General features: G+C 59.4%; 59 protein-coding genes and 1 other RNA gene (2 of these 60 running past the window's edge). 23 read left to right on the forward strand and 37 right to left on the reverse strand.

Annotated features, from left to right (window positions below):
* From QD409_RS08005 to QD409_RS08025, 5 genes are all read right to left on the reverse strand, one after another.
* Positions 1-549, reverse strand: partial view of a phage portal protein gene (locus tag QD409_RS08005; RefSeq protein ID WP_430762364.1) — the start only. 678 nt of this gene lie to the left of the window's left edge; the window shows 549 of its 1,227 coding nt (coding positions 1-549); its start codon is at positions 547-549; its stop codon lies beyond the left edge, outside the window.
* Positions 549-1,103 carry an HK97 family phage prohead protease gene (locus QD409_RS08010; protein WP_430762365.1) on the reverse strand — a complete coding sequence of 185 codons (555 nt, stop codon included), beginning with the start codon at positions 1,101-1,103 and terminating at the stop codon, positions 549-551. The genes QD409_RS08005 and QD409_RS08010 overlap by 1 nt, the downstream gene beginning before the upstream one ends.
* A gap of 70 nt (positions 1,104-1,173) precedes the next feature.
* Positions 1,174-2,343, reverse strand: coding sequence for a phage major capsid protein (locus QD409_RS08015; RefSeq protein WP_430762366.1), 1,170 nt, complete (start codon positions 2,341-2,343; stop codon positions 1,174-1,176).
* A gap of 73 nt (positions 2,344-2,416) precedes the next feature.
* Entirely contained in the window at positions 2,417-2,902 is a 486-nt protein-coding gene (locus tag QD409_RS08020) for a phage tail tube protein (RefSeq protein ID WP_430762498.1), read from the reverse strand.
* Positions 2,903-3,048: 146 nt separating this feature from the next.
* On the reverse strand, positions 3,049-3,420 hold the full coding sequence (locus tag QD409_RS08025) for a hypothetical protein (protein WP_430762367.1): 372 nt from the start codon (positions 3,418-3,420) through the stop codon (positions 3,049-3,051).
* Positions 3,421-4,192: 772 nt separating this feature from the next.
* Here QD409_RS08025 and QD409_RS08030 point away from each other — a divergent pair.
* The gene (locus QD409_RS08030; protein WP_430762368.1) at positions 4,193-4,903 is read left to right on the forward strand and encodes a GIY-YIG nuclease family protein; all 711 of its coding nucleotides are present in this window, start codon (positions 4,193-4,195) and stop codon (positions 4,901-4,903) included.
* A gap of 172 nt (positions 4,904-5,075) precedes the next feature.
* Here the strand turns inward: QD409_RS08030 and QD409_RS08035 are convergent, their stop codons facing one another.
* The 8 genes from QD409_RS08035 to QD409_RS08070 form a co-directional block, all read right to left on the reverse strand.
* The gene (locus QD409_RS08035) at positions 5,076-6,377 is read right to left on the reverse strand and encodes an AAA family ATPase (RefSeq protein ID WP_430762369.1); all 1,302 of its coding nucleotides are present in this window, start codon (positions 6,375-6,377) and stop codon (positions 5,076-5,078) included.
* Positions 6,378-6,380: 3 nt separating this feature from the next.
* Entirely contained in the window at positions 6,381-6,758 is a 378-nt protein-coding gene (locus tag QD409_RS08040; RefSeq protein WP_430762370.1) for a hypothetical protein, read from the reverse strand.
* Positions 6,755-6,964, reverse strand: a complete 210-nt coding sequence (locus tag QD409_RS08045; RefSeq protein WP_430762371.1) for a hypothetical protein — start codon at positions 6,962-6,964, stop codon at positions 6,755-6,757. Before QD409_RS08045 ends, QD409_RS08040 begins: the two co-directional genes overlap by 4 nt.
* A 67-nt stretch (positions 6,965-7,031) precedes the next feature.
* Positions 7,032-7,343, reverse strand: coding sequence for a hypothetical protein (locus QD409_RS08050; RefSeq protein ID WP_430762372.1), 312 nt, complete (start codon positions 7,341-7,343; stop codon positions 7,032-7,034).
* The gene (locus QD409_RS08055; protein WP_430762373.1) at positions 7,340-7,546 is read right to left on the reverse strand and encodes a helix-turn-helix transcriptional regulator; all 207 of its coding nucleotides are present in this window, start codon (positions 7,544-7,546) and stop codon (positions 7,340-7,342) included. The genes QD409_RS08050 and QD409_RS08055 overlap by 4 nt, the downstream gene beginning before the upstream one ends.
* An 88-nt stretch (positions 7,547-7,634) precedes the next feature.
* Positions 7,635-8,831: a tyrosine-type recombinase/integrase gene (locus QD409_RS08060; protein ID WP_430762374.1), complete on the reverse strand. Its 1,197-nt coding sequence runs from the start codon at positions 8,829-8,831 to the stop codon at positions 7,635-7,637.
* An 81-nt stretch (positions 8,832-8,912) separates the two neighbouring features.
* Positions 8,913-10,166: an FAD-dependent oxidoreductase gene (locus tag QD409_RS08065; RefSeq protein ID WP_430762375.1), complete on the reverse strand. Its 1,254-nt coding sequence runs from the start codon at positions 10,164-10,166 to the stop codon at positions 8,913-8,915.
* An 8-nt stretch (positions 10,167-10,174) separates the two neighbouring features.
* Positions 10,175-10,591 (reverse strand): winged helix-turn-helix transcriptional regulator, encoded by a 417-nt coding sequence (locus QD409_RS08070; protein WP_430762376.1) that lies wholly within the window; start codon positions 10,589-10,591, stop codon positions 10,175-10,177.
* Positions 10,592-10,729: 138 nt separating this feature from the next.
* On the opposite strand from QD409_RS08070, the gene QD409_RS08075 reads away from it, so the two are divergent.
* On the forward strand, positions 10,730-11,617 hold the full coding sequence (locus QD409_RS08075) for an SDR family oxidoreductase (protein WP_430762377.1): 888 nt from the start codon (positions 10,730-10,732) through the stop codon (positions 11,615-11,617).
* Between the two features lie 234 nt (positions 11,618-11,851).
* Here the strand turns inward: QD409_RS08075 and QD409_RS08080 are convergent, their stop codons facing one another.
* Entirely contained in the window at positions 11,852-12,604 is a 753-nt protein-coding gene (locus tag QD409_RS08080) for a pyridoxine 5'-phosphate synthase (protein WP_430762378.1), read from the reverse strand.
* A gap of 163 nt (positions 12,605-12,767) precedes the next feature.
* Positions 12,768-13,895 carry an ATP-dependent DNA helicase gene (locus tag QD409_RS08085; protein ID WP_092855414.1) on the reverse strand — a complete coding sequence of 376 codons (1,128 nt, stop codon included), beginning with the start codon at positions 13,893-13,895 and terminating at the stop codon, positions 12,768-12,770.
* Between the two features lie 151 nt (positions 13,896-14,046).
* Between QD409_RS08085 and QD409_RS08090 the strand changes: the two genes are divergently transcribed.
* Genes QD409_RS08090 through QD409_RS08100 form a run of 3 tightly spaced genes read left to right on the forward strand, consistent with a single transcriptional unit; the run spans position 14,047 to position 15,765 of the window.
* A complete protein-coding gene (locus tag QD409_RS08090) occupies positions 14,047-14,427 on the forward strand; it encodes a COG4315 family predicted lipoprotein (protein WP_430762379.1) in 381 nt (126 codons plus the stop codon).
* Positions 14,411-14,965, forward strand: coding sequence for an RNA polymerase sigma factor (locus QD409_RS08095; protein WP_430762380.1), 555 nt, complete (start codon positions 14,411-14,413; stop codon positions 14,963-14,965). Before QD409_RS08090 ends, QD409_RS08095 begins: the two co-directional genes overlap by 17 nt.
* A complete protein-coding gene (locus QD409_RS08100) occupies positions 14,962-15,765 on the forward strand; it encodes an anti-sigma factor family protein (protein ID WP_430762381.1) in 804 nt (267 codons plus the stop codon). The genes QD409_RS08095 and QD409_RS08100 overlap by 4 nt, the downstream gene beginning before the upstream one ends.
* A 36-nt stretch (positions 15,766-15,801) precedes the next feature.
* Here QD409_RS08100 and QD409_RS08105 read toward each other — a convergent pair whose 3' ends face one another.
* The 4 genes from QD409_RS08105 to QD409_RS08120 are packed head-to-tail and all read right to left on the reverse strand — an operon-like array spanning position 15,802 to position 18,074.
* Positions 15,802-16,173 (reverse strand): nitrile hydratase accessory protein, encoded by a 372-nt coding sequence (locus tag QD409_RS08105; RefSeq protein ID WP_430762382.1) that lies wholly within the window; start codon positions 16,171-16,173, stop codon positions 15,802-15,804.
* Entirely contained in the window at positions 16,160-16,819 is a 660-nt protein-coding gene (gene nthB / locus QD409_RS08110; RefSeq protein ID WP_430762383.1) for a nitrile hydratase subunit beta, read from the reverse strand. The genes QD409_RS08105 and nthB overlap by 14 nt, the downstream gene beginning before the upstream one ends.
* On the reverse strand, positions 16,816-17,457 hold the full coding sequence (gene nthA / locus QD409_RS08115) for a nitrile hydratase subunit alpha (protein ID WP_430762384.1): 642 nt from the start codon (positions 17,455-17,457) through the stop codon (positions 16,816-16,818). The genes nthB and nthA overlap by 4 nt, the downstream gene beginning before the upstream one ends.
* A 23-nt stretch (positions 17,458-17,480) precedes the next feature.
* Entirely contained in the window at positions 17,481-18,074 is a 594-nt protein-coding gene (locus QD409_RS08120; RefSeq protein WP_430762385.1) for a LysE family translocator, read from the reverse strand.
* 217 nt (positions 18,075-18,291) lie between these two features.
* Between QD409_RS08120 and QD409_RS08125 the strand changes: the two genes are divergently transcribed.
* Entirely contained in the window at positions 18,292-19,137 is an 846-nt protein-coding gene (locus QD409_RS08125; RefSeq protein ID WP_430762386.1) for an aldo/keto reductase, read from the forward strand.
* Between the two features lie 2 nt (positions 19,138-19,139).
* On the opposite strand, the gene QD409_RS08130 is transcribed toward QD409_RS08125, so the two are convergent.
* From QD409_RS08130 to QD409_RS08140, 3 genes are all read right to left on the reverse strand, one after another.
* Positions 19,140-20,171 (reverse strand): capsular biosynthesis protein, encoded by a 1,032-nt coding sequence (locus tag QD409_RS08130; RefSeq protein WP_430762387.1) that lies wholly within the window; start codon positions 20,169-20,171, stop codon positions 19,140-19,142.
* Positions 20,172-20,261: 90 nt separating this feature from the next.
* Entirely contained in the window at positions 20,262-20,834 is a 573-nt protein-coding gene (gene ilvN, locus QD409_RS08135; RefSeq protein ID WP_047633834.1) for an acetolactate synthase small subunit, read from the reverse strand.
* Between the two features lie 85 nt (positions 20,835-20,919).
* Complete coding sequence (locus QD409_RS08140; protein ID WP_092855397.1) at positions 20,920-22,713, reverse strand: acetolactate synthase 3 large subunit; 1,794 nt, start codon at positions 22,711-22,713, stop codon at positions 20,920-20,922.
* Between the two features lie 328 nt (positions 22,714-23,041).
* Between QD409_RS08140 and QD409_RS08145 the strand changes: the two genes are divergently transcribed.
* Positions 23,042-25,078 carry an ATP-binding protein gene (locus QD409_RS08145; RefSeq protein WP_092855395.1) on the forward strand — a complete coding sequence of 679 codons (2,037 nt, stop codon included), beginning with the start codon at positions 23,042-23,044 and terminating at the stop codon, positions 25,076-25,078.
* Between the two features lie 9 nt (positions 25,079-25,087).
* On the opposite strand, the gene miaA is transcribed toward QD409_RS08145, so the two are convergent.
* Positions 25,088-25,984, reverse strand: coding sequence for a tRNA (adenosine(37)-N6)-dimethylallyltransferase MiaA (gene miaA, locus QD409_RS08150; RefSeq protein WP_092855393.1), 897 nt, complete (start codon positions 25,982-25,984; stop codon positions 25,088-25,090).
* On the opposite strand from miaA, the gene serB reads away from it, so the two are divergent.
* The 3 genes from serB to QD409_RS08165 are packed head-to-tail and all read left to right on the forward strand — an operon-like array spanning position 25,983 to position 28,043.
* A complete protein-coding gene (gene serB / locus QD409_RS08155) occupies positions 25,983-26,873 on the forward strand; it encodes a phosphoserine phosphatase SerB (RefSeq protein ID WP_430762388.1) in 891 nt (296 codons plus the stop codon). The two genes, miaA and serB, sit on opposite strands and share 2 nt — an antisense overlap.
* 31 nt (positions 26,874-26,904) lie before the next feature.
* Positions 26,905-27,468: a GNAT family N-acetyltransferase gene (locus QD409_RS08160; protein ID WP_092855389.1), complete on the forward strand. Its 564-nt coding sequence runs from the start codon at positions 26,905-26,907 to the stop codon at positions 27,466-27,468.
* Complete coding sequence (locus tag QD409_RS08165; protein ID WP_430762389.1) at positions 27,465-28,043, forward strand: GNAT family N-acetyltransferase; 579 nt, start codon at positions 27,465-27,467, stop codon at positions 28,041-28,043. The genes QD409_RS08160 and QD409_RS08165 overlap by 4 nt, the downstream gene beginning before the upstream one ends.
* A gap of 4 nt (positions 28,044-28,047) precedes the next feature.
* On the opposite strand, the gene QD409_RS08170 is transcribed toward QD409_RS08165, so the two are convergent.
* From QD409_RS08170 to QD409_RS08195, 6 genes are all read right to left on the reverse strand, one after another.
* On the reverse strand, positions 28,048-29,757 hold the full coding sequence (locus QD409_RS08170; protein WP_092855385.1) for a Do family serine endopeptidase: 1,710 nt from the start codon (positions 29,755-29,757) through the stop codon (positions 28,048-28,050).
* A gap of 193 nt (positions 29,758-29,950) precedes the next feature.
* Positions 29,951-30,871, reverse strand: coding sequence for a protease modulator HflC (gene hflC, locus QD409_RS08175; RefSeq protein ID WP_092853320.1), 921 nt, complete (start codon positions 30,869-30,871; stop codon positions 29,951-29,953).
* Complete coding sequence (hflK, locus tag QD409_RS08180) at positions 30,871-31,995, reverse strand: FtsH protease activity modulator HflK (RefSeq protein WP_092853318.1); 1,125 nt, start codon at positions 31,993-31,995, stop codon at positions 30,871-30,873. Before hflK ends, hflC begins: the two co-directional genes overlap by 1 nt.
* Before the next feature lie 163 nt (positions 31,996-32,158).
* Positions 32,159-32,677, reverse strand: coding sequence for a dihydrofolate reductase (locus QD409_RS08185; RefSeq protein ID WP_092853316.1), 519 nt, complete (start codon positions 32,675-32,677; stop codon positions 32,159-32,161).
* Between the two features lie 105 nt (positions 32,678-32,782).
* On the reverse strand, positions 32,783-33,616 hold the full coding sequence (locus tag QD409_RS08190; protein WP_430762390.1) for a DUF1932 domain-containing protein: 834 nt from the start codon (positions 33,614-33,616) through the stop codon (positions 32,783-32,785).
* Between the two features lie 156 nt (positions 33,617-33,772).
* Positions 33,773-34,339: a helix-turn-helix domain-containing protein gene (locus tag QD409_RS08195; RefSeq protein WP_092853336.1), complete on the reverse strand. Its 567-nt coding sequence runs from the start codon at positions 34,337-34,339 to the stop codon at positions 33,773-33,775.
* Between the two features lie 300 nt (positions 34,340-34,639).
* Here QD409_RS08195 and QD409_RS08200 point away from each other — a divergent pair, with 300 nt between their 5' ends.
* Both QD409_RS08200 and QD409_RS08205 read left to right on the forward strand, forming a co-directional pair.
* On the forward strand, positions 34,640-35,167 hold the full coding sequence (locus QD409_RS08200; RefSeq protein WP_092853334.1) for a GNAT family N-acetyltransferase: 528 nt from the start codon (positions 34,640-34,642) through the stop codon (positions 35,165-35,167).
* Positions 35,168-35,180: 13 nt separating this feature from the next.
* Complete coding sequence (locus QD409_RS08205) at positions 35,181-35,624, forward strand: DMT family transporter (RefSeq protein WP_092853312.1); 444 nt, start codon at positions 35,181-35,183, stop codon at positions 35,622-35,624.
* Here the strand turns inward: QD409_RS08205 and thyA are convergent.
* Positions 35,621-36,541 (reverse strand): thymidylate synthase, encoded by a 921-nt coding sequence (thyA, locus tag QD409_RS08210; RefSeq protein WP_430762391.1) that lies wholly within the window; start codon positions 36,539-36,541, stop codon positions 35,621-35,623. The two genes, QD409_RS08205 and thyA, sit on opposite strands and share 4 nt — an antisense overlap.
* A 200-nt stretch (positions 36,542-36,741) precedes the next feature.
* Here thyA and ssrA point away from each other — a divergent pair.
* The 4 genes from ssrA to QD409_RS08230 all read left to right on the forward strand — a co-directional run bounded on the left by ssrA (position 36,742) and on the right by QD409_RS08230 (position 38,308).
* Positions 36,742-37,111, forward strand: a transfer-messenger RNA (tmRNA) gene (ssrA, locus tag QD409_RS08215).
* A 121-nt stretch (positions 37,112-37,232) separates the two neighbouring features.
* Positions 37,233-37,742: an SspB family protein gene (locus QD409_RS08220; protein WP_092853308.1), complete on the forward strand. Its 510-nt coding sequence runs from the start codon at positions 37,233-37,235 to the stop codon at positions 37,740-37,742.
* A 55-nt stretch (positions 37,743-37,797) separates the two neighbouring features.
* Positions 37,798-37,992: a DUF4169 family protein gene (locus tag QD409_RS08225; RefSeq protein ID WP_037151034.1), complete on the forward strand. Its 195-nt coding sequence runs from the start codon at positions 37,798-37,800 to the stop codon at positions 37,990-37,992.
* A 103-nt stretch (positions 37,993-38,095) separates the two neighbouring features.
* Entirely contained in the window at positions 38,096-38,308 is a 213-nt protein-coding gene (locus QD409_RS08230) for a ribbon-helix-helix domain-containing protein (protein WP_092853332.1), read from the forward strand.
* Between the two features lie 267 nt (positions 38,309-38,575).
* Here QD409_RS08230 and QD409_RS08235 read toward each other — a convergent pair whose 3' ends face one another.
* From QD409_RS08235 to QD409_RS08245, 3 genes are all read right to left on the reverse strand, one after another.
* On the reverse strand, positions 38,576-42,310 hold the full coding sequence (locus tag QD409_RS08235; RefSeq protein WP_430762392.1) for an AsmA family protein: 3,735 nt from the start codon (positions 42,308-42,310) through the stop codon (positions 38,576-38,578).
* A 245-nt stretch (positions 42,311-42,555) separates the two neighbouring features.
* Complete coding sequence (locus tag QD409_RS08240; RefSeq protein WP_092853304.1) at positions 42,556-43,968, reverse strand: FAD-binding oxidoreductase; 1,413 nt, start codon at positions 43,966-43,968, stop codon at positions 42,556-42,558.
* A gap of 164 nt (positions 43,969-44,132) precedes the next feature.
* Positions 44,133-45,029 (reverse strand): AraC family transcriptional regulator, encoded by an 897-nt coding sequence (locus tag QD409_RS08245; RefSeq protein WP_430762393.1) that lies wholly within the window; start codon positions 45,027-45,029, stop codon positions 44,133-44,135.
* A 14-nt stretch (positions 45,030-45,043) separates the two neighbouring features.
* Between QD409_RS08245 and QD409_RS08250 the strand changes: the two genes are divergently transcribed.
* The gene (locus tag QD409_RS08250; RefSeq protein ID WP_092853300.1) at positions 45,044-45,451 is read left to right on the forward strand and encodes a DUF2000 family protein; all 408 of its coding nucleotides are present in this window, start codon (positions 45,044-45,046) and stop codon (positions 45,449-45,451) included.
* 69 nt (positions 45,452-45,520) lie between these two features.
* On the opposite strand, the gene QD409_RS08255 is transcribed toward QD409_RS08250, so the two are convergent.
* Positions 45,521-46,186, reverse strand: a complete 666-nt coding sequence (locus QD409_RS08255) for an OmpA family protein (RefSeq protein ID WP_430762394.1) — start codon at positions 46,184-46,186, stop codon at positions 45,521-45,523.
* A 196-nt stretch (positions 46,187-46,382) separates the two neighbouring features.
* Complete coding sequence (locus tag QD409_RS08260) at positions 46,383-47,396, reverse strand: flagellin (RefSeq protein WP_430762395.1); 1,014 nt, start codon at positions 47,394-47,396, stop codon at positions 46,383-46,385.
* Positions 47,397-48,217: 821 nt separating this feature from the next.
* Here QD409_RS08260 and QD409_RS08265 point away from each other — a divergent pair.
* A complete protein-coding gene (locus QD409_RS08265; protein ID WP_092853330.1) occupies positions 48,218-50,683 on the forward strand; it encodes an ATP-dependent helicase in 2,466 nt (821 codons plus the stop codon).
* A gap of 389 nt (positions 50,684-51,072) precedes the next feature.
* Entirely contained in the window at positions 51,073-51,357 is a 285-nt protein-coding gene (locus QD409_RS08270) for a GIY-YIG nuclease family protein (protein WP_092853294.1), read from the forward strand.
* Here QD409_RS08270 and QD409_RS08275 read toward each other — a convergent pair.
* Complete coding sequence (locus QD409_RS08275; RefSeq protein WP_430762396.1) at positions 51,337-51,699, reverse strand: winged helix-turn-helix transcriptional regulator; 363 nt, start codon at positions 51,697-51,699, stop codon at positions 51,337-51,339. The two genes, QD409_RS08270 and QD409_RS08275, sit on opposite strands and share 21 nt — an antisense overlap.
* Positions 51,700-51,848: 149 nt before the next feature.
* Here QD409_RS08275 and gstA point away from each other — a divergent pair, with 149 nt between their 5' ends.
* From gstA to QD409_RS08295, 4 genes are all read left to right on the forward strand, one after another.
* Entirely contained in the window at positions 51,849-52,484 is a 636-nt protein-coding gene (gene gstA, locus QD409_RS08280) for a glutathione transferase GstA (RefSeq protein WP_092853328.1), read from the forward strand.
* Between the two features lie 261 nt (positions 52,485-52,745).
* Positions 52,746-54,029 (forward strand): sugar MFS transporter, encoded by a 1,284-nt coding sequence (locus tag QD409_RS08285; protein ID WP_430762397.1) that lies wholly within the window; start codon positions 52,746-52,748, stop codon positions 54,027-54,029.
* Between the two features lie 111 nt (positions 54,030-54,140).
* The gene (gene pncA / locus QD409_RS08290) at positions 54,141-54,764 is read left to right on the forward strand and encodes a bifunctional nicotinamidase/pyrazinamidase (protein ID WP_092853288.1); all 624 of its coding nucleotides are present in this window, start codon (positions 54,141-54,143) and stop codon (positions 54,762-54,764) included.
* A 79-nt stretch (positions 54,765-54,843) separates the two neighbouring features.
* Positions 54,844-55,929 carry a glycosyltransferase family 4 protein gene (locus QD409_RS08295; RefSeq protein WP_092853326.1) on the forward strand — a complete coding sequence of 362 codons (1,086 nt, stop codon included), beginning with the start codon at positions 54,844-54,846 and terminating at the stop codon, positions 55,927-55,929.
* Between the two features lie 109 nt (positions 55,930-56,038).
* Here the strand turns inward: QD409_RS08295 and QD409_RS08300 are convergent, their stop codons facing one another.
* Positions 56,039-56,197, reverse strand: the 3' end of a protein-coding gene (locus tag QD409_RS08300; protein WP_430762398.1) for a hypothetical protein. It continues 1,233 nt past the right edge of the window; the window shows 159 of its 1,392 coding nt (coding positions 1,234-1,392); its start codon lies off the right edge, out of view; its stop codon occupies positions 56,039-56,041.

Genomic DNA, 56,197 nt, shown 5'->3' on the forward strand with positions numbered 1-56,197 from the left:
CTGGATCGGCGAGCGGCCGCGACCGTTGAAAGGACGGTGCTTGACGTGAAGAATGTCCGACTGCCCGTAGACGGTCTGATTGAAGTTGAAAAGCGGATTCATCCAGCGATAGACGATCCGGCCGTTCCCGAGAAACTCCACAATCATATTGTTCCACGACAGCGGCGTCAGATTGGTCGGCTTGCCATTCTGGTCGAACTCGACATGCGCGAAGCATTCGCCATAAGTCACGAGATCGGACATTAGCGCATGCTTAAGCTCATAGGCGGACAGGTCGCGAGTCCCATTGAGCATTAAATCGTAGAGCGCGTGCGTGTCGGCTTCCACAGGGCTACCGCCCTTTGCCGTCTTGTAGAGCGTGGCGTCACTGCTGGCGTAGGCGCCAGAGATGAGGCTGATAGCACGGCTGGCCGTAGAAAGGTTGGTTGCGGTCTCAAGCGGACTATGATTGCCCAAGATGCGGGTAATAGCCGGGTCGCCGATGCCGATGCTGCTGCGTTTCTCAGACTTGCCGAAAAAGCTCATGATGCTGTCTTTGAAGCTACCCATTAGTGTGCGCCTCCGAGGTAGTGAAGATAAAGCTTGTTACGCAGATCGGCCTCCGCACTGGCGTGCAGCGAGCGCAGCGACGTGGTGCCCTTGGTTTCAACATACGCCGCGTGCGCGCGAATGACGCTGGCCTCAATGATATTGGCCTCAACGATGGTCCGTTTGTTGCCGGCCGTCCAAGTGTCACCGGTTGGTGGCACTTGAAAGCCGAGACTCCAACCGCCGAGCAAATCTGCTTCCTGCAAGCCGCGAATCTCGTCTGCGAGCGCCGTGGACGGCAGATCGACGGTAACTTTGAGTCCTCTGGCGTCCTCGACCATGGTTGCGTTGACGCCAACGCGGCCTAAGAGCTGCGAACCGTCATGGTCGACAAGGATAAGTTTTTCACGGCCGGCCTTGTCTGCTAGCGAACGGGTGAAGGCGCCGCGCTGAAAGGTTTCGGTAAACTGGCCGCCAATATTGGCCTCGACATCCCACAAAACCGGGTATCCGGTCAGAGTTCGGCCCGTGACGGCGCTGAAGCCGCCCGCTGCAAGGCGTTTCTCAATTGTCATTTGCGTCTCCTATTCTAGAGGGAAGAAAGGCGGCACGCAGCCGCCTCTCAATTCCGTTTCAGCCTGCCGACTACGAGCCGCTAGCGAGATTTGCCCAAGCAAACGAGGCTGCTCCATGCCGGGTGCCGACGTTGGCATCAAGGAAGGCGGTCAGTTCGAGGGCGCCAGAGCTGGAGAACTTGTACGGGTTGACCAGAAGGTCCACCGAGCCCCACGTCGCGATGACCAGATCGGACCACACGCCATAGGTCAGGCGCTCGGTCGCGGCGCCGGCCTGATTGGTCACATCGAAGGCGTAGCCGTGCAGCTGGTCTTCGATGTCGATTGCTCGATTCATGCCGTCCTTGACCTTGCGCATGGTGTCAGCCAGCTTCGATGTCAGCAGGAAGGCGCCCGTGCCGTTGTCGGCAAGCTCAATCGCCGAAATCAGGTTGCTTGCCGTATCGCTGATGAATGTGCCGCCGAACGGGGTGGCTGCGACTTCCGTCCAAATGCCCTTGGGTTGGTTATTTGCGCCAGTGCCGTTCAGTGCGGCAACGTCGAGCGCGTTGCTCACGACGTAGTTCATATCGGCCGCGATGATCTGGTCTACGCCGATGCTGTTGGTCTTGAGCAGGCGGCGGCTCAAAACAACCTGCGAGGCAACCGTGGTCGGCGCGAGCGACAGCTGATCCCACGTCGGGTCGCTTGCCGTGACGTTTCCGCCTTCAGCGAGCCACTGAGCGGTGCTACCGATAAGGTGACGGGGAAGTTCGAGCGGCGCAAAGCCTTCACTCTGGATCACCGTGGCGCCCATGCCGACGACCTTGGAAACCGGCTTCAGGCGAGTGATAAGCGGGCCGAATTTGCTGGAAATCGTGCCGGCTGCGTTGCCCGTGTTCTGGTCACGCTTTTCAAGGCCGAGCACGAGCGCCAGCGGTACGCGGATACCACGGGTCTGCGGGGCGTTGCGGGCAAGTTCGGCCGAAACTTCAGCTTCGAGGCCGGAAGCGTTGCCGTTTGCAGCGCCTTCGATGGCGGCGCGAAGCGAGTAGTTCCCGATCTGGCCGGCAACCGAGTCACGGGCGACAGTGCCGGCGGTATCGAACGAGGCCATCCGCTCTTCCTGAGTGATGCGCACGTCAAGCTCTTCGATCTTCTTGCCGATGGTTTCAAACTCGGCAGACTTGCCGGCAGACAGAGCCGCACGGGCCTCCGACATGAGGTTAGCGCGGTCGGACTTCAGATGATGAATGTTCAAGTTGTATTCTCCTGTGGTTAACAAAATGTAGGGTTGCGTATACGGCCGGATTAAGGCCGCTTGCCGTATCGGGTTACGAACCCGGAGTCGTTACGCGGGCAAGTTCGCCGTCGCTGTTCATGGTGATCTGTGCCGTTACGCGCTCCCCAAGATTCCCGGTCACAGTAAAATCGGCAAGATGCATGAAGCCGCTCCCAGTGATGGTCTTTGCCGGAAATTCGAGGATGATCTTGACGGGAACGGAGTCGATGGATTCGAGCGCAACCATCCAATCATCAATGGCTTCCTGCGCAAGGACGCCCTGACCGGAAATCTGCGCGGACAGCGAACGGACGTCGCGGCCGAGCCAAGAAACCTTATCGGGATCGTCGCAATCCGGAATGATGACGTCGTTCAAGTCCTTCGTGAACTGAAGGCTTTTGGTCGTGAAACCGCACGGCGACTTGTAGGTGATCGTGCCAGCGGTATCGTGTCCGAGCTGGACGACAAACTTGCCGAAACGAATTGTTACAGGTTTGGAAATGGTAATTCCTCCTATAGTTGCATCCTCTTTCAGTATAAAACGGCGCGAACCTTGTGTGGTGCTTCAGCTCGCGCCGTTTATTCTTAACCAAGAGGAGTTTTGCCTTGATGCTTGATATATATTCTGGACGTTCAAGCGATCAACGCGACACATCCGAAAAAAGCGCATAAGGCGAATATGCCTTATTTCTCACCGAAAAACGCCGACTCAAACTCGTCCTCGGGTTCACCGTCGCCAGCCAAAGCAGGGGGCTTGCCGAACGTATTGTTCAATTGGCGGAGAAGCTGCAACCGCTGGATTCCGACTTGCTCACCCGCAAGGATGTCAGCTCGAATGAGGCTGGCGATTTCCAGATTCGCGGAGTCGGCCATCCGTAGCCAAGGAATCTCGACTTGATAGATGCGCCAAGCCTTGCGCGCAGCTTCAGGCAGATAGGAGGGAGGATCGCCAAGGGACTCAGTGCCTGCCGGCTCGTTGCCGCGATAGCGCTGCGGGTTCTTCAGCGCGCTTCCGTCAAGCTTCGCGAGCGCAAGCGGTTTCTTGGGTCTAGGCATTCAAACTCCCTCCTATTGACACTAGATATGGCTATTTCGGCTTGTTTTTGCTATTATGACGCTAAATGTAGCCAACTGCGCAGCGATGATTCATGCATTAGCGCCACGACACATAAGTGATGGCCTATATTAGCGAATTGCAGGAACGCGAATTCTTGCCCGCCGCCGGTCCCGCCAATGCGCGAACGCAGAATTAAACCTCCCCCCCCGGTAGGGTCGCCCGCCCGATAGCCTCACAGCGCCACACAGAGCCTCACAGGCACGCTCCATGCGTGTCTTTGGTGTCGTCATGCATCCATGGAGGGAAAGTGCGTCAGCGTGGCCCAGTGTCACTAAGCGGATTTAATTCTGGACGAAGCCCTGTTCGGCCATGCAGCCCTTAAAGGCACTATCGGAGGCAACTGCCCCGGCGATCCATAGTCGCCCATACATCGCCTGAGTGTTTGTAGCCTGTCCTCTACATATTGCCTTCGCTCGCTCAAGCTGGCCCTGTTCGGTCGAACTGACCCGGTGCCACTGGCCTGATGAATTGCTGCTAGTGCAAGCACTAAGCAGCACTCCGAGAATGACAGCGCAAACACCCCGCATGTTCCCCTCCGTTGCACCACCCAAAGGTTAATCCATGCCAATCGGTAAAAACAGCCGGTATGAGAAATTCTCTCAAGAGGCGCGAATAGGTTAATCATGGATTGGTTATTGAGGGATTGCGCGGCGGCCCACATTGACGAATATAGACGTCGCTCGCTCGGGACATTCACGGCTTGGAAACGCAATGCGCGAACACATAATCAGAGAAATCCAGAGATTGGCTGGTCAAGACGGAGGCCAGCCACCGGGGACTAAAGCATTCATCACTGCGACCGGTATCATCGAATCAAAGTGGCGAGGGAAATATTGGGCGCGTTGGAGCGATGCGCTTATCGAGGCAGGATTTGAACCAAATTCTTGGGCCAGCAAATCAGATGCGAATGTGATCCTCTCCGGTGTAATTGCTGCCTGTCGCCATTATGGTCGGTTCCCAACAAACGCTGAGTTGTCCATGCTTAGGACTTCAGACCCAAGCATCCCGTCGCCTAAGACCATTCTTGGCAACTTTGCTGGAAGGGTGGGTCTAGTTGCAGCTTTAAGGGAATATGTTGGTGAAGCTGCGCAGTATGGCGACGTGAAAGCCATGCTGCCAACGATTACGCAATCCGCGCCTGCGCTACCCAAGGGTCCTAAGCCGGTTGACGGCCACGTTTACCTCATTAGGTCTGGCGAGTTTTACAAGATCGGTCGAAGCGATGAGTTGGAACGACGGGTGAAGGAAATACGGGTAGCACTGCCGGATGCTGCGACCCTCCTTCATTCAATAACCACAGACGACCCACCGGGCATTGAAGGATATTGGCATCGACGCTTCGCGGACAGGCGGGCGAATGGCGAATGGTTCAAACTCTCACCAGAGGACGTAAAGGCATTCGTGCGGCGCAAGTTCCAATAGCAACAGGCTAGACAGAGATCGGCTTCTTTTTTCCTCACTTCCTCAAACTCGCGCCCATCACTCTTCCTCTCTCCCCCTCTATCCTCAAACAAGGATATAGGGGGGTGAGGATGAGGATGTTTTCGGGCCAAATCTCCTCAGATGCTCATGCGATTTCCTCACGTGAGGAAGGTCATGAGGATGGCAAGTTCCTTATTAAAACGACCGCGTGAGGAGACGTGAGGACGTACCGCATGCGTTGATCGTCCAGCTCAAGCCAACCCTTCTTTAAAAGCTTGCCGATAGCCGCATCAAAGTCGCGCTTGAAATTTTTGGATGGTATCAGCTTGCGCGCTTCCTGCTCTGTCGTGTGCTGACTTGCCGAATACCGCCAGCCGCCTTCCGCTGTATCACCTACGGTCAGTCCTTCATTACCCATGGCCTTGACCACAGCTCGCATGAATGACTCTTCGCCGTCCGTCACAACCGCCGCCTTGGCCTTGGCTTTCGCTTCCGCCCTATCTTGAGCTTCCTTGGCTTTCCGGGCCGCTTCCTTGCGCTCGCCATCAAAGTCAGCCCGTAGGACGGGTGCGAACATGTCAGCGCCAGACTCCTTCACGCCCACCTTGATGGCCCCGAAGTCGAGGTCCGCAACGTAGCCTGATTCACCATCTTTCGACTTCTCGATAAAGATGTAACGGCGAGTCACTTCCCCGTCGCGTCTTTCTATCTTCACGCCAAGGATGGCCTCCATGGCCGCGTATGAGCTGCTGGAACCTCGCCAGATGCTCTCAGACTCTTGTGATTTGGTTGCATGGTGAACCAAGACGATGACGATATTCATCTCTTCAGAGATGCGATTCAGGTTATCTAGAACCACAGACCATGAGTCCGCTTCGTTCTCTCTCGCCACCATGCCGGATGCGGCCAACGTGTCGATAAAGACCACCTTGAGCGGCACGCCATGCTCGCTCATGAACTTAGCGTCGATCATGGCGGTTGTCTCAATGAAGCCTTCCCAAGCCTTGATGTCGGTCAGCACTTCAGGCCGCTTGATCAGCTGAAACGGCACCTTGCCCATAATTTCATGGTCGATGTACAAAGCTCGCCACCGCCGCCGCACGTTCTCGCGGCTCTCGTACGGGATGTAGACGACTCCGCACTTCTTCGGAACCTTGTACTTGCCAAGCCACTTACGCCCCGTGACAAGGGACATAGCCAAGTCCAGCGCAATGACTGTTTTGCCCGCCTGTGACTGGCCAGCTAGGCCACAAAGCCCGACAGACGGAAAGATTCCCTCAATGACTTCAGCTACAGGCGGCATAGGTGCCAGCGGGTCGAAATCGTCCAGTTCCCATGCAATACGCTTGGTAACGGCCGGCTTCTTCTGTTGTGCTTCATGCTCTTTCCAATCGCCCTCGCGCTCTGGCGGACGCGCGGCAGAGTCTTCGGCGACGTGATCACCAATGCGAATAGGTGTGGTTATTGCGGCCATTAATTATTCACCATCACGACGCTTCCGCTGTTCTTCAGCCACGGCTCGCATCTCGCTGACCTGCCACATGCCACTAATCCCGCGAAATTTTTCAGGGAACATCTCGCGCGCGATGGCGGCGTATTCATCCGATTGTTTGATCCTCTTCAGGCACCAATCCCAGGCACCTAGCAAGGCATCCTCGTTTACGGCATGCCCGTGGCGCTCAAGCGCCGTTTCGAACGCCCCGAAGAAATCGTGAGCGTCGAATCCCGACTTGATGCAGAGGTGCATAGGCCATTCATACTTGCCGTCCCTCATCTCGTTGAGACGTTCGGCGCCGATATGATACGAGCCGCATTCCAAGCCGTCGTCGGTAACCTTCCACTTGGCCGCGCTCATTTCCTCACCTCGTTATCCAACTGATCGAGAACAATTTTCGTCTTCGCCACCTGCTCGATTTCATCCCAACTTGGATTTATAAGTCGCAGCAGCTCAATAATGGTCGGTGTAGCATCTTCGCCGCTGTCGTGAATCTCGCGTGCTTTGTTTAACAGACGCTGTTTCTCGGAATTTTTAGAATTCTTAAGGTCTTCAAAATCTACCATCGTGCTTCTCCTTTAGATTGCAATGTCACGATACAATTTCGCGTCGCGAAATGTCCAGAGCACGCGGTCACACCTCTTCGGCCGGCTTGGCTTCCTGCTGGGCCTTGGCTAGGATGCTGTTGATGGTGCTTGCCCAAGCTTCACGCCGAGCGAAAAGCACAACGCGGCGGGGATTCGTCAGGTCCTGTTTGGTCAGGAAGGCCAGCTCTCCGGGGATGCCCGTAGCGGGGTCAAACATGGCGACTGTGAAGGTGTCAGCGTCCAAGCGTTCAACTACACGGCCGGCATATTCCAGCGCGCCGTCACGGTGAATCAACGCCCAAGAACCGAGTACACCCAATACATCGTCAGGGATGGTCTGTTGAGTTGCTTCGGTCATGCGGCAACTCCAGCAATGCGGGATTCAATCCACGTGAGGACTTCAGCCCTCACGTAAGCGATGCGACGAACGCCAATCTGTCGCGGTTTCGGGAAATGCCCTTCAGCAGCCATGGCGGCAAGCAAGCTCTTGCTCATGGTCGTCAAGGCCGCCGCTTCTTTCGGGCTCATCAAGGGGGATGCGAATGTTGTCTTGTCTGACACGTATTTTCTCCTTCAGATTGTGTTGAAGGAAATATATGACCAACTCGAACAGGATCAACAAAGGCCTGTCAGGGGGTGCGCGATGTGCTTACTGAGCATCCGTGGCGACGGGGGCCATGCAATAATCGGCCCAATCCTGCATTATTGGCCGGCGCTGATCGAGCATGTCTTCCCTTCTGTAAGCCGCGACGGTCCTATTCTTTTCGGCGTGCGCCAATGCCCGCTCAAGCGCCTCGAAGGAATACTTCTGTTGATTGCCGCCCCAGTCTCGGAATGTCGAGCGCAAGCCATGGGTTACCTCGGTGCCGCCAGACGCAGCCCTCAGAGCGCGCAATAGTGACTGCTCTGAGATCGGCTGGCCTTCCGTCTGGCCTTCGAAAAGCAAAGAGCCCGTGGCCTCTTGCACGCGACTCTTGATGATTGTCACCGATCGATCACTAAGCGGCACGCGATGCTCACGATTGGATTTCGTCCGTTCGGCTGGAATAACCCACGTCGCGTTATCTAAATCGAACTCTTCAGCAATAGCGCCACGAGCCTCACCAGCTCGAACGGCGGTCAGAGCGATAAACTCTACAGCTCGCGCCGCGACACCGCTCTCAGCCCGCAGCGAAGCCATTACGGCGGGCATCTGGGCATAAGGCACGGCCTGATGGTGCTGGTCATCTTGTGCGGCATGTCTCGGAAGGATTGTAGATAGGGGGCCATTCAAAATAGCCGGGTTGTCTCCTGAATACTTGCCGTGAGCTATGGCAAAGTCGAAGACTGCCGCTATGCACCCCAGCGTGCGGCGGGCAGTTTCAGGCGCAGAGTTCCACTTGTCGAGAATGGCGGCCGCTACGTCAGAGCGCGTGATTTTTGCGATAGGCATGTGATGCAAGGCTTTGGCGAACTCACCTAACCGTGTGCGCCATTGATCCTTTACGCGCTCGTTCCTGCCATGCTTCGTTCTCAGTTCAATGACTGGATCGATGAGGGATAGGAACGTGTCAGGCGTGCGCTTCCGGTTCGCCTTGGCTTTTGTATCTTCCGGTTCAATCCCTTCAGCAAGGCTCTCGCGCAATTCATGAGCTTTCCTTCTGGCGAGGTCCAGACTAACCGGCGCTGTGCCCTGCCCGAAGCCGCCAAGGCCGAACTCTTTGCGAAGATCACCCCTTTTCCAAATGAACACCCAAGACGCAGAGCCGCCCTTGCGGACACGAAGATACAGACCGTCCCCATCCGAGTAGATTCCCGGCTTTTCAATCTTTTTGATACCCGCAACAGTGAGCTTATGCCTAGCCATTTTCGTTTCCCGTTGTCATAACCTTACAAAGAGAAATACGAGAAATAAGCGCAAAAACAAGAAAAAATGGCATTATTAGCCCTATTTTAGAGCGTAGCGCGGCACAGCCTGCCGCAGCCAGTCACATTCCTGCAAGCCCGCACCATTGAAGGGATCGACCAGCGTGCCGGAAACGATGCCCGCCAGGATCTGCGGCGCTGGCGGCACCTTGGCGATAGTGGCGACCAGTCGGTCGCGAATCCATGCCAATGCAGCCGAATCAGATTGGTAAAAGGGCGTGAATGCCAGAGACAACAGCTGGAACAACCGCACATGCATCCGCCGCGCTTTAGCATAGGCCGAAAGCGCGGCCTCCAGCTTGTCATGTTCCGCAAGCGCATGCGCCAACGCCGCCACATCGAGCAGGGCCATGTTGGCGCCCTGCCCGAGCTGAGGGCTGGTGGAGTGGGCCGCGTCGCCAACAAAAACCGTCCGCCCGCTATAGGGCACCATCACCGTGCGATGGGCGTAGCGCGCCAACGTCAGCTGCTCCCAATCGCCAATTTGCTCCAGCAACGGCTCGCATTCCGGCCAGTAGCCGCGGATCGTGTTCTTCCAGCGACCGAGTCCACGGTTGCGCACTTCATCGGCATCCGCGACTTTCAGGCTCCAGAACAATGCCGCCTGTTTCGGCATATCCGGCTTTCTGCCGCCGATCGGCAAGACGCCGATCATCACGCTCGCCCTGTCGTAACGCTGCGTCAGCGACGCTTGATCGACCAGGCCGTCGGGACAATCGAGCGTCGCCCAGAAGGCGCCGTAGGTGAGGTTTCGCGCGCGCGGCATGACGGGTGACGCCGCCACCAGCTCGGAACGCGCGCCGCTGGCATCGATGACGAGATCGTAGGGTCCGAGGCGCTCGCCGCCTTCGACGGAAAGGTAGCTGCCACCGCCTTCCTCAATCACGCCGACAACGCGCTGCCCTGTGTAAATCGGATGTCTCCGCGCAGAGACCTCATCATAAAGCGTGTCGAACAGCGCGGCGCGATGGACGCCGAGCCCGTAGCGACCGCCCGGCAACGCATTGTAGCGCACATCGAGCACAATGCGGCCACGGGTGGTTTCCGTGCCGAACAAGCGGTCGATCCGATTGCCGGCAGCACGGATCGCCGGGCCGAGCCCAAGCGATTCCAGCACGGTCAGCCCCGTCGGCTGCAGCATCAAAGCAGAGCCGACCGGCGCGGGGCTATCGAAGCGTTCGATAATGTCGGTCGCGTGACCGGCGCGGGTCAGAAAAAGAGAGGCAGCAAGACCGGCGGGCCCGGCGCCGACAATGGCGATTTTCAGAGGCTTCACTGCAGGGCTCAGTCCGGTGATTGATCAAAACTGGCGCGCGCCGCGCGCACGGCCTCGTGATTGGCCTCAGCCCAGTTCAAAAGCTGCGCCAGCGGCTCATAAAGCGAATAACCAAGATCGGTCATGCGGTACTCTACGCTCGGGGGCTTGGTCGGAAAAACCTCGCGGCCGATATAGCCATCGCGCTGGAGCTCGCGTAGCGTCTGTGTCAGCATGCGCTGCGAGATATCGGGCACCATGCGGCGCAGCTCGCCAAAGCGATAGGGTCGCTGTGCCAGTGCTTCCAGCAATAGCACCGACCACTTGCCGCCGATTTGCGAGATCAGATCCCGCACCGGGCAGTCTGTAAAAGTGACCTTGCTGATATCGACGGCACGCAACGGTACCTTCGTGCTACGCAAATTGACGACGGTGCTTGTGCTCAAGGCGGTTCCCTTTTGGTAACGTAGAGCCAAAAAACTGCCTCCTTTACAGATCGAAGTCAAACCCCAATCTAGTGCTAGTCTCTTTTTGAGAGCAACCAGACTCCTGCAAGTCCGCGGCGGTCAAACAAGGAAAAAGACATGAGCAGCACTCTTCTCGTCACCGGCGCTGCCGGGCAGCTTGGCCAGCGCGTCATTCATCACCTGCTGGAGACTTACAAGGTCGCGCCCGGCCGCATCATTGCCGCAACCCGCAGCCCGGAGAAGCTTGCCGACCTAGCCGCCAAGGGCGTGGTGACCCGCAAGGCCGATTTCGATGACGCCGCCACCCTGCCGGCCGCCTTCGCCGGTGTCGACCGGCTGCTGATCATCAGCACCGATGCACTCGCCGTCCCGGGCCTGCGCCTGAAGCAGCAGACGGCTGCCGTCGAGGCCGCGAAAAAGGCCGGCGTGAAGCACATTCTCTACACCTCGATGCCGGCCCCGGAAGGCTCGCTCGTCACCTTCGCACCTGACCACCTCGGCACCGAAAACGCCATCGAGGCCAGCGGCATCGGCTATACGATCCTGCGCGATGCCTGGTATTTCGACAACTACTTGCTCGGCCTGCCGCATAGCCTCGAAGTCGGCAAGTGGTATACCGCGACCGGCAATGGCCGCGTCAGCAACATCAGCCGCAACGATTGCGCTCTCGCCATCGCCGCGGCGCTGGCGTCCGACAAGACCGAAAACGCCACCTATACGCTGACTGGCTCAACTGCCCTCACGATCGAGGATGTTGCAAGCGTCGTCAGCAAGATCACCGGCCGGCCGCTTGAGGTCGTGCAGGTCAACGACGAACAGTTCGCCGCCGGCCTCACCGGCGCCGGCCTGCCGAAATTCGTGGTCGACATGCTCGTCTCCGCCGACGCCAACACCCGCGCCGGCAATTTCGACATCCTGACCAACGATTTCAACAAGCTGACCGGTAAGGAACCGCAGACGCTGCGCAGCTTCGTCGAGGAACACAAGGCCGCATTGCTCGGCTGAGTTCGGGAGCGGCTGAGCAAGACGTCTTTGCCGCTACCTCAAGTATAGCCCCTCACCCCGCAAGCGGGGCGAGGGAGTTTTCACGCCTGAAGCATGAGCTCTAATCGAGTGATGTAATCATTGGTTTGCGCTGTTGTCCCTTCTCCCCGCAATGCGGAGAGAAAGCTAGGATGAGGGGCCCGGCACAATAGCGCGCCACCGGCACTTTATCGGACCAATCAGAAATGTTCAGCTTCAAACCACCTGCCCGCAGGCCCGGCGGAAGCGCCGCACCGTTTCGGCCATGCCGTATTCCAGCGCATCGGCGGTCAACCCGTGACCGATGGACGTCTCGGCAAGCTTCGGAATGCGCTTGAGGAGCGCAGGCAGGTTGGCGACCGTCAGGTCGTGACCGGCATTGACGTCAAGGCCGTTAGCGAAGGCGGCATCAGCGGTCTTTCCGAGCATCTCCAGAAAGACGGCAGCCCGTTCCGGCGCATCGTAGCAGCCGCCGTAAGGACCGGTGTAGAGCTCGATGCGATCGGCACCGACTTCCTTGGCGATCTTCACGGCGTCGGCATCGCCGTCGCCATCGGCAAACAGCGAAACGCGGCAGCCGATCTTCTTGTACTTGGCAACGACATCAGCCAGGAGCGCACGGTTCTTACGGAAATCCCAGCCATGATCGGATGTCGACTGCGTGGGGTCGTCCGGCACAAGCGTCACCTGTTCGGGCTCAGCCGAAGCGCAGAGATCGAAGAGCTCATCGGTCGGATAGCCCTCGATGTTGAACTCCGCCTCGGGAAACTCGTCATCGATCAGCGCACGTATATCGGGCAGATCGGAAAAGCGGATATGCCGCTGATCGGGGCGCGGATGAACAGTCAAACCGCTGGCGCCAGCAGCAAGCGCGATACGGCCAAGCCCGGTGACGCTCGGCCAGGGAAGATCACGCCGATTGCGCAGCATCGCGATGGCGTTGAGGTTCACGGAAAGCTTGGCAGGCATGATCGAAATCCCTGATTTTCAAAGCGGATGGTAGCGTCGTTTTATGCCATTACGGCCAGCAAAACCAACGAGATTCCGACATCAATCCATGCAAAACTTTGATAGGCGCGCCGCACCAATGCCACCACATGGTGACGGATCTATGGAGAGGCCTGACGTTGTGCTAGCGGACGATCGTCAGCGTCTCGGCGGCGCGGGTAATGGCGGTATAGAGCCAGCGCTCGCGCGTATCGCGAAACGCCCAGCTCTCGTCGAACAGCACCACATTGTTCCACTGCGAACCCTGCGCCTTGTGCACCGTCAGCGCATAGCCATAATCGAACTCGTCATAGCGCTTGCGTGTCGACCACGGGATCTCGCCCTCGACATCTTCAAAGGCCTGCTTCAGCAGCTTGATCTTCGCAGCACCTCGATCCATGTCGTCATCTTCCGGGCGGATCAAAAGATTGATGCCAGGTTTCGTCGTTTCCCTGGAAGAAGTCATGACCTGCCAAAGCGAGCCGTTGAGCAGCCCCTTGGCGGGATCGTTGCGCAGGCAGACCAGCTTGTCGCCGGATTGCGGGTAGTCGGCCGTAAAACCTTTAAGCTCGCGCAAGCGCTGATTGTAGCGTCGGCGCGTCCTGTTGGTGCCGACCAGAACCTGATCGGCCTCCATCACCAGCGGCTGCGTGACCTCGTTCTTCGAGATCACCTGCGCGGTGCCATAGTCGCCGTGCATGATTTCCTTGCCCTCGCGCACCTGCATGGCAAGCTGGATAATCGGATTATCGCGGGCCTGACGATGAATGTCCGTGAGCAGATAATCCGGCTCCTCGTTCGTGAAGAAACCGCCGCCGGAAACCGGCGGAAGCTGTCCCGGATCGCCGAGCACCAGAATGGGCGTCCCGAAACTCATCAGATCCTTGCCGAGCGCTTCGTCCACCATCGAGCATTCATCGACGATGATCAGCGCGGCCTTGGCGACCGGGCTCTGGCGATTGATGGTGAACATCGGGGCGATCGATGTCTTGCCCGTCTCTTCGTCCTCGACGGCCTCTTCGCCGCGCGGCCGGTAGATCAGCGAATGGATGGTCTTGGCATTCGAGGCGCCGCGCGAGCGCAACACCTGCGCCGCCTTACCCGTAAAGGCCGCAAACAGCACCTCGCCATCCACATGCTCGGCAAAATGCCGCGCAAGCGTCGTCTTGCCCGTGCCGGCATAGCCGAAAAGGCGAAACAGCGGCGAGCGCCCTTCCTTCAGCCACTTGGCGACGGCCTGAAGCGCTTCATCTTGTTGCGGCGCGAATTGCATGGGCCGAAATGGCAGGATTCGGCGGCAGGAAGCAAGCAGTAAAAAATACCCGGCGGATAGGGAATAAAATCAGGAGCACCCGTGTCTCATGTCCGGCAACGCAAAATGCGGGGCCTGGACTACTATCGTCCACCACCCGAGGAGAGACATCATGAAGACTCTGAGTTTCCTGGCCGCGCTGGCTGCGGCATCGGCCTTTGCCACAGCCGTTTTCGCCGCAGCACCCGTCAAGACGGTCGAAAGCGCCAAGGGCAAGGTCCTTGCCGGCGAAAACGGCAAGACGCTCTATACCTTCAAGAACGACAAGGCTGGCGAGTCCAATTGCAACGACGATTGCGCAAAAGCCTGGCCGCCGTTCATGGCCGATGGCAAAGCCAAGGCAGAGGGTGCATATTCGATCATTACCCGCAAGGACGGAATGAAACAGTGGGCAAAGGACGGCATGCCGCTCTACTTCTTCGTCAAGGACGCAAAGTCCGGTGATATCGCCGGCGACGGCTTCAAGGGCCTCTGGAATGCCGCACGGCCCTGATCGGACCGAAAACGGCGCGGCGGGAGCCTCCCCCGCGCCGGATGGTTTCGAGGCGGAGGTGCTGGCGCTCCTCCCCTCGCTGCGACGCTATTCGCGCAGCCTCACCCGTTCGGATGCCGATGGCGAAGACTTGCTTCAGGATTGTGTTGAGAAGGTTCTGACTCGGCGCAGCCAATGGCGCGGGCTGAACCTGCGCGGCTGGGTGCTCACCATCATGACCAATCTCTATCGCAACGGACTGCGCCAGCAGGGCAACCGCAGCTTCGTCGATATCGATGAAAACAGCCACTTGTCCACAGCCGAAACCGACAATGATCCACTGCAACGGTCACGCCTGGAAACGGCCCTGGACAGCCTCGGCGAAGACTATCGCGCCGTGCTGATGCTCGTCGTCGTCGAAGGCTACAGCTATCAGGATGTCGCGGAAATGCTCGATATCCCGATCGGCACCGTAATGTCGCGCCTATCGCGCGCCCGTCAGAAGATGACCAGCCTGCTGAATACAGACAATATTGTCACGCTTCGGAGACCAAGATGAACGAAAACAACCCGACCGTGACCGAAGCGGACCTTCATGCCTTTGCCGATGGTTTACTGCCGCCGGAAAAGCAGGCGGAATTGAAAGTATGGCTGACCGAAAATCCCGAAGACGCCGCTGCCGTTGCGGCTTGGCAGGCGCAGAACAATGAAATCCGGGCCATGTTCTCCCCCTATGCCGCATCGAAGGACAGCGACGCGGACCTCATTTCCAGAAGCGGAAGCACATCCACTGTTCAGGCGTTTCCAGCACGACCAAGCCGCAGACTGATGATGCTCGCCGCCTCGCTGACGCTATTCGTCGCCGGCGCGGCAGCAGGCCATTTCGGCCTTGATCTTTTCGCACAACCCGAATTGCAAATGACCGCCATCGAGGCCTTGCCGCAGCAGGCGCATTCAGCCTTCGTCGTCTATGCCAGCGATGTCCGCCATCCGGTCGAAGTAGGCGCGGATCAGGAGGCGCATCTCGCCACCTGGCTCGGCAAGCGCATGAACATTGCCGGCCTCAAGGTGCCTAGCCTGCAAAAGCTGGGCTTTCAGCTGGTCGGTGGCCGGCTGCTGCCGATCAACGGCACGCCAGGCGCCCTGTTTATGTATGAAAATGCCAGCGGCCAGCGCCTGACCGTGTTGGTGGGGCGTAATAGTGGAAACACCACGACGAGCTTCCGCTTTGCCAGCAACGACGCCGTCGAAACCTTCTACTGGATCGATGGCCATCTCGGCTATGCCGTCACCGGCGAGATCTCACGCGATATGCTGCGGCAAGTAGCGGACGAGTGCTACAAGCAGTTCTCGTCTTAGCCTATTAAGAGCGCTGAAGCGTTTCCGCGAATTGCCTTAGCGCTGCGGATCGTTTTCCAGCGCGATCGGCTTTCCGTGCGGCGTTGCCTCCGCCGCGCGTTGCCAGCTTTTCTGAAGAGCCAGGATCGCATCGGCATCGGCAATGCCCTTCGCCACAAGCAGGCCAGACAACGCCGCCACCCAGCAATCGAAATAGTCGCTGCCGTCAGGTGCGCAACCTGGCTTGTGCAACTCGGCCGACAGCCGCTCCGCCCATTCGCTCCAGGCAAACAAGCCCTTCTCATGGAGGTGAACGGTCATAGCAAAAGCGTCCGCCGCCCAGGGCTCTGGAAAGACCGGCTCGCCATCGGTAGACTTCGGCAACCCCGGCGATTGCGCCAGAGACGATGCGACCTCACACGCGCTCAAGATAGCTCTCCCAAGCGTCGATCGAAACCGTCAGCGAGGGATCGGATCCCTCACCCCATATCTCGGCGCCGTCAAAGACCACCGTATAGACCCATTGCGGATTTTCGCCGCGGCCATGGGCGTTGTCGTCGGGGAACACGAACGAGCCCTGCACGGCCTCGACAACACCCCTCTTGGCGCGGGCGTAGCGCGGCAATCTGGTGTGGCCGGTCGGATTGAAATTCTTCGTCCGCACATGATCGCCGACGGCGAAAAGCGGTGTGGTATCGACCGGCCGGTCGCAAGGACCACCTTTGGTCAAAACGCCATCGACCATATCCGCCTTCAAAACCCGCTTCGGCACCCTGCCCTGCTCAAGCGAGTGACCGGTGCGTAGCTCCTCGGCCGTGGCGAAACCGTGCCGCTCCAGCAGCGTATCGACGGCACGAGTCCAGATTTCGTAGTAGCTGGCGCCAAGATAGCTGGCCGGCGGAATGTTTTCGCGCGCATGCCGGCTTTCATCGATGTTCCAGGCGCCGAAGGCGCCGCAGGAAAGCGTGATGCCGAGCGCACGCTTTTCCCATTCCGCATGAAAATAGGGCTCGTTCGGCTCCGGGGCGACCGGACCGAAGCCCATCTGACCGCCGAGATCGTGTGGACCGTTCATAGCGCTGCCTCCGGCGCGTTAGCGAGCGCAGTTCCGATCATGGCATCGCGGCTGACGAGATCCGCCAGCGCCGCCTCGTCCATGCCTTCCGAACCAGCCGGCCGCTCAGGAATCACCAGGTAGCGAAGTTCCGCCGTCGAATCCCATACGCGGATCTTGGTTTCCTGTGGCAATGTCAGGCCGAATTCGGCCAGCACGCCGCGCGGGTCGATCACCGCACGCGACCGATAGGCCGGCGCCTTGTACCAAACGGGCGGCAGCCCGAGCACGGCCCACGGGTAGCAGGAGCAAAGCGTGCAGACGATCAGATTATGCGTTTGCGGCGTGTTGAACACCGCGCGCATATGCTCACCCTGACGGCCGGTAAAGCCGAGGCTTGCAATGGCCGCTGTCGCGTCGCGCCGCAACCAGTCGGCAAACTCTGGATCGCTCCAGGCCTTCGCCACCACGTGCGCGCCATTGCGCGGCCCGACCTTCGTCTCATAGGTTTCGACGATACGGTCGATCGCCGCCGGGTCGATCAGCCCCTTTTCCGTCAGCAGCGTCTCGAGCGCCTTCACGCGCGCCTGCATGTCGGAATAATGGTTGTCGTGGTGATGGTGATGATCGTCTTCATCATGCGAGTGTCCGTGGGACATGGCCGTCTCCTATCGCTTGCCGATTACTTTAGCATCGGCCAGAGACTGAGCACCAGCAGGACGGCCATGGTTATGTTGAACCATTTGAGCCGAACGGGATCGGCCAGCCAGTCGCGCAGCGCCGAGCCGAAGCCGGCCCAGGTCGACACGCTGGGCACGTTCACGGCGGCAAATGCCAGCCCGACGAGAAGGACGCTGAAGAGATAGAGTTGCTCGTTGGTATAGGTCGCCATGGCGGTAACGGCCATCACCCAAGCCTTGGGATTGACCCATTGGAACGCGGCAGCGCTCATGAAGCTCATCGGCTGCGCAGAATCCTCGCTTTCTGTCAGGCTGCGCGAAGTGCCGATCTTCCAGGCGATCCAGACGAGATAGACGCCGCCCGCGAATTTCAGCACGGTGTAGAGCAGCGGCACAGTATGCAGCACAGCCCCCAGGCCCAGGCCTACGCCGAGCAGCAGCGACAGAAAGCCGACGCCGATGCCAAGCATGTGCGGAATGGTACGCCGAAAGCCAAAGTTCACGCCCGAAGCAAACAGCATCATGTTGTTCGGCCCAGGGGTGATCGAGGTTGTGAATGCAAAAAGTAAGAGAGCCAGAAATGTATCCAGCGCCATAATGCCTCCTTGGACACCGTACGTGACGAGGGGCGGCATCCAAAATTCTTCTCATGATACGGTTCGTGCACGCCAACTACGGCGACGCATGGTCGAGCCGACATTAGTTCGCAGGCAATACTAAAGCCATAGGACGATTGTCACGGTGACATCAAGGTCGCCGATTGCAATCCCGTGGAATGAACCTATCCTTCCCTCTGTAAAGCGAGGACATGCCATGCGAGAGCCCATCCCGACAGTCACCCTCCCCTCCGGCATTGCCGTTCCCGCGCTTGGTCAGGGGACCTGGAACATGGGGGAGAGTGCCGCCAAGGCCAGAGACGAGATCACCAGCCTAAAAACCGGCCTCGATCTCGGCATGACGCTGATCGACACGGCAGAAATGTATGCCGACGGCGGCTCGGAGGAGATAGTCGGCAAGGCGATCGAAGGACGGCGCGACGAGGTCTTTCTGGTCAGCAAGGTCTACCCCGCCAATGCAAGCCGCAAGGGCGCAGTCGAAGCCTGCGAACGCAGTCTGAGGCGCCTGAACACCGATCGCATCGATCTCTATCTGCTGCATTGGCGCGGAAACTACCCCCTCGAAGAGACCGTGGAGGCTTTCGAAGGACTGAAGGCAGCAGGCAAGATCGAGGCCTGGGGCGTCTCGAATTTCGACGTTGATGATATCGATGAGCTGCTTTCCGTGCCGAATGGCGGCAATGTCGCCGCCAATCAGGTGCTCTACAATCTTGGCCGGCGCGGCATCGAATACGATCTGCTGCCCTGGTGCCAGGACCGCAGCATTCCGATCATGGCCTATTCGCCGATCGAGCAAGGCCGCCTGCTCCATCATCCCGAGCTGATCCGCATTGCCAAGACCTATCAGGCCACGCCAGCCCAGATCGCTCTCGCCTTCCTGCTGGAACGCGACGGCGTGATATCGATTCCGAAATCATCGAATGCGCAGCGTGTCGAGGAGAACCGTGACTCCATAGATGTCGACATGACCGATGAGGATTGGGCCATCCTCGACGCCGCCTTCCCGCCGCCATCGCGAAAGAAATCATTGGAAATGCTGTAGGTTCAGGCAGCGGCCTTCTGCTGCGCAACAATCAGCTCGATTGCCCGGAAGACATCGATCTCCTGCCAATCAGCAGGATCGCGATAGGTGGGATAGAGCGAAAAGGCGGCCGCGGCGATCTGGTCGACAGTCCGCCGCTTCGTCCGACGCCCGGCAAGCGTAGCCTTGGTGTAGACGCCGAAATGATCCTCGGTCACGCCCCAGCCTGCATAGAAGGGGGCGGCATAGCAGCGAACCGGAATACCGCGCAGCAGCGCATCGAAACCGAACTGGCTCGAGACCGTCCAGACCTCGTCGACGACATCTAGTATCGACGCTACCGACACTTCATCGTCAAGAAGGATTGCATCGCCTTTTGATGCATCATCTGTAAGATACCCCTTACGAAGTCCGGCCATCACATCCGGATGGGTTCGGATCAGGCATTGCGCGCCGCTTGCCAGTCCTTCCGTAAGCATCCGCTCGAAGGAAGCTGGCGAGCCAAGTGCTCTGCCGACCGAAACATCACCAACGACCTGATCGACCAAAAGGATGCGACGCTTTGCCGTCCGCTCGATACGAGGCGGTTGATGAGGAAGATGATTGTATTTCGAAAGCTTGTTGAGAACGATCTGCTCTCGGATGGTGCGGCCGAGATCGCCAGCCTCCTCGGTGCCTTCTATGAGACGCTCAAGCCGCGACGGTCGGCCTGCATCGACAGGTAGGCCGAGATCGTCGATGACGATGGAAAGCGGAACGGCGCCGGCCTTGCCGAGCCCCATGGACCGCAGAAAGCCATCTTCCAAATGCCAATGCCGTAGTTGACGAAACCGCGCAATCCTGGCCGCCGTCTTGGCAGGTGCGCGGCCGCCCCAGGAGACGACACCGCCTATGCCTGGAGAAAGGATCGACGCCAGCTTCTGCGAACCGAAATAATGTCCGAGCCAGGGAAAATCGCCGCGCACGAAGAACGCCGCGCCAAGGCGCATGTCCGCCGGCGGATGCCACGGCTTTTCACCGAGATCAGGCAAAACCTCGCCAGCAACGATTGCCACCTTCTACCCCCGCTGCAAATAGAGCCGACAATCCGGACCGGGCATCGCAGAAATTAAGCGACGCCCGCGAGCCGGTCAACGATGCAGCTCTTACATTCCCTGCGAGCCGCGGTTCATCGCTGCAATGCCGGTGCGGCAGACTTCGATGAGGCCGAGCGGCTTGATGATGGCGATGAACTGATCGATCTTCGAAGACTTGCCGGTGATTTCGAGAATGAAGTGCTCGACGGTCGCATCCACCACCTTGGCATGGAAGGCATCGGCCAGCCGCAGCGTTTCGGCGCGGGTCTCGCCGCTTCCCGTGACCTTCAGCAGCGCCACTTCGCGCTCGATCGGCCGTTCCTGGCCAAGTTCGCGGGCACGCACCGTGAGATCGACGACGCGGTGAACGGGAACAATACGCTCCAGCTGGGCCTTGATCTGCTCCAGCACCTGCGGCGTGCCGCGGGTTACGACGGTGATGCGCGACAGATGCGCCTGATGCTCGGTCTCAGAGACGGTCAGGCTTTCGATGTTGTAGCCCCGGCCGGAGAAGAGGCCGATGACGCGGGCGAGAACGCCGGGCTCGTTGTCGACGAGTACCGAAAGCGTATGGCTCTCGGCCGCCGCGGTTTCCGGCGAAATGAAATAGGCTGAGCCCGTGGGTTGAAGGTGTGCGTTCATTATTCCTGTTCCGTTTCCTCGGTTTTGTTCGGTATGCCAGCGAGATCGGCCGAGGCGCGGCTCCCGCCGCGCCCCTGGCTATCGATCAAACCAGCTGGCGACCCTTGGCGTCGATGGCGTTGGCAACGGCCTCATCGGTCGCTTCGTCCGGCAATAGCATCTCATTATGCGCCTTGCCCGAGGGGATCATCGGGAAGCAGTTGGCGAGATTGGCGACGCGGCAATCGAAAATGACCGGCTTGTTGACGTCGATCATCTCCTGGATGGCGGCATCGAGATCGCCCGGCTTCTCGCAACGCAGGCCGACTGCGCCATAGGCCTCGGCCAGCTTGACGAAATCGGGCATCGCTTCCGTATAGGAGTTCGACAGGCGGTTGCCATGCAGCAACTGCTGCCACTGACGAACCATGCCCATATACTGGTTGTTCAGGATGAAGATCTTGATCGGCGCGTTATGCTGAATCGCCGCCGACATTTCCTGAATGCACATCTGGATCGAGGCATCGCCGGCAATATCGATGACCAGGCTTTCCGGATGAGCGATCTGCACGCCGAGCGCGGCCGGCAGGCCGTAGCCCATGGTGCCGAGGCCGCCCGAGGTCATCCAGCGGTTCGGCTGTTCGAAACCGTAGAACTGTGCCGCCCACATCTGGTGCTGGCCGACTTCCGTCGTGATGTAGGTGTCGCGATGCTTGGTCAGCTCATAGAGACGCTGGATCGCATATTGCGGCATGATGACGTCATCGCTCGGCTTGTAGGCGAACGAATTGCGCGCACGCCAGCGAGTGATGCTGGTCCACCAATCGCCGAGGCGGTCGGCGGCCGGCTTCTGCGGCAGCGCCCGCCACAGGCGGACCATATCTTCCAGAACATTGCCGACATCGCCGAGGATGCCGATATCGACGTGAACGTTCTTGTTGATCGAGGAAGGATCGATGTCGATGTGGATCTTCTTCGAATTCGGCGAGAAGGCATTGAGGCGGCCGGTAATGCGGTCGTCGAAGCGCGCGCCGATACAGACCATGACATCGCAATCATGCATCGCCATGTTGGCTTCGTAAGAACCATGCATGCCGAGCATGCCGAGCCAGTTCTTGCCCGAAGCCGGATAGGCGCCGAGACCCATCAGCGTTGAAGTGATCGGGAAACCTGTCAGCTCGACGAGTTCGCGCAGCAGCCTGGAAGCTTCCGGACCGGAGTTGACGACACCGCCGCCGGAATAGATGACCGGCTGGCGTGCATTCTTCATCAGTTCGATCGCCTGGGTGATCTTGTTGAGATCGCCCTGAACCTTTGGCTGGTAGCTCTTCTGGGCGTCATGCGCTTCCGGCGGCGTATAGGTGCCGGTGGCGAACTGAACGTCCTTCGGGATGTCGACGACAACAGGACCAGGACGGCCGGTCTGCGCGATGCGGAAGGCTTCATGAATAACGGCGGCCAGCTGGTTGACGTCCTTGACCAGCCAGTTGTGCTTGGTGCAGGGCCTGGTGATGCCGACCGTATCGCATTCCTGGAAAGCGTCCGAGCCGATCAGCGACGTCGGAACCTGACCCGTCAGGCAGACGAGCGGGATCGAGTCCATCAAGGCATCCTGCAGCGGCGTGACGGCATTGGTCGCGCCCGGACCGGAAGTAACCAGCATGACGCCGACCTTGCCGGTGGAGCGGGCATAGCCTTCGGCCGCATGGCCGGCGCCCTGTTCGTGGCGAACCAGAATATGCTGGATGTCGTCCTGCTGGAAGATCTCGTCGTAGATCGGAAGCACCGCGCCGCCCGGATAACCGAAGATGTGTTCGACGCCGTTGTCCTTGAGCGCCTGCAACACGATCTCCGCGCCTGTCATTCGATTGCCGCTCGCCTGATTATCTGTGCCGGTCATACGTTTGTTCCGCTGTCTGCTGGAGGTTTGGGAAGATGAAATCTCGATTTCGGGCATAAAAAAAGGCCCCTCGGGGAGCCTGCCATCTAGCGCATGGGTGGCTGTCGCCGGATGGTTACACCATCCTGCCCATGCGCCTTCCCACCACGATAAGAATAATCGAGTTTTTCATGGGCCGAAGTGATAGACAGAAAATTTCGAAGCGTCAACGCGTGAAGCAATAAAAAATCGCGCTCGCCCCTATACCAGATAAAAAGCGCCTATTGCCGACAGGGTTTTGTTAAGCCGCACTCCCTATGCTTTACCATCTAACGCTTGGGGTAGCCGTTTGCTCAACAACGATCTGCAGACATCAGGCAAAGCGGGAGATCTTGATCGCCGCGATAAGCTAAAGCCGGGAAATCGCTTCCTCGGCCGCGTCGTCGCGTGCAATGGCTCGAGAGCGACGATCGCAGCCGTTGCCGAAGCTGGCGGCACCGACCTGACCGAACTCTGGTCTGTCGGAAAGCTGATCTCCATCAGCGTCGGGAAGAACCGCGTCGCCGCCCTTGTCTATTCCATGAACACCGAAAGCGTCGGCTGGGGCGAAGGGCAGGACAACCTCTTCCGCATCGAAGTGGAATTGCTGGGCGAGGTTCGGGTCGAGCCGGACGGCCGTGAAGAATTTTCCAGCGGCATTTCCGCCTATCCCTATCTCGGCGCCATCGCGCACCGCATCCGCGCCAGCGACCTCATGCGTATCTTCGATGCCGGCAAGGGCGACAGCTGCGTCGTCGGCAAGCTGACGCAGGACGAAAGCATCGACGCCTCCATCCATATTCCATCGATGCTGTCGAAGCATTTCGCCGTCGTCGGTTCGACCGGCGTCGGCAAGTCGACCGCCGTTTCGCTGCTATTGCACAAAGCGATAAGCGCCGATCCGAAACTGCGCGTGCTGATCCTCGACCCGCACAACGAATTTGCCGCCGCCTTTCCCCGCCATGCCGTCGTTATCGATACGGATACGCTTGACCTCCCCTTCTGGTTGATGCGGCTCGAAGAGTTCGGTGAAGTCGTCTTTCGCGGTCGCCCGGCGATACCGGAAGAGCTCGACGCCCTGCGCGATCTTATTCCCGAAGCCAAACGCGCCTTTAGGGGCAGCGATTCCGCATTGATGCGACGCCAGACCGAAAGGGCCTCGGTGACGGCCGATACGCCGCTCCCTTATCGCATGGCCGATCTGCTGGCGCTGATCGACGAGCGCATCGGCCGGCTGGAAGGCCGTCAGGAAAAGCCACATCTGCGCTCGCTTAAGATGCGCATCATCTCCGCGATCAACGATCCGCGCTATCACTTCATGTTCTCCAACAACACGATCACCGATACGATCACGGAGACCATCGCCAAGATCTTCCGCATTCCCGGCGACGGCAAACCGATCTGCACCTTTCAGCTTGCCGGAATCCCGTCCGAAGTCATCAATTCCGTAGCCTCGGTTCTCTGCCGCATGGCGTTCGAACTGGCGCTCTGGAGCGACGGCGCAATCCACATGCTGGTCGTCTGCGAAGAAGCGCATCGCTACATTCCCGCCGATCAGAGCCTCGGCTTCTTCCCGACGCGGCAAGCGATCGCCCGCATCGCCAAGGAAGGGCGAAAGTACGGCGTGTCGCTTGGCATCATCACCCAGCGTCCCGGCGAACTCGACCAGACGATCCTGTCGCAATGCTCGACGCTCTTTGCGATGCGTCTTGCCAACGACCACGACCAGGAAATCATCCGCTCGGCCATACCGAACTCCTCGATCTCGACGACCAGCTTCCTGTCGTCGATCGGCAATGGCGAAGCCATCGCCTTCGGCGCGGCCATTGCCGTGCCGATGCGCATGCGCTTCTCTCGCGTCAATGAGCACCTGCTGCCGAAAGCGACCGGCAGCGTGGCGAAGGTCAGCGACGAGTCGCCGGATACCGTCGACCTGCGCACGATCGTCAACCGTATGCGCGCGATTTCCGGCCCCGATATCGGCTCCCTGCAGCAAAGCTACGGCGCTGCCAGCGAGGCACTCGCCAATATCAGGAACGATCCTGATGATATGCCGGTCGAGCAGCCCGCATGGCGCCCGGCGGAAGCACAGGCGCCGCTGAACGAACCCTATCGACCGGATATGCTGCCCCGTGCCGCCGCCCCACAGACTGCCGCACCGGTACAGACGTCGATCGACAGCAGGCTTGCCGAACTGCGCCGCGAATTCCGCAGCAGCGACCCGGCAATCCCACGCACCGTCCCTGCAAGGGAGGAGGTACCTGCGCCGCCAAGGCGGGAACCTGGCCTCTCACTGCGGGACAGCCTTTTGAAGAAGCCGCTGGGCAGTCTTTACGACAAGGACTGACGCCGCAAATCAGGGGCTGAGCCGTTCCCAGCTTTCGTCCATCTGATTGCGAAACCAGGTCATCTGCCGCTTGGCATATTGTCGGGTCGCAGCCGCTCCGGTTTCGAGAACTTCATCGCGCGTCATCTCGCCTTTCAGCATGGCGGCGATCTGCGACACGCCGATCGCCTTCATGACCGGCATATCCGGTGACAATTCCTGCGCCAGCAGGGATCGAACCTCGTCTTCCGCGCCCATCGCCAGCATTTTCTCAAAGCGGCCGTTGATGCGCTGATGCAGCACCTCACGGTCGGGCAGCACGACGATCTTCCGCGCGCGGTCGGGATCGATCACGACAGGGCCTTGCTTGCCCTGATAGGCCGCGATGGATTGGCCGGTCGCTTCGATCACCTCCAGCGCACGAACGATACGCTGGCCATCCTGGCGGTTGAGGCTTTCCGCAACCGAAGCATCTCGATCAGCCAGTTCGCAATGCAGAACTTCTGCCCCTTCCGCCAGGAGCCGCGCACGCAGGCGGTCGCGAATCTCGGCGGGAATGGCGGGCATATCTGAGAGGCCGCCTGCCAGCGCCTTGAAATAAAGGCCTGTCCCGCCAACGAAAACGGGCAATCGCCCATGCTCGCGCAAGCGCTCGACAAGTTCGGTAGCCTCGCGCAGCCAGGCGCCTGTGGAGTAAGCCTGCCCCGCAGGGACATGACCATAAAGATGGTGCGGAATGTCCTCCATATCCTCTTCGGAAGGCCGGGCGGTCAGGACGCGTAGAGTATCGTAGACCTGCATACTATCGGCATTGATGACCACGCCATCGTGTGAACGCGCCAATTCGACCGCAAGCGCGGACTTGCCGCTCGCTGTCGGCCCGGTTATCAGGATCGCGTCGATATTGCTCATAAGGTTTCTGCTCATGACCTTCGTTGCCACGCTTATTGCCAATCCGTCAAACCCCGTTCTTGCTCCGGCGATAGCCGAACAGGCAGCGGAAGCCATCAGAGCCTCAGGACTTTACTGGCTGGCCGACGGCATTGCCTGCGATATCGCGCTGCGCGACGATACGGATCTACAAGCCGCAGAAGCCGACATCCTGACCGTGATCAGCAGCAAGCCGATCGATCTCGTCATTCAGCAAGCGGAAACCCGCCGCAAGAAGCTGCTGATCGCCGACATGGACTCGACCATGATCGGCCAGGAATGCATCGATGAACTGGCAGCCGAGGTCGGCCTCAAGGAGAAAGTCGCCGATATCACTGCGCGCGCGATGAACGGCGCGATCGCCTTCGAGCCGGCTCTGCGCGAGCGCGTCGCTCTGCTGAAGGGACTGCCACTTTCCGTTGTTGACGAGGTTATTGCAAAGCGCATCACGCTGACGCCGGGCGGTCCTGAACTGATCGCCACCATGAAGGCGAAGGGCTATTACACCGCCCTCGTCTCGGGCGGCTTTACCGTTTTCACCAGCCGCATCGCAGCGACGCTAGGCTTCGATGAAAACCGAGCCAACATCCTGCTGGAGGAAAGCGGCCTGCTGACTGGCTTCGTCAAGGAGCCCATTCTCGGCAAGCAGGCCAAGGTCGATGCCTTGAACGAGATTGCCGAAGAACTCGGCATTTCCACCGACGACGCTATAGCCGTCGGCGACGGCGCCAACGATCTTGGCATGCTGCAGCTTGCCGGCTCCGGCGTTGCGCTGCATGCCAAGCCAACGGTCTCCGCTCAGGCCAGAATGCGTATCGACCATGGCGACCTCACCGCCCTGCTCTACATCCAGGGCTATCGCAAGACGGACTTCATCAAACCGTAGAACGGCGCAAACCGCCGGATCGGGGCCACAGATGATCATCACCGAAACCGACCGACTCATCATCCGCAACTGGCGCGAGACGGACCGCGACCTGGCCTACGAGATCAATTCCGACGAGACCGTCATGGAGTTCTTCCCCTTCCGCCGCAACCGCAAGGAAGCGGACGCCTTCTTCGACCGCGTTCACTCGATGATCACGGAAACCGGATTTGGGCTCTACGCGCTGGAGCTGAAGGAAGGCGGCGAGGCAATCGGCTATTGCGGGCTGATGAGGACGGATCACCTCGAACCGGCCATTCCGGCGGGAACGATCGAGATCGGCTGGCGGCTGGTGACGCGACAATGGGGTAAGGGACTGGTCAGCGAGGCGGCGCGCGCTTTGCTGGCTTATGGCTTCGAAAAGCTCGGTCTGAACGAGATCGTTTCCTTCGCCGTGCATAATAATGTCAGATCGACCGCCGTGATGGAGCGGATCGGCCTGCATCGTGTCGAGGGCGGCGATTTCGATCATCCCAATGTGCCGGACACTCACCCTCATCTCAAACGCCACGTTCTCTATCGGCTGACTGCTGCCGAGTGGCGCTCAAAGCAATGACCCCTATCGAAACACTGCGACTGATCCTGCGGCCATGCTTGGATGAGGATCGCGAGCTGTTCTATGAGCTCAGCGCCGATCCGGCCGTGCTTGAGTTCTTCCCCTTCCGCCGCAGCCGCGAGGATGCAGACGCCATCTTCGCCATGATCCAGGACATGACGCCTGAACCCGGCTTCGACCTTCTCGTCATGGTCTTGAAGCACAGCGGCGAGACAATCGGGTTCTGCGGGCTATCGAAATTGCAGCTCGCGCCCATTCTGCCGCAGGATGTCGTGGAGATCGGCTGGCGAATCTCAGCACGCCATTGGAACAATGGCTATGCGACCGAATCCGGCTTGGCCCTTCTGCACCAAGCCTTCACCATCCTAGAGATCAAAGAAATCCTGTCGATTGCGGTGCATGACAACAGGCGCGCACTTTCAGCGATGGCCAAGATCGGCATGCAGCCCGATCCGGGCTGCGATTTCGACCATCCTCAAATTCCGGAGACGCATCCGCATCTGAAGCGCCACGTCGTCTATCGCCTGAGTGCCGCCGAATGGCGTGCAGAGCAGGCCGGACAGGCGACGCGCTGAATTCCTATTCCAGCGGAACGGCGATAAAGCGCAAGTCACCGTTCGGAGACGCGATCATCATCTGCGCGTTGCGGCGTCCCTCACGCTTCAGCGAAGATACCTTGTCCGATGCAGCACCGGGCGTCTGAACGAATTCCTGCGCGACCTCGACGACGACATCGCCCGGCTTCAGACCCTTTTCGGCCGCTGCAGAACCCGGCGCGACTTCCGTAATGACGACACCGTCGACGCTGTCGGCAATGCCGAAGCTCTTGCGGTTTTCGGCGGTCAGCTTTGCAAGCTTCATCCCGAGCAAGGCCGAGCTCGCCTGGGTTTGCGGTTGCGCCTGCGGCGACTGCTGCGGATTGCTGCCCTGGTCCTGTCCGTCCATGCCGTCATTGTCGTCATCACCCTCGTCGGGATTGATGACCCCGTCATGCTTGCCATTGCCATCCGGCGCGAGCTGCGGATGCTTTCCCTTGTCGCTGCTTGCCGCTGCGGCCTGGTTGCTGTCCTCCAGCCGGCCAAGCGTCACCTTGACGGTCTGCTCCTTGCCGTCGCGGAAGATGGCGACATCCACTTCCTTGCCGACCGAGCTTTCAGCAACGATGCGCAACAGGTCGCGCGTCTCATCCACCTCTTTGCCGTCAAACTTCAGGATGACGTCACCCGCCTTGATAGTGCCGTTGTCGACGGGGCCGCCCTTGATGACGCCGGCCACGAGCGCGCCTTTCGCGCTGCCAAGACCGAGGCTGTTGGCAACATCATCCGTGACCGGCTGGATGCGCACGCCGAGCCAGCCGCGGCGGGTCTCACCGAAATTCTTCAGCTGATTGACGACGCCTTCCGCCAATTCCGACGGAACGGCAAAGCCGATGCCGATCGAACCGCCGCTCGGAGAGATGATGGCGGTATTGATACCGATCACCTCGCCCTTCATGTTGAAGAGCGGGCCGCCGGAGTTGCCCTTGTTGATCGCCGCATCCGTCTGGATAAAATTGTCGTAAGGGCCGGCATTGATATTGCGCCCACGCGCCGAGACGATCCCGATGGTCACGGAACCGCCGAGGCCGAAAGGATTGCCGATCGCCATCACCCAATCGCCGATCCGCATCTTGGAGGAGTCGCCGAACTTGACCGCCGTCAGCGGATGCTTCGGCTCGACCTTGAGCACCGACAGATCGGTCTTCGTGTCCGTTCCGATCAGCTTGGCCTTCAGCTTGGTGCCGTTCGGAAAAATCGCCTCGATATCGTCGGCGCCTTCGATGACGTGGTTGTTGGTGACGATATAGCCGGCGGGATCGATGACAAAGCCAGAGCCGAGCGAGCTCACCTTGCGGTTGCGATCGTCGTCTTTCTTGTTGTTGAAGAAATCGTTGAATTCATCCTGGTAGGGCGAATTATCCGGCAGCTTCGGCGTCGCCGGCCCGTTTCCCTCATCCTTTACCTTCTGCGACGTGGAGATGTTGACGACGGCGTCGAGCAGGCCGGAGGCCAGATCGGCGACCGAGGCCGGGCCTGCATTCAGCGTCGGGTTCATTGTCACCGTCGGTGAGGTCGCTGGCGGCGTCTGGATGTTGGAGGTTGCCGGCACCTGAGCGCCGGCCGCCGCACCGCTATTTTGTACCTGAGCGAAAGCCTGTCCTGCACTCCCCACAACCGGGCCGGCAATCAAAGCTATGCTGGCCAGCAAAGCGCAGGAACGTCTGAAAGGCAGGCGATTGATCGGGGCCATCAGGCATCCTCATTGAGAAAGGGAAATCTTGTATAAGCATCAACATAAGGCGGAATGATGAAGCGTGAAATCACCTTTTTGCGATATCCCCGAACCTCGATCCGACCGCTGGATTCATCGCAAGTGTGACGCTGTTTCGCAAAAGAAAAAGGGCCGCCGTGAGGCAGCCCTTTGATTTCTTTCGGTCGACGCATCAATTTGCCGGTGTCGCCGGATTGGCGAGTGCCGGTGCGCCGGCAGGACTATCGAAGAACTTGAAGAAGTCCGATTTGTTCGGCGGAAGGACCAGCGTCTTGCCGCCGGAGCCAAGCGCCTTGTTATAGGCGGCCATCGAACGATAGAACTCGTAGAAGTTGGGATCACGCTTCGAGGCATCGGCGAAGATGGCGTTGCGCTCGGCTTCGCCCTGACCACGCAGAACTTCCGAGTCCTTTCGCGCATCCGCGACGATCTCGACAACCTGACGGTCTGCGATCGCGCGGCGGCGCTGGCCTTCTTCGTTACCTCTGGCGCGGATCAGTTCCGCCTCCGCCAGACGCTCGGCCTTCATGCGGTCGTAGGTGTTTTGCGACACTTCCTGGGACAGGTCTGTGCGGCGAATGCGAACATCCTCGATATTGAGACCAAGCGTCTCCGCATCGCGATGCAGATCGTCACGCACTTCGGTCATCATGGAGGCGCGTTCGTTGGAGAGCGCCGCTTCGAAACCGCGCAGACCGTAGACACGGCGCAGCGAGGCGTCGAGGCGGGTTCTCAGACGCGATTCCGCAGCGTCCCGATCGCCCGACACCGTCTCGCGGAACTTGCGGGCGTCGGTGATCTTGTAGATCACAAAGGCATCGACCTCATAGAACTTGCCGCCCGAAACCTGGACACGGATATTGTCCAGATCGAAACGAAGCTCCTGCTGCTGGATGTACTGCACGCGGTCGGCATCCATAAAGGCGAAAGGCAGCTTGAAATAGAGGCCCGGCTCGGTCTTGACCGCGCGGATCTGACCGAAACGCAGAACGATGGCCTGCTCGCGGGCATTGACCACGAACACTGACGAGTAGATGAGCAACAGCACCACCGCGAGCGCGATGAGAATAGTTGGCAAACGGCTGGACGTCATTATTTGGCCTCCGGCTGAGTTGCGGTAGCGGGCTTGCTCGCCTGCGGATTGGACTGCTTGCCGACTTCATTGAGCGGCAGGTAGGGAACGACGCCCTGCTTGTCGTCGATGATGACGCTGTTGGAATTGCCGATGACGGCCTCCATGGTTTCAAGGAACAGCCGCTTGCGGGTGACTTCCGGCGCCTTGACGTATTCGTCGTAGATCGAGATGAAGCGCTGCGCCTCACCCTGTGCTTCCTTCACGACGCGATCCTTGTAGGCGGCCGCCTCTTCGCGGATCTGCGCCGCACGGCCGCGGGCCTGACCAAGCTGCTGGTTGGCGTATTGATTGGCCTCTTCCACCTGCTGATCTTCGTTCTGCTCGGCGCGCTGCACTTCTTCGAATGCATCGGCCACTTCCCGTGGCGGCGAGACATCCTCGATCGGCACGGCATTGATGGAGATGCCGGCGCCATAGCGATCCATCGTGTCCTGGATGATATTTCGGACCTGAACGGCAATTTCCTGGCGGTTATCGCGATAGATGTCCTGCGCAGGACGACGTCCGACGATTTCGCGCATGGCGCTTTCAGATACCTGCTGCAGCGTCTCGTCCGGGCTTTCGATCTTGAAAAGATAGGATTGCGGATTGGTTACCGTATAGAGAACCGAAAACTGCACGTTGACGATGTTCTGATCGCCCGTCAGCATCAGGCCGTTGGTCGAACCGGCGCTCGAACGGCTGCCGATATTGCGCTGTTGCTCGGTGACCTTGACGAACTCGATGCGATCCACCGGCCAGAAATGGAAGTGCAGGCCAGGCATCGAAACTTCCTCGCGCGGCTTGCCGAAACGCAATTCCACGCCGCGCTCGTCCGGCTGTACCGTATAGATACACTGGATCAGCCAGAAAATGCCGATAATCGCAGCAATGATGAAGAAGACACCAGCATTGAAGCCGCCAGGGACGAAGCCCTTCAGGCGGTCCTGGCCACGGCGAATAATATCCTCGAGATCCGGAGGCCCTCCATTGCCGCTTCCGCGCGGCCGGTTCGGTCCTTGCCCCCAAGGTCCCTGGTTATTTCCACCGCCGCCGCCGCCCCATGGGCCACCGCCGCCGCCATTCTGATTGCTCCAAGGCATCAAAACCTCTTTGTTTGTTGACTCCCAGCATCGCGCCGAACCCGCAAAATTCGCGGGTAGCAGCGATTGTTTCCCGTTATAGGTATCGACGCACCTGCTTTCAACGCAACTTCAGGAAGTTCGGCGGATTAACTGGAAAAAATTTGTTTTTTGGGGACAGCTTTTACGCTTTTCGCCTGACATAGACAACGAAACGCGTCGCATAGCTGTCCTTCTCGCCAGCCGGCACGGCAAGCTCGCTTTCGACTTGCCAGAGGGCTGGGTCGATAGCCGGAAAGGAAGTGTCTCCATCCACATCCGTTTCGACATGCGTGACCAGCAAACGGTCTGCCAGGACGATCGACTGACGATAGATTTCACCACCGCCGAGAATGCAGATTTCGTCAGCATCGCTCTCCGCCGCAAGCCGGGAAGCGACATCGATAGCCTCGTCAAGCGAATGCGCCGCCGTGACCCCTTCCGCCGAAAACCCTGCATCGCGTGTGATGATGATATTCGGCCGGCCGGGCAGTGGTCTGCCGATCGATTGAAAGGTCTTGCGTCCCATGATGACGGGTTTGCCGAGCGTCATCGCCTTGAACCGCTTGAGATCGGACGACAGCCGCCAGGGCATGTCACCGTCACGCCCGATGATGCCGTTGCGCGATACGGCAACGACGATGGTTTTGATCGGTTGGCTCATGCTTCTCCCTCGGACAAAAGTCGTCATAGCCGACACGAATCGGGAGACGATACGGTCATACGATAGTCGCGACACGAGATAAAAAGCACCCCTTTCCGCACGTCGTCAGCGGTTGTTCAGTCTGTCGAGTTGCCCCGCCAGCAGGCCGCCGCCTTCCCGATCTGCCGCCATCTTTCGATAGAGCCCGGCCATGCCTTTGAATATCAAAGCTGCCGGATCGTCGTCGCCGAGGAATTCGGAAATCTCCTCCATCTCGGCAACCCAGCGATAGGCCTTCGGATACATGTCGGGGATAGCATTCACCAGTTTCGCATCGAGATCCGGCAAGCTTTCCTGCAATTCGCGTTTCAGAGCCTCGTCCGCCCCCGAACGGATCGCGGCGAGCAGCATGGCCGTGCCGAGACCGGTCACGCCCTTGTTGATGCCGGCATAGCACATTTTCAATGCGGACGCCGCGCCGATCGGCCCATCGATGCGGCGCACCTGAAGACCGTGCTCGGCCAGCACGGCACTGCTGTCGGCCGCATCGCCGCTGACATAGAGTTTGGGCCCCTTCTGACCGGTCTTCGGCGGCCCGCCGATGATGGAGCCATCGAGAACAACGCCGCGATCGCTGCCGAAGATCGACGCGACCTGCATCATCGTCTGCGGCGAAATCGCATTGCAGTCGATGAAGGTCGTCTTCGTGCCGTGTCGGCATATCGCAGCAGCGACCTGCTCGGCGACGGCAATGGCGTTGGCGGGCGGAACGATGGAAAGGATCAGGCCTGCGCCGGCGATGGCATCGAGACCGACGGCTTCCATGCCCGCAATCTTCGCCCGTTCGATCGTCGCCGCTGAACGACCTTCGAGATAGGTCAGCACCCTCGCACCGTTCTCGGCCAAACGCCGCGCAATGGCGCTGCCCATGGCGCCAGCTCCGATGACTGCGATATCCACGGCCGCTCTCCTTCTCCGCACAAGGACGGCAGCAGCATAGCGGCTATCGCCCAACCGAACGAGTGGAATGCCACGCGGTAACACGAAGTTTAGCGTCGAGTTGCAGAGCCCGTCCGCCTGGCGGCTCATCCGCCAACACGACCCCGTGGACGCACCTCACGCGTTGCGAAGCACCAGGACGGCGTAGATGCACAAATCCCCGCTTTCATTCCTGAAGACGCAATCCGTCGGCGGGCCGAGCTCGAGACAATCGCCGACAGCCATCAGGTGCTTGGCATCCCCTTCGAGAAAGGTCAGTTGCCCGTCCAGTACCCAGATGAGTTGCCGCATGAAGGTGTAAGCCGATGCAGGCATGGGAACTTCCGCGCCCGCAGGCAACTCGATGCGAACGAGATCCAATGGCAGATCGGACTTCGGGGAGACGTGCCGTCGCTCGTAACCCGTTTGCGGATCGACCCAGACGGGCTGCTCTTCCTTCCTCAGGAATCGGCCCTGCTGCATCTCCGCGCGCGCCATCAGGGTCGACATGCTGAGACTGAAGGCACCGGAAAGCTTGCCGAGCAGCGTCGCCGTCGGGCTGCTCTCGCCGCGCTCGATCTTGTGGATCATGGCACGGGAAACAGCCGAGCGTTCCGCCAGCTCCGTCAACGACCAGCCGCGACTCTCACGTTCCAAGCGAATGCGTGCGCCGATGCGCCTATCGATATCATCAGGTTGCGACATCGGTACACTATAGTAGACAATCACAGGAATGACAATCAAAGCCAGCGGCCTTCGAATGATCGCCTCATGCAATGTTCAAGAGCACGGAGAACAGGCTGAATGTCTGCCAAAGGAAGTCGCCATCCATTGAAATAGGCTAAGTTTCATCAAAATCACCAGTGATGCCAGCTGCCGGCGCCGCTGTTAGCTTGCTGGATTTTTGTAATAATATAGTGGACAGATGTTGAAATCGGTGTATGACAGCATGGACCGATAGGATAGGCGTCCATCCAATTTAGTGGATGGCCGATGGAGCCGCCGATGCAAATTCGCGATGCGAGAGATGAAGATCTCGCGGGAATAACCGCGATCTACAATGATGCAGTCGCCAATACCGCCGCGATCTGGAACGAGACGCAGGTCGACATTGGCAATCGCCGGCTATGGCTGCAGGATCGGCACAAGCTGGGCTATCCGGTACTGGTGGCGACCGACGACCATGGCGACGTAATCGGTTATGCCTCCTTCGGCGACTGGCGCGCCTTCGACGGCTATCGGCACACGGTGGAACACTCCGTCTATGTCCGCAATGATCAATATCGAGGCGGCATCGGCAAGGCGCTGATGATCGAGCTGATCGAGCGCGCCCGGGCGATCGGAAAACATGCGATGGTCGCCGGCATCGAAGCTGGTAACAAGGCCTCGATCCGGCTGCACGAAAAGCTCGGCTTCCAGCAGGTCGGCCTTCTGCCGCAGGTCGGCACGAAGTTCGGGCGATGGCTCGATCTGGCCTTCCTGCAACTGCTGCTCGATGAGCGCACGGACCCCGACAACAAGCCGACGGCGTAAGGGCGCGAGCACCATGCCGATCACGGTGGCAACACTCATTCTCGCCGGCATATCGCTCGTTTTGCAGAACGCATTGATGGTGCGGATCACCCAGTCGGTGTCGACCGTGCTGATCACACTTGTCATCAACTCTTCAGTCGGTCTGACGGCGCTGCTCCTGATCCTGATTTCGCGCAATGGTCTTGCCGGACTTACGGAAGCAGCCGGTGCCATTCGACCATGGGCACTGCTGCCGGGCCTACTGGGCTCTTTCTTCGTCTTCGCTGGCATTATGGGATATCAGCGCCTTGGCGCAGCCCCCACCATAGCTGTCCTTGTCGCCAGCCAGCTCCTGGCCGGGCTTGCATTTGACGCCGCCATCTCCGAACAGAAAGTGGCCGGCTTCAGCACATGGCAGCTTGTCGGCGCGCTACTGCTCGTGACTGGCGCCGTGCTCGTCGCAGGCCGAAACGCCTAAACCGCGACTTCGGCCGCTATCGCAGCATGCGGCTCGTAGCCGGTGATCTCGAAATCCTCGATGCGATAGTCGTCGATGCTGTCAGGCCGGCGAAGCAGACGCAATGTCGGGAATGCCCGCGGCTCGCGGCTGAGCTGTTCGCGGATCGCATCGAGATGGTTGAGATAGAGGTGCACGTCACCGCCCGACCAGACCAGCTCCCCAACATCCATATCGACCTGTTGCGCGACCATGGCCAGCAATGCCGCCTGCTGGCAGATATTGAAGGGGTTCCCGAGGAACAGATCGCACGAGCGCTGGAAAACCATCAGGCTGAGACGCGGACGCCGGCCTTCCGCGCCGGATATGTTCGACACATGGAACTGATAGACCATATGGCAGGGATGCAGCGCCATATCGGCCAGTTCACCGACGTTCCAGGCATGGAAAATCATGCGGCGGCTGCTGGGATTGGTTTTCAGATCCTTGATGACCGAGGCAAGCTGATCATGCACCCTACCCTCGGCATCGCGCCACTGCCGCCACTGCTTGCCGTAGACCGGGCCGAGATCGCCCCATTGCAGGGCAAAAGCCTCATCGTCCAGAATCCGCTTCTCGAAGCCAAGCTGATCAATATCCTCTCCGGTCGCTTTGCGATATTTGGCGAGCGGCCAATCGGTCCAGATGCGCACGTTCACCTTGAGAAGATTTCGGATGTTCGTGTCACCGGTCAGGAACCAGAGCATTTCCTTGACGGCGAGCTTCCAGTAGACCCGCTTGGTCGTGAAGATCGGGAACTGCCCCTTCGAGAGATCGAAGCGCATCATGGCGCCGAGGCCGCTCAAGGTGCCGACGCCGGTCCGGTCGATGCGGCGATCACCATGCTCGAGCAGGTGCTCCATCAGGTCGAGATATTGATACTCCGGGTGACGAGCCATCTTCTGCTCCGAAATCGCTTGAAATTCTCTGGACAGCGCGAATACCGCAAACGGCCAGTTGCCGCCGCGTGCCCGGCCGATTCCTTTTCCGCGATTTTAATGACAAGCCGGCGCGAAACCAACCGTGGCGCGGAGTAATTCAGGCAAATCTCGCTTCGCACGCCGCAAACCGATGTTTCGGCAAAGCATTTATGACAATTGCCCTTCCCTTCGCCCGCGGAAAACACTATATCACCCTTGCCGGTCTTCGGGCCGGCTATGGCGATAAATGAGCGGTGTAATAAACCTATTGGACCCGGGGGCGGTACCCGGCGCCTCCACCAAAAACCGGCCGGCACGACGGCGACAGACCGGCTTTTGATGGGGGCGAAACAGGATCGACAAGGGTGTAAAGATCGACTTTTCGCTCGGCATTGTACCGCCGTTATCGGGCTAAAATTGTAGTTGCAAACGACAACTATGCGGAAGCTCGTCTCGCTGCTTAATCGCGGTGTGACACTTCAAATAAAGTCCTAAGGGGTCGCACTCTTAGGCGGGGTTCGAAGGCACCTGGCAACAGAAGCCTTCACCTTATCCTCCATTGCTATATTATAGTAAGACTGAGCGATGACTCGCGCACGGGGCTTTCCCCTTGGCGTCGAGCGTGGCATAAGCCTTAGAAAAAGCATGGGCTAACGAAAGACAGGAAAGTATGGCGCAGGATCATATCCGCTACGATATTTTGGCACAGGACGCCCTGCGTGGAGTCATACGTAAGGTGTTGACCGAAGTCGGCGCCACCGGCCGCCTGCCGGGGGACCATCATTTCTTCATTACCTTCCTCACGGGTGCTCCCGGTGTGCGCATCTCGCAGCACCTGAAGTCGAAGTATCCGGAACAGATGACCATCGTCATCCAGCATCAATTCTGGGATCTCAAAGTCACGGAAAGCCTGTTCGAGATCGGCCTCTCCTTCTCCGACGTTCCTGAAAAGCTGGTGATCCCCTTCAACGCCGTCCGAGGCTTCTATGACCCCTCCGTCAACTTCGAGCTTGAGTTCGACGTACCGTTAGCCGACGACGAGGAAATCACCTCCGGCGAGATCACCGCCTATCCGGTTCCGGCCGAAGGCGCTGAGGAGCAGGCGACTGCCGCCAAGGACGGCGAGGAGAAGAAGCCCGGGTCGGTGGTTTCCCTCGACGCATTCCGCAAGAAGCAATAGGCATATCAAGGGAAGCATCCGCTTCCCCTTTCTACATGGAAAAGGGAACAGACCGATGAGCGCGGAAGTCGTCAATCTGCGTCAGTTTCGCAAAACCAAGGCCCGCTCTGAAAAGGAAAAGCAGGCCGAACAGAACCGTATCACCTTCGGCCGCACCAAGACGGAAAAGAACCTGACGAAGGCGCTCAACGATAAGGCGACGAAAGCCCACAAGGCCGGACATATCGAGACGCCGAAGTCAGACGAATGATTGCAGTGCCTGCATAAAAAACTTCCGAAATCAGTTGCTTACTCCTGCATTTTGAATCATTTTCAGAAGCGCCCCATCTTTTCCGATTTTGATCGACCCTCCGATGATCCGTAAACATTCCGCGACGCTGCATGGCCATCGCACGAGCTTTTCCCTTGAGGACGCCTTCTGGACAGAACTGAAGGCAATCGCCAGCGCACGCGGCATCTCGCTAGCTGCGTTGATCTCCGAAATCGACGATGGACGCGAGGCCGGCAGCAACCTCTCTTCCGCGCTCCGCCTGTATGTGCTCAAGTGGCTGAAGGACCGCAACTAGAGCAATTCCAGGAAAAGTGCGCAGCGGTTTTCCGTCCGAAACTGCGTAAAAACAATAAGTTAAAGCGACTCTCAGATTCCGTGAAAAACTGAACCGCTCTAGGTCGGTTGCAGCAAAGCCCAAAACGGGCTTCCGCCCGGAGTGGCGCGAGACAACAACATCGCGCGCTGACGCTCCGTCTAAAAAGCCGGAGACCGTTCAAAAAGCTGCGCGTCGCTTCTCAGTCGCGATCGACGCCGCTCCAACATGGCGCGGCAAAGACGGGCGCTACTGGGCGATCCCAGGTAGCTCATTGAAATTCAAGGGAGGCGTGGTTTTCGGCGCCTGTCCGATGGATGCTGGCGGTTGCTGAGTTTCGGCTTTGGCGCGTGCTTCGGCGGCAGCCTTGACCTTCGCTTCCTCCTCCACCTGCTTGGCCTTGGCCTCTTCTTCCGCCTGCTTCCGCGCAGCAGCCTCCCGGGCTAGATCGCGCAGCCGCTCTTCCTCGGCGCGCCGCTGTTGCTCGATGGCGGCATCACGCTGGCGTTGAGCCTCGCGCGCCACAGCCACGTACTTGTAAAGCGCCACCTCGCGCCGGAGCCGCTGCTTCTCGAGCACATTGGCTTGCAGGCGTTCGACGCGCCGACGTTCGCGCTCGAATGCACGCACGGAGAGGAAGCTGGTGATGTCGGTGACATCCATCGTCCGGCCCGGTGTTGCAAGCGGCCCGGCAAAATCGAGGCGCAGTGCCGGCTCCGCGCCGCTTTGCGCTTCGCTTCCGGGTTTAAAAGCAATGCCGAGCGACCCGCGCATGCGCTCGTCAGGCAGGCTGATTTCGGCATTGCCGGAAAGCTTCGCAACACCGTTGCTGGCAACGATGTTGGTCGCGCGCGCCACGCCGCTAGAAATATTGAACGGTATGCTGGTCGCCGACAGCACCGCCTCGCCGTTATTGAGCAGCGTCTGCACGATCGGCAAGACCTTGTCGGCGGTGATCTCGCCCTGAATCTGGTCCGTCGCCGACAGCAATGGCGGCAGGATGGAGAGGTTGAGGCCGCGCACATGAGTCTCGCCAAGCTTGATCTCGCCCGAGCCGCTGGCGTTCGCGGCAAGCTCGGCAATGCTCTTGCCGCTCGCTTCGACATTTATGCCCAGGCCAAAGCGACCGCTGGCAAGCGCAGCGCCGTCGCGCTGCCAAGCAACTGTGGCAAGGTCCGCATTGACCAGGTTGAGCTTCGTCTGCAGCAACCCCGTACCGTCGGAATTGGCAAACATCAGGCTGCCGTTCACGGTGCCGCCGTTCCAGCCGCCGGCCAGATCGTTCAGCCGGAGTTCTTCACCCTTGTAGGCGACATTGCCGGTGAAATTCGACACGGGACCGAAGATACCGGGCCACACCTGCTTTGCAGAAAGCTTGACGCCAATATCGAGCCCAGTGAAGGCAGGCAATCCGAGTTTGTCCTTGGACAGGTTGCCGGTTTTCGCATCCGCCATCGGCCCATAGATCGCCTCGGCCAGCCAGTCGAGATCCACCTTGTCCAGTGTCAGTTCGCCGGTCGCCTTGACGTTCCGCGCCTTTCTGTCGAACGTCAGCGTACCCGACACATTGTTGTCGGCAAGCAGACCCTTCATGCCGGAGAATGCGATCTTGTCGGTGCTCAGGGCCGCATTCGCCTGGAACTTGACCGGCAAGCCGGCGCCCATCTGCGGAATGCCGATGCCGTTCATCACGAAATAGGGGTCCAGATCCGCACTTTCCAGCGACAAGGCAATATTGCCGTTGAGGAAGCTGTCGGGGCGCACATCGACCTTGCCGTTTGCGGTGAACGAGGTCTTGTCGGTGGCAAAAGTCAGCGCCGCATCGGCCGGATCGGTGCCACTGGCGGAGACTTTCAGCGTCAGGCGGCCATTGGCATCGGCTTCGACCGGCAGCGGGTCGAGGCCCGCCTGGCCGAAGAGGATCGACGTAATGGAATTCTCGAGCGTTCCTTCCAGCGTTGTGGTGCCTTTGCCGGTAAAAGCCGAAAGGTCGGACATGCGATAGTCGAAATTGACACGGCTGCCGTTGGACACGCCGGCGAGCGTTACCGTCAAAGCATTGTCCTGATCACCGCCGAGCGTCACCGCACCGCGAAGCGCCGTATTTCCATACCAAGCGGCATTGCGCACCAGCCGATCCATCACAGGATGATGCGGCAGATGCTGGCGCAGCATTTCGAAGAACGGGCCGGGATCAGCCGCCTTGAAGGTGATTTCGCCCGAGCCCTTGTAGTCCGACGGAGAACCGCCTGCGCGCCCGGTCGCGGTGATCTCCGCACCGGCGACGTTACGGACAGCGAGTTTGTCGAGCGTCAGCGAGCCATCCGCAAGTGAGAACGAGCTGTCGACATTATCGGCCGGCACACCGAAGGCGACGAACTTCCCGGCTTGCAGATGCGCCGTGATCCGGTGATCGAACAGGGACTCGTCACTATTCTGACCAGTCAACAGGCCCGTCAGCGCCCTCAGCGCATCGAGATCAAGCGCATCGCCCGCCAGATCGACGGCGAGCTTCGGTTGGGTCTTGTCGTTCGGTGCCTGGCGCTCGAGCCTACCCTTGAGCGTGGCCGAACCGATTGCGATTTCCAGATTTTCGAAACGCTGCTGATCGTGGCGCAGGCTGACATCGGCGGAAAAGCCAGCCTGCCGCAGCTGGCGAATCGACGGATCGACGGACCCCACCAGCCAGGAAGCCAATCCGGAAGGCTGGTTCGACGCGACGACCAGATTGCCGATGAAATTCGGCTCGCCCTGCAGCATCAGATTGCCGCGTGCTTCGACCTGCGTCCTGCCCGGCAGCATGCCGATCGCATGATCGATCTTCCATCCTGTTCCCGCCGGCTCCAGATCGAGCTGGACGTCGCGGATGGTCGTGTCGCCGGCAACGATCGCCGGCAGACGGAACGTGGCCTTGCCGGGCACCTGCGGCACCGGAATCTCGGCAGCGATCGCAATCAGGTTGTTCAAGCGCTGACGTGCCGATACCACAGGGTTTCGGTTGGTCTTGCCATTGGCGCCCTTGCTGTTGCCGAGACGGTTGACGTCGATCTGCTGGCCATCGGCGGTCAGCAGAAACTCCGGCTTGGAGCCGGTATCCAGCGTCGCTTCGCCGGTGACGACGTAGGGATCGTCATCGGCACCGACTTCGAGACGATATTCAGGAACGCGAATACGATCATTCGTCAGTTCGAAGCGGCCCTTGATACGGGGCTGCGCCTTCTGGTCGGAGGAATTGCGCGACTGCTTGTCGTTGACCCCTGCCGTGAAGGAACCCATGTAGTCGGGCTTGCTGTCGACCAGCTTCAGCTCGCCATCGAGATCGACATTGAGTGGATGACGATCGGGCATCAGCCGCGTGCGAACGCGCAGGACACCATTGTCATCCGGCTGACTGCTGGAAACCGTGAAGTTGCCGTGCTCGCCATCAAGCGCCGCGTCGCCCTCTATGCGCCACGGGCCGGCCAGCGACCTCGCGGACATTTCGGCATTGAGGTCGGTTACACGCCGGGTACGGCCGGACTGTTCGTCGACGAAGACGATATCGCCCTCCTCAACATGCACGCTTTCGAGCACCACTGATTTTGCGGGGATCTCGGGCAGGCTGCCGCGCATCCAGTCCAGCGTGCCGTCCTTGAGCAGCCTCAGGCGCACCTTCGGCTTCGACACGCGCATGTCGAAGATTAGCGCCTCGCCGGAAAGGAAGGGCGCAAGCTCGGCATCCATGGAGAATTCGGCAATCTGTACCAGCGGCGTTCCATCCGCCTCCTGGCCGACGCGGACATCATGCAGGGTCACAGACGGAAAAGGCAGAAGGCGGGCACCGACTGTGCCGTGGACGGTCACCTTTTTACCGATGATGCGGCTCGCCTGATCCTCGAAATTCTTGCGAAAATCGGTCCAGTCTATGAAGAGCGGAGCAAGCAGTGCCACGAACAGCACCACCACAAGCAATCCACCCAGAAAAACCAGGACCCTACCCAACAACGCGCACCGTCTCCAATCTTCATTCCATATAAACGATAAATCTTAATCTATCGGAGCACATACACCACATCGCCCCGGATACGCACGTCTCTATTACGTCTTGTTCGAAAATCGCATCATTTTCGAGGCCTGCAGCGTGATCCGGCGCATCCTCGCCGCTTTCCGTGACATAAGTTGGGAAAGCGGCTGCAGCCTAGCGCCATTCGCGCGCGTAGCAAGCCAAGATCATGGGAACGCTCCGCTTTTCAATGAGGGCGGAATATCTTTCCGGGATTGAAGATGGCATCGGGATCGAGGGCTTCCTTGACCTGCCGCATGACATCGACGGCATTGCCGAGTTCCTGCTCGAGAAACGCCATCTTGCCCTGCCCTATCCCATGTTCGCCCGTGCAGGTGCCATCCATGGCCAACGCACGCGCATTGAGGCGGGCCACGAAATCCTCGACCACGGCGATCCCTTCCGGGGTCTTGTCGTCGAACAGGACAAGCACATGGAAATTGCCGTCGCCGGCATGGCCGACGATCGGCGCCAGCAGACCGTGCGCCTCGATATCGGCCTGGGTCTCCGCGACGCATTCGGCAAGCCGCGAGATCGGCACGCAGACGTCGGTCGACAGGGCAGCCAGCCCCGGCGCCAGCGCCCGGCACGCCCAATAGGCATCATGACGCGCCTTCCAGAGCTTGTTGCGCTCCTCTGCGTTATCAGTCCAGAGAAACTCGCCGCCACCGCATTCGGCCGCGATCCCGGCGAACTGCTCCGATTGCAGCGCAACCGTCTCTTCCGTGCCATGGAATTCGAGGAAGAGCGTCGGCTTCTCGTCGTATGTCAGGCCGGAATAGCTGTTAGAGGCCCGCATCTGCACGGCATCAAGCAGCTCGATGCGCGCAACCGGAATGCCCATCTGGATCGTCATGATGACGGCGTCGCATGCTGCCTTGATATCCGGAAAGGCACAAGCGCCGCCGGCGATCTTCTGGGGGATGCCCTGCAGACGCAGTGTGATCGACGTCAGCACTCCAAGCGTGCCTTCGGCGCCGACGAAAAGACGGGTCAGATCGTAGCCGGCCGAGGATTTCCTGGCGCGGCGGGCGGTGCGGATTTCCTTGCCGTCGGCGGTCACGACCGTCAGCGCCAGCACATTGTCCTTCATCGTGCCGTAGCGCACGGCATTGGTGCCGGAGGCGCGCGTCGACGCCATGCCGCCGATCGACGCATTGGCGCCCGGATCGATCGGAAAGAACAATCCGGTGTCGCGCAGATAGATGTTGAGCTGCTCGCGGGTAACGCCGGGCTCAACCGTGCAATCCAGATCTTCGGCGTTAACTTCGAGAACGCGGTTCATCCGGCTGAAATCGATGGAAATGCCGCCTTGCGGCGCATTCACCTGCCCCTCAAGCGAAGACCCAGTACCGAAGGGGGTGACGGGAACCTTATGTTCGGCACAAGCCTTGACGACAGCTTGCACGTCTTCGCTCGTTTCGGCGAAAACGACACCATCGGGAAGCTGCGGCGGGATATAGGTGGTTGTATGGGCGTGCTGCGCGCGAAAGCTCTCGCCGGTCTGGAGACGCTCGCCGAAGGCCTGTTTCAGAACGCCGAGAACGGCGGCTATCCCCGCCTCGTTGCGTGTTCCCACCTTCGCATCAGCCAGCACCATAGTCCGAATCTCCCACTACGATTATCGAAGGGCGTTAACCCTTTTATCGGTTCTATGGGACATCGGCGCGGCGCTGTCCAGTCATGAAAAAAGTGAGCTCGGCTCAGCCCTTGCCGCCGCATGGACGGCAAGTTCGGGCGGCCTCGCCTCACGCCGTGAAGTCCTCAGCCGCGCACTCCCACACCGCGCACCATGCTGCTCCATGCGCCGGGCGCAATGCCGAAGGCTTTCTTGAAATGTCGGGTCAAATGGCTCTGATCGGCAAATCCTGTTGCTGCGGCGATTTGGGCGATCGGTTCACCTTTTGCGATCAGCGCCTTTGCCTGCTGCAGCCTGCGCATCAGCAGGAAACGGTGCGGACTTGTGGCAAAGGCAGCGCGGAAATGCCGCGAAAGCGCAAAACGATCGAGGCCGGTGATGCGCTCCAGTTCCTGGGAGTTCACCCCACGCATGACATGCGCTTCGAGATAGTCGCGGGCGGCCTTTACCTGACCCCAGGCGATGCTGCCCAATGGCCTCTGCGGCAGGCGCGCATGCTGCACGAGACCATCGGCCAAACGGGAAACGAAATCGTCGACGAAGAGGTCATCCAGCTCGCGATCAAGTTCGCCGAGCGCTGCCAGCAACAGACCGGCGAGCCGGTCATCCTTCACGACGGGGTCACCGACGAAAGGCAGGCCGACGCGCGCTACCTGCAAGCATTGAAACAGCACTGAAGGTTCCAGATACAGCATGCGGTAGACCAGCCCGTCGTCGGTCGCCGCCCCACCGTCATGCAACTCGTCCGGATGAAGAATGATCACCCTGCCCGGCAGGCTGTAGCGCTGTTCGCCTCGATAGCGGAATGTCTGCACGCCGCGCATGGTAACGCCAAGCGCATAGGTATCGTGCCGATGCAGATCGAATGCATCGCCTCGAAACTGCGCCTGGATGCGCTCGATGCCGGGATAGGCCGGCGCTGACAGGATGTGGTTGGCATCGGGCGTCACGCACAAACGTTCAAGACCCTCGAAGATCTGTCCGGCTACATCGTCGTGCAATGTCCCATTTCCAGACTGCATGAAAGTGACCATCGATGTTCGATACCAAAATCGCGATCGTTCTGCGAAACGACCTTCAATCCTGGCAAAAGCTGAATGTAACTGCCTTCCTGACAAGCGGCATTGCCGGACAATATCCAGAAGTCATCGGTGAATCCTATCGCGATCGCGCCGGCAACGTCTACAACGCATTGTCGATCCAGCCGATCATCGTCCTTTCGGCCAATCAAGACAATATCGCTACCATCCATCGCCGTTCACTGGAGCGCGGCGTCACCTCCTCGCTCTTCATCGAGGAAATGTTCTCGACGGGCCATGACGAGGCCAATCGCGCCGTCTTTTCCCAATTCTCTCCCGAGGATGCCAAGGTTGTCGGCATCGCCGTCCGTGCAGAGAAGAAGATCGTCGACAAGATCACCAAGGGCGCGACGATGCACGCATGACGGAAGCACACAACGAAAAACGGCCGGGTCGCATAACCCGGCCGTTTTTCTATGATGCCAGTAATCCGATCAGCTCTGGGTGATCGGGGCGATCTGGATTTCGACGCGACGATTCTGGGCGCGGCCAGCCTCGTTTACGTTGGACGCAACAGGCTGCGACGGACCGAAGCCAATGGCGGACATGCGGCGCTGGTCGATGCCCTGGCTGCCAAGGTAGGAGGCAACAGAACCGGCGCGGCGCTCGGACAGATCCTGGTTATGCTGCAGGCTGCCGGTCGAATCCGTATGGCCGTTGACGTCGATCAGCGTACGGTTGAACTTGCGCAGGACGATGGCGACCGAATTGAGGGTTGCGAAGAACTCTGGCTTGATCGCGTCCTGGTCGATGTCAAAGGTGATCGCCGACGGCATGTTGAGGATAATGCGGTCGCCGGCGCGGGTAACCGAAACCCCGGTGCCCTGCAGCTGCGCGCGCAGCTCGGACTCCTGCTGGTCCATATAGTTACCGATGCCGGCGCCTGCGAGTGCCCCGACGCCAGCGCCGATCAGCGCGGCATTGCGGCGCGAGGCCGGCGAATGACCGATGAGGAGACCAGCAACCGCGCCGACGCCGGCACCGAGTGCCGCACCGCCCGCCGTGTTGGATATTTTCTGCTCGCCCGTATAGGGGTCAGTCGTGGTGCACGCGTTCAAAAAGGCTGCCGCTAGGGCAAGAATGGCAATTTTCTTGATCATAGAATCGTCGCTCTCCGGTTCGATGGCCGAAGCAGATATGAAACATTACGGCAAGATGATGAAGTGAAATTTTAGTCCGTCGATTGTCCCCTGCGCATAGCGCACAGGCGCGACCTCCGCTGCAACCGATTGCCGCCCGCGATCCGCGGGGCCGACATCGGCCCCGTCTCGCCCAATCAGCGACCCCAGCTAGCGATCACAAATTGCGGAAGAGCTGCAGCGTCGTATTGTAGCTTGAATTGGCGATCGAGAGCCCTTGAAGTCCGAGTTGTACCTGGGCCTGCAGCGCCATTACCCTGCTCGACTGCTGCTCCATGTTGGCGTCCACGAGCTTGCCGACGCCGGTTGTCAGGGAATCGTTGAGATTCTTGGCGAACTCGGTCTGGAGGCTGATACGGGACTCCAGCGAGCCGAAGGCGGATCCGATGGTGTTGAGCTGCTGCAACATCGCCGTCACGGTATTGACCATATCAGTAATCGCCCCCCGCGTCGTATTCGCGTCGAGCGAAACTTCGACCTGGCCGCTCGTGTTGCCACTCTTGCTGCTGAGCAATACATAGTTTTTGGCAGACCCGGCCGCAGTCGCGAAGGCCGGAGAGGTCAGTACGCCATGTCCGCCCGAACCACTCGATTGGTCGTCGATCAGATATCGCGCATCCGCCGGGACGACGGAGCCGCTGGTAGACGTCACACCTTCGTAATTCAGCATGCCGATCGAGACGGTTCCATTGGCGTTGCGGATGAAGGAACCGGGAACCTGATGCGGTTTCGTCGGGTCGACGCCGTCGCGCAATACGGTCCAGTTAACACCATTGAAGGTTGCCGATTCCCCGATGCTGCGTAGCTGCTCTTTGAGCTGGGTGATCTCATCATTGAGCTTCGTCTTGTCGACACTTGTCTCATAGGCGCTGACGAGCTTCGATCGTATCTGCGTCACGACGCTGACCGCGCTCTCGACACCCGTGGACGCGGTATTGACGGTGGACGCAGCAAGGCCGAGCGCATCCTGCACCGCCGAAATCGCGCCGATGTCAGTGCGCGTTGAAGTAGAAATTTTCCAGTAGGTGGCGTCATCCTTGACCGTCTGCACCCGCAGACCGGACGACATTTGCCGCTCCGCATTAACCAACTTGGCCTGGGTGTCTTTTAACACTTCCAGTGCTGTATTCACGGAGGGACTGACCCTGATGAAGGTCGAAAAAATACTCACAGCACACGAACTCCGAACGCAACAATACGCAACAAATACTAGGAAACATTGCAACCTTGCCGCGGGCGCTCATGCGCGCGGGCCGATCGTGTCGGCGAACGGGGAGCCTGGCAAAAACAACACCTGAGCTCCGGCGGTTACATGCCGCTATGATTAGCAAACACACTTAATAAAGTGCTAAGCCACACACATGATTTACCATAAATAAGCGTAAAACCTGCAGCGAGCGCAACTCACCCGTGCTGGCTTCATCCCGCTGCACGAAGGCTGGCAAGCTTCGTGCGCAACGCTGCGTCCGACATTTCCTGGTGCAGTCGTTGCTCCTCATGTGCATGACGCTGACCAGCGGCACCAGACCGATCTGGCTGCAAAGGCGGCACAGGTAAAGCCGAGCGGCACCGTCAATATGATGATGAGCGACGACAGTAAGCTTTGGAACTGTGCAGCCAGGTGGCACCAGCCTGCTTCTCACCCTTGTCGCCCTGCTAGGTGCAAGGACCGCCACCGCGGTTTCCGGAACGCCGGCACCCCGCAGGAGGCCAGCGTATTCGAATTCGGGTCGGCAGCGATGTAACGCAAGATTGTGCGCGATTTACTGCAGTATCGTTTTTTTGAACATGTGCGGCAAGATTTGCCGCAAATCATGACAGAGTTGTAATCTTGATGGGGACAACGAGGCGTTTTATTCACAGCTCCATACGCTGTTTCGAGCGGGGAAATCAGCCTTCTGACGCCGCCGTAAGCCTGTGAATGTGCACTTTTTGTTCTAGTTTCGGCCCGTTTCTTTTGCCTTTCGGGGTAGAATCATTACATTGGGCCGCATGACCATCGGACATGACGACATTCCTTTCTTTGACGAGGAGCCGGAACATCTGGCACCGCGCCGTCCTGCGCCGGCCGCCGGTAGCGGTGGCGGCGGCATTGCCGCCCGCGCCATGGCAGCGCGCGACAGCGGCCGCCGGCCGGATTATCTCTCGGGCCTCAATCCCGAGCAAGCGGAAGCGGTCGAGACGCTGGACGGCCCCGTTCTGGTGCTTGCAGGTGCCGGCACCGGCAAGACGCGCGTGCTCACGACCCGCATCGCCCATATCCTGTCCACCAACCGCGCCTTCCCCAGCCAGATCCTTGCGGTGACCTTCACCAATAAGGCGGCGCGCGAGATGAAGGAACGTATCGCGCTGCTCGTTGGCGGTGCGGTCGAAGGCATGCCCTGGCTCGGCACCTTCCACTCGATCGGCGTCAAGCTGTTGCGCCGTCATGCCGAGCTGGTCGGGCTCACCTCGAGCTTCACCATTCTCGATACGGACGATGTCATCCGCCTGATCAAGCAGTTGATCCAGGCTGAAGGGCTGGACGACAAGCGCTGGCCGGCCAAGCAGTTCGCCGGCATGATCGACACGTGGAAGAACAAGGGTCTCAGCCCGGCCGATATTCCGGAGGGCGACGCCCGCGCCTTTGCCAACGGCAAGGGCCGCGAGCTCTATGCCGCCTATCAGAACCGTCTGAAGACGCTGAACGCCTGCGATTTCGGCGACCTTTTGCTGCATCCGATCAATATGTTCCGGCGGAACCCGGACATCCTGAAGGATTACCACCAGCGCTTCCGCTACATCCTGGTCGACGAGTATCAGGACACCAACACGGCGCAATATATGTGGCTTCGCCTCCTGGCGCAGCGACCGAAGGGTGAGCTGCAGAATGTCTGCTGCGTCGGTGACGACGACCAGTCGATCTACGGTTGGCGCGGCGCCGAGGTGGACAATATCCTGCGCTTCGAAAAGGATTTTCCCGGCGCCAAGGTGATCAAGCTGGAGCGCAACTACCGCTCCACCGAGCATATTCTCGGAGCTGCCGCGCATCTGATCGCCCATAATGAGGGCCGGCTCGGAAAGACGCTGTTCACCGACCGCTCCGATCCGGACGACATCAAGGTGCAGGTGCACGCCTCCTGGGATTCCGAGGAAGAAGCCCGCGCCATCGGCGAAGAGATCGAGCAGCTTCAGCGCAACAAGCACAATCTCAACGACATCGCCATCCTCGTGCGTGCCTCCTTCCAGATGCGCGAGTTCGAAGACCGTTTCGTCACGCTTGGCTTGAACTATCGCGTCGTTGGCGGCCCGCGCTTCTACGAGCGTCTCGAAATCCGCGATGCCATGGCCTATTTCCGCCTCGTCTGCCAGCCGGCCGACGACCTTGCCTTCGAGCGCATCGTCAACACGCCGAAGCGCGGCCTCGGCGACACCACCGTGCGCACCCTGCACGATTATGCCCGTGTCCGAGATATCCCGATGCTGGCGGCAGCGGCCGATATCATCGAAACGGACGAGATGAAGCCGAAGGCGCGCAAGGCGCTGTTCGACGTCGTGCAATCCTTCCGCCGCTGGCAGGGCCTGCTCGAAAATACGCCGCATACAGAGCTTGCCGAACAGATCCTCGAAGAGTCCGGCTATACGGACATGTGGAAGAACGACAAATCGGCGGAAGCGCCGGGACGCCTGGAAAACCTCAAGGAACTCATCCGCTCCATGGATAGTTTCGAATCCATGCGCGGCTTCCTCGAGCACGTCGCCCTCGTCATGGATGCCGAACAGAACGAAAACCTCGATGCCGTCTCGATCATGACGCTGCACTCCGCCAAGGGTCTGGAATTCGAGACCGTGTTCCTGCCCGGCTGGGAGGAAGGCCTGTTTCCGCACCAGCGCTCGCTCGACGAAAGCGGCCGCGCCGGCCTCGAGGAAGAGCGCCGCCTCGCCTATGTCGGCATCACCCGCGCCAAGCGCCGCTGCCACATCTGGTTCGTCTCCAACCGCCGCATCCACGGCCTTTGGCAGTCCACCATCCCTTCCCGCTTCCTCGACGAACTGCCGGAAACGCATGTTCAGGTCGCCGAAGTCGAGCAGTCCTATGGTGGGTATGGCCGCGGCGGTTACGGCCAGTCCCGCTTCGACAAGGCCGATCCCTTCGCCAATTCCTATTCCACGCCGGGCTGGAAACGCGCGCAGGCAAACCGCAACGATGCAACGCGCGACAACTGGGGCAGTCGCTCCGGCCACGCCGTGGAACGCATCGGCTATGGCGAAAGCGGCCCGAAGGTGCGCACGATCGATGGCGAACTGGTGGCCAAATCCACCTCCTCCGAACCCTCCAAATTCATGGTCGGCGACCGCGTCTTTCACATCAAATTCGGCAACGGCAATGTTTCGGGGATCGAGGGCAACAAGCTGACGATCGAATTCGACCGCGCGGGACAGAAGCGCGTGCTGGATGGGTTTGTGGAGAGGGTTTGATTGGGTTAGGTCTTCTGGTTTGGAACCAGGGGCGCCGCATCAATATTCGGCGTGAGGACGGGACCCGCCGTAGGCTTCGAATATCGCCACCCCCTCCGTCATCCTCGGGCTTGACCCGAGGATCCACGTGCAGGCACACCTCTCGAATATGTATGCCCTCTTGGAGCCATCAGTACTGGGCGGATGGCCGCAGAAACCGCCATCATTGTCACACGCAACAAGGCTTGTGCTTGGATCCTCGGATCAAGCCCGAGGATGACGAAGTGCGGGCATGCTGCGGTGGCAAACGAGAACACTAATCTCTATCATCCACATGTCGTCCGCAAGCCCGTATACCATCCGCAATCTTGCCTCTTGACGCCCGTCATCTCTATGCGCATCCTACACGCATGGGTGGATATACCTACATCATCACCAACCACAAACGAGGCACTTTGTACATCGGCGTCACAGCCGACCTTGAACGCCGCATCTACGAGCATCGTGAGGCTCTGACACCCGGATTCGCTTGGAAATATGGATGCACCCGGCTCGTCTGGTATGAAGATCACGCAGACATTGTTTCGGCCATACAGCGAGAAAAGTCTCTGAAACGCTGGTATCGCCAATGGAAGATCGAGCTGATTGAGAAAGCAAATCCCGATTGGCGTGATTTATATTATGAGCTGTGGTGAGACTTCACGCGCTCCCAGCACCTGCGCATCCCGATCCTTGAGCCAAAGCCCAAATTCTTTGACCACGGCCACCACCTTCTCCAGGCGGGAGCCATCTTCCGTCAGCGAATATTCGACCCTCACGGGAATCGTCGGATAGACCCTGCGATTGATAAGACCCGCCTCCTCCAGCGCGCGCAAATCGAGCGTTAGCATCCTTTGCGAAATCCCCGGCATCAGCCGCCGCAACTCGTTGAAGCGCTGTGGCCCATCGACCAGATAAGACACGATCAGCAGTCGCCAGCGTCCTCCCAGCAAATGCATCGCCTCCTCGACGGAGCATCCGGTCACGGTCTTTTTCATGGTGCACACCTCATGTGCCTGGCGGTATAATTTTTATACCTAGATGTCAAAATTTTCCGTTCTTACTATTCCATACCAAGCGGACTACATGGTTCAGCGACAGTCTTTCCAAGCGAAAGCTGACACCGGAAAACACCATGGAGACCCCAGTGAAACTCTACTATCTACCCGCAAGCTGCTCGCTCTCGCCCCATATCGTCATCAATGAACTTGGCCTCGAGGTCGAGCTGATCAAGGTCGATCACACCACTCACAAGACCGAAACTGGGCTGGATTTCCATGACATCAATCCGCACGGCTATGTCCCTGTTCTTGAGCTCGAAGATGGCAACTTTCTGCGGGAGGGGCCGGCTATCGTCCAATATCTGGCAGACCTGAAACCCGAAGCCCGGTTGGCCGCCGCCGCCGGCACGATGGAGCGCTACAAGCTGCAGGAAATGCTCGGTTTCCTGTCGACGGAAATCCACAAGGGCTTCATTCCTCTTCTCTATGCGCGGTTGGCGGGAAACTATGTCGAGACCGTGAGGCCGAAGCTCGAAAAACGATTTCAATGGATCGACGCGCACCTCGCTGACCGTCCCTTTTTGATGGGCGATCATTTTACCGTTGCCGATGCCTATCTGTTTGCGCTGACGGGATGGGGCCAGGCCACATGGCTCAAGTCCTATTACAAAGCCAGGATCCACTTCGATGAACTCGATCATCTCAAGGCCTGGTATGCCCGCGTGAGACAACGCGATACCGTGCGGAAATCTATCGCCGAAGAGGGATTGACCTTCGACTGATAGCGAGATGCTTCCCGTCGGCACTGGAAATGACGGGGAGCATGATCTCAGCTCAGAACTTGCGGGCTCCCGCATTGCTGCATTGCAAAATCGGCATCGCTAGCACGCTACCAATATAGGTCTAATCGATTATATCGGTTTTAGCGGCTTCGGGGTTCCGCGTCTCCCGTGGCACCTCGGTAAGCCGCTGCCAGTTCGTATTTCGGCCCATTCCGGCTCAAATATCGGAGCCTGGCAACAACAAGAACCGAGGATAAAAAAGTGGCTGGATCAGCAACAAGCTCTGCGCCCACCAGCGTCCGTGCATCCGCACATCAAGGCCAGGGCAACTACCAATTCGCGCTTATCGCACTCACCTCACTCTTTTTCATGTGGGGGTTCATCACCTGCCTGAACGACATTCTGGTGCCACACCTGAAGAGCGTCTTTCAGCTCAATTACACCCAGTCGATGCTCGTCCAGCTCTGCTTTTTCGGCGCTTATTTCATCGTGTCGCTGCCGGCCGGAGCGCTTGTGAAGCGCATCACCTACAAGTGGGGCATCGTCGTCGGCCTCTCGATCGCGGCGGTCGGCTGCGCGCTGTTTATCCCGGCCGCAAGCTATCGCGTCTATACCCTTTTCCTCGGCGCGCTCTTCGTGCTCGCAACTGGCATCACGATCCTGCAGGTCGCAGCAAACCCCTATGTCACCGTATTGGGACCGCCTGATACGGCCGCCAGCCGCCTCAACCTGACGCAAGCTTTCAACTCCCTCGGCACGACGATTGCGCCGCTCTTCGGCGCCATGCTGATCCTGTCCGCCGCCACCGTCGCGGCCACCAATGCTACCCCTGAGCAGCTCGATGCCATGCGGCTTGCCGAGGCCGGCGCGGTAAAGCTTCCCTACCTGCTTCTTGCCGCGGCCTTCCTTGTACTCGCCGCCGTCTTTGCGGCGCTGAAGCTTCCCGAGGTCGAAGACGAGGAAACCGTCGAGCCGATGCGCGGCGGCGGTTCGGCCTGGCAATATCGCCATCTCGTGCTCGGTGCCATCGGCATCTTTCTTTATGTCGGCGCCGAGGTCAGCGTCGGCAGCTTCCTCGTCAATTTCCTCAGCCAGCCTGACATAGCCCATCTCTCCGAGGCCGATGCCGCCCATTATGTCTCCTACTTTTGGGGCGGCGCCATGATCGGTCGCTTCGTCGGCTCGCTGATCATGCGCCAGATCGACGACGGTAAGGCGCTCGCTTTCAACGCTGCTATCGTCATCATCCTGCTAGTTGTAACCGTGCTCACCACGGGCCATGTCGCCATGTGGTCGGTGCTGGCAATCGGCCTGTTCAACTCCATCATGTTCCCGACGATCTTCAGCCTGGCGCTGCATGGCCTCGGCAAATATACGAGCCAGGGCTCGGGTATCCTGTGCCTCGCCATCGTCGGCGGCGCCGTCCTGCCGATCATCCAGGGCAGCCTTGCCGATACCGTCGGCATCCACCTCGCTTTCCTGATGCCGATCATCTGCTACGTCTATATCGCCTTCTATGGCCTCAAGGGCCATAAGCCCGCGTAAGCCTTCGCCAACCATTGCGCCTCGCCGCTTCGATCGGCGGGGCGCAAGGGGCTTGATCCGAAGCGTGCCGCTTGGCATCGTGCAGCGCAACAAGACGGAAGGATAGGCCCCATGAAAGCACTGCTGCTCATCGACATCCAGAACGGCTTCTGCCCCGGCGGCAACCTGCCAGTTCCCGACGGAGACCTGGTGGTGCCCGTCGCCAACGAGCTCATAGACAGCGGCAAATACGATATGATCGTGGCCTCGCAGGACTGGCATCCGGCCGGTCACGGCAGCTTCGCCTCTGCTCATCCCGGCAAGAAGCCGTTCGAAATAGGCACGCTCTCCGGCAAGCCGCAGATGATGTGGCCCGACCACTGCGTCCAAAATACCGAAGATGCCGAATTCCACGCCGATCTCCATGTCGACGCCGTCGATTTCATTCAGCAGAAGGGTCAGAATCCCCTAGTGGATAGCTACTCCGCTTTCCGCGACAACGACCAGGCGGCCCTCACGGGTCTTGCGGCCTATCTGCGTGATAAAGGCGTTACCGCGCTCGATCTCTGCGGATTGGCGACGGATTATTGCGTGAAGTTCTCGGCTCTCGACGCCGTCGAAATGCTACCCGGCGTTTCCGTCCGCTTCATCGAGGATGCGAGCCGCGGCATCGACCCCGCCGGCGTCGAGGCGGCAATAGAGGAAATGCGTGCGCGAGGCGTCGCAATCATCGATAGCAACGATGCGCTTGCCTAAAATCAATCTGCGACGCTAAACCTTCCCTAAGGAAAATTATGCAAACTGCTCCCGATCAATGAGATATCGGGGCCTTCGCGTGCAATCGATCACTATCAATGGGCGGTTTCTCGGCCAGCCATTATCCGGCGTGCAGCGCTTTGCGCGCGAGCTGACGCTGGCGCTCGACCGAAAGATCGCGGCAGGTTCAGTGCCCGCCGCATTGAAGGGCGCAAGATGGCGGCTGGCCGTGCCGCGCAATACGCCCGTCGACATTGGGCTTTCCGCCATTGAGGTCGATTCCTTCGGTTCCGGTCCTGGTCACCTCTGGGAACAGACATCGCTGCTTTCGCGCTCGCGCGGCAGCCGTCTGATCGGCTTCGGCGGCAGCGGCCCGCTCCTGCATCGCCGCCAGGCGGTCGTCATCCATGACGTCACGATTTTCCGCCATCCGCAATCCTTCAAGCGCAGCTACCGCCTGCTGCACGGCGCGCTGGGCACGGTGCTGACGCGCACCGCCAAGATCGGCACGGTCTCGGAATTTTCGCGCGAGGAGATCGCGTCGGTTTTCCGCGTCTCCGCCAATGGCATCGACGTCGTCTACAATGCCGTCGATCATTTTGCCGCCATCCAGCCGGATGAAACCATCATCGAGCGGCTCGGATTGAAAACGAACGGCTTCTTCCTTCTCGTCGGCACGATGAAGCCGAACAAGAACCTCGACTTCGCCATCCGCGCCTTCGAGGCGCTTGATGACGAAAACCAGAAGCTCGTGGTTGTCGGCGGCACGGCCCCGACCGTGTTCAAGTCGGATGGTCAACAGTCCAATAACCGGCTGCTTTTTCCCGGCCGCCTTACGGACGCGGAAATCGCCGCGCTGGAGCGCCATGCCACGGCCTTCGTCTTTCCGAGCCTCTATGAAGGCTTCGGCATCCCGCCGCTGGAAGCCATGACGCAGGGCTGCCCGGTGCTCGCAGCCGATATCCCCGCCGTCCGCGAAGCTTCGGGCGGTGCCGCCCTCTATTTCGACCCGACGCGACAGGAAGAGCTTGTCACTGCTATGCAAAGGATCGCCACGGATGATGCACTGCGCGAGGATCTGCGACGGCGCGGCCATGAGAATGTCGCCCGCTTTTCCTGGGATGGCAGCGCCGAACGCGTGCTGTCCATGCTGGAAGCTCTCTGAAAAGCCAGTGCACTTCCAGGAAAAGTGCGCAGCGGTTTTCCGTCCGGAATGCGTAAACAAGAAGATAGGGCATTTTCACGATTCGAAGAAAAGCGGAAACACCCTAAGATCAGGCTTGCGGCCGAAACATGGTGACGAAATAGCTATAGAGGCCGAGCAGGCAGAAGAGCGCGCCGCCAACTACGCCTACAGAAACCGATAGCCAGAGCGAATAGTCGAAGCCTGCAGTGGCCAGTACCGGCACGGCGAGACCAATGGCGGAGAGGAT

It is taken from the genome of Rhizobium sp. BR 315 (genome assembly GCF_050577975.1).
GTDB classification, from domain to species: Bacteria; Pseudomonadota; Alphaproteobacteria; order Rhizobiales; family Rhizobiaceae; genus Rhizobium; species Rhizobium miluonense.

What these genes read in the sequence shown, in the direction of transcription:
- QD409_RS08010 (WP_430762365.1), bottom strand. Translation starts at nt 1,103, where the DNA reads ATGACAATTGAGAAACGCCTTGCAGCGGGCGGCTTCAGCGCCGTCACG.
- QD409_RS08025 (WP_430762367.1), bottom strand. Translation starts at nt 3,420, where the DNA reads ATGCCTAGACCCAAGAAACCGCTTGCGCTCGCGAAGCTTGACGGAAGC.
- QD409_RS08030 (WP_430762368.1), top strand. Translation starts at nt 4,193, where the DNA reads ATGCGCGAACACATAATCAGAGAAATCCAGAGATTGGCTGGTCAAGAC.
- QD409_RS08035 (WP_430762369.1), bottom strand. Translation starts at nt 6,377, where the DNA reads ATGGCCGCAATAACCACACCTATTCGCATTGGTGATCACGTCGCCGAA.
- QD409_RS08040 (WP_430762370.1), bottom strand. Translation starts at nt 6,758, where the DNA reads ATGAGCGCGGCCAAGTGGAAGGTTACCGACGACGGCTTGGAATGCGGC.
- QD409_RS08045 (WP_430762371.1), bottom strand. Translation starts at nt 6,964, where the DNA reads ATGGTAGATTTTGAAGACCTTAAGAATTCTAAAAATTCCGAGAAACAG.
- QD409_RS08050 (WP_430762372.1), bottom strand. Translation starts at nt 7,343, where the DNA reads ATGACCGAAGCAACTCAACAGACCATCCCTGACGATGTATTGGGTGTA.
- QD409_RS08060 (WP_430762374.1), bottom strand. Translation starts at nt 8,831, where the DNA reads ATGGCTAGGCATAAGCTCACTGTTGCGGGTATCAAAAAGATTGAAAAG.
- QD409_RS08075 (WP_430762377.1), top strand. Translation starts at nt 10,730, where the DNA reads ATGAGCAGCACTCTTCTCGTCACCGGCGCTGCCGGGCAGCTTGGCCAG.
- QD409_RS08080 (WP_430762378.1), bottom strand. Translation starts at nt 12,604, where the DNA reads ATGCCTGCCAAGCTTTCCGTGAACCTCAACGCCATCGCGATGCTGCGC.
- QD409_RS08085 (WP_092855414.1), bottom strand. Translation starts at nt 13,895, where the DNA reads ATGCAATTCGCGCCGCAACAAGATGAAGCGCTTCAGGCCGTCGCCAAG.
- QD409_RS08090 (WP_430762379.1), top strand. Translation starts at nt 14,047, where the DNA reads ATGAAGACTCTGAGTTTCCTGGCCGCGCTGGCTGCGGCATCGGCCTTT.
- QD409_RS08095 (WP_430762380.1), top strand. Translation starts at nt 14,411, where the DNA reads ATGCCGCACGGCCCTGATCGGACCGAAAACGGCGCGGCGGGAGCCTCC.
- QD409_RS08100 (WP_430762381.1), top strand. Translation starts at nt 14,962, where the DNA reads ATGAACGAAAACAACCCGACCGTGACCGAAGCGGACCTTCATGCCTTT.
- nthB (WP_430762383.1), bottom strand. Translation starts at nt 16,819, where the DNA reads ATGAACGGTCCACACGATCTCGGCGGTCAGATGGGCTTCGGTCCGGTC.
- nthA (WP_430762384.1), bottom strand. Translation starts at nt 17,457, where the DNA reads ATGTCCCACGGACACTCGCATGATGAAGACGATCATCACCATCACCAC.
- QD409_RS08120 (WP_430762385.1), bottom strand. Translation starts at nt 18,074, where the DNA reads ATGGCGCTGGATACATTTCTGGCTCTCTTACTTTTTGCATTCACAACC.
- QD409_RS08125 (WP_430762386.1), top strand. Translation starts at nt 18,292, where the DNA reads ATGCGAGAGCCCATCCCGACAGTCACCCTCCCCTCCGGCATTGCCGTT.
- ilvN (WP_047633834.1), bottom strand. Translation starts at nt 20,834, where the DNA reads ATGAACGCACACCTTCAACCCACGGGCTCAGCCTATTTCATTTCGCCG.
- QD409_RS08140 (WP_092855397.1), bottom strand. Translation starts at nt 22,713, where the DNA reads ATGACCGGCACAGATAATCAGGCGAGCGGCAATCGAATGACAGGCGCG.
- serB (WP_430762388.1), top strand. Translation starts at nt 25,983, where the DNA reads ATGACCTTCGTTGCCACGCTTATTGCCAATCCGTCAAACCCCGTTCTT.
- miaA (WP_092855393.1), bottom strand. Translation starts at nt 25,984, where the DNA reads ATGAGCAGAAACCTTATGAGCAATATCGACGCGATCCTGATAACCGGG.
- QD409_RS08160 (WP_092855389.1), top strand. Translation starts at nt 26,905, where the DNA reads ATGATCATCACCGAAACCGACCGACTCATCATCCGCAACTGGCGCGAG.
- QD409_RS08165 (WP_430762389.1), top strand. Translation starts at nt 27,465, where the DNA reads ATGACCCCTATCGAAACACTGCGACTGATCCTGCGGCCATGCTTGGAT.
- QD409_RS08170 (WP_092855385.1), bottom strand. Translation starts at nt 29,757, where the DNA reads ATGGCCCCGATCAATCGCCTGCCTTTCAGACGTTCCTGCGCTTTGCTG.
- hflC (WP_092853320.1), bottom strand. Translation starts at nt 30,871, where the DNA reads ATGACGTCCAGCCGTTTGCCAACTATTCTCATCGCGCTCGCGGTGGTG.
- hflK (WP_092853318.1), bottom strand. Translation starts at nt 31,995, where the DNA reads ATGCCTTGGAGCAATCAGAATGGCGGCGGCGGTGGCCCATGGGGCGGC.
- QD409_RS08185 (WP_092853316.1), bottom strand. Translation starts at nt 32,677, where the DNA reads ATGAGCCAACCGATCAAAACCATCGTCGTTGCCGTATCGCGCAACGGC.
- QD409_RS08195 (WP_092853336.1), bottom strand. Translation starts at nt 34,339, where the DNA reads ATGTCGCAACCTGATGATATCGATAGGCGCATCGGCGCACGCATTCGC.
- QD409_RS08200 (WP_092853334.1), top strand. Translation starts at nt 34,640, where the DNA reads ATGCAAATTCGCGATGCGAGAGATGAAGATCTCGCGGGAATAACCGCG.
- QD409_RS08205 (WP_092853312.1), top strand. Translation starts at nt 35,181, where the DNA reads ATGCCGATCACGGTGGCAACACTCATTCTCGCCGGCATATCGCTCGTT.
- thyA (WP_430762391.1), bottom strand. Translation starts at nt 36,541, where the DNA reads ATGGCTCGTCACCCGGAGTATCAATATCTCGACCTGATGGAGCACCTG.
- QD409_RS08220 (WP_092853308.1), top strand. Translation starts at nt 37,233, where the DNA reads ATGGCGCAGGATCATATCCGCTACGATATTTTGGCACAGGACGCCCTG.
- QD409_RS08225 (WP_037151034.1), top strand. Translation starts at nt 37,798, where the DNA reads ATGAGCGCGGAAGTCGTCAATCTGCGTCAGTTTCGCAAAACCAAGGCC.
- QD409_RS08230 (WP_092853332.1), top strand. Translation starts at nt 38,096, where the DNA reads ATGATCCGTAAACATTCCGCGACGCTGCATGGCCATCGCACGAGCTTT.
- QD409_RS08240 (WP_092853304.1), bottom strand. Translation starts at nt 43,968, where the DNA reads ATGGTGCTGGCTGATGCGAAGGTGGGAACACGCAACGAGGCGGGGATA.
- QD409_RS08245 (WP_430762393.1), bottom strand. Translation starts at nt 45,029, where the DNA reads ATGCAGTCTGGAAATGGGACATTGCACGACGATGTAGCCGGACAGATC.
- QD409_RS08250 (WP_092853300.1), top strand. Translation starts at nt 45,044, where the DNA reads ATGTTCGATACCAAAATCGCGATCGTTCTGCGAAACGACCTTCAATCC.
- QD409_RS08255 (WP_430762394.1), bottom strand. Translation starts at nt 46,186, where the DNA reads ATGATCAAGAAAATTGCCATTCTTGCCCTAGCGGCAGCCTTTTTGAAC.
- QD409_RS08265 (WP_092853330.1), top strand. Translation starts at nt 48,218, where the DNA reads ATGACCATCGGACATGACGACATTCCTTTCTTTGACGAGGAGCCGGAA.
- QD409_RS08270 (WP_092853294.1), top strand. Translation starts at nt 51,073, where the DNA reads ATGGGTGGATATACCTACATCATCACCAACCACAAACGAGGCACTTTG.
- QD409_RS08275 (WP_430762396.1), bottom strand. Translation starts at nt 51,699, where the DNA reads ATGAAAAAGACCGTGACCGGATGCTCCGTCGAGGAGGCGATGCATTTG.
- pncA (WP_092853288.1), top strand. Translation starts at nt 54,141, where the DNA reads ATGAAAGCACTGCTGCTCATCGACATCCAGAACGGCTTCTGCCCCGGC.